The sequence below is a fragment of the Paenibacillus sp. MZ04-78.2 genome, assembly GCF_024213375.1.
Classification (GTDB): Bacteria; Bacillota; Bacilli; order Paenibacillales; family NBRC-103111; genus Paenibacillus_G.
Genome location: NZ_JANAVJ010000028.1, coordinates 1 through 57,466, shown reverse-complemented (window position 1 = coordinate 57,466; position 57,466 = coordinate 1). Strand labels below are relative to the sequence as shown.

Genomic DNA, 57,466 nt, shown 5'->3' with positions numbered 1-57,466 from the left:
TCGATTCCAAACCGTCATTACGTGGAAGCTGAATCGGCTGGCGCGAAACTTGGTCGATCAACTCAAGACGATGGAGGTGTTCAAACAGCATAATATCGGCTGTGTAAGCCTGACTGAGCAGATTGAAACGAACACAGCCCAAGGTAACTTAACAGTACAGATGCTTGGCGCTATCGCTCAACTGGAGCGGGAGCAAATTGCCCAGAATACACGTTTGGGAATGCAGAAACGTAGCCAACGTGGAGCTTGGAATAGCGGGAATAACGTCCTTGGGTACGAATGGGTAACCGGAGCCGATGTAGAACCGCACGTTAGAATTGTTCCGCATGAGGCTAGGCTTGTGCAAATGATCTTCGAACAGTATCGGAGTGGGCAAGGGTTTAAAGCCATTACGAACCAATTAAACGCGGCTGGATACACGACGAAACGAAATAAACCGTTCAGTACCACCACCGTTCGAGGTGTCCTGACCAACATCAACTACATCGGCCAGATTCAGTACACAGCCCACGAGAAGTTTACCGGAGCTTCCAGCGACCGTTCGAAGCGGGTAGTACAAGGCACACATGAGCCCATTATCAACATGGAGCTGTGGAGCGAGGTTCGAGCACTTCTGAATCAGCGCTCCCGACCGCCAACCAAGCAGATTAACCGGCATTATCCGTTAGCTGGCTTGTTGAAGTGCCCGGTATGCGGGAGTAGCATGGTTCCAGCTCATACGAAAGCTGTTCGGAAAGACGGGTGCGTTCACATGAACCACTATTACGTGTGTGGGAATTACACAAATAAAGGCCCAACAGCTTGTAAAGCGAACACAATACCCGCTTCACCTGTAGAAAACGAAACGCTGTCCCGGTTCCAGCACATGCTCACGAACAAGGGCTTGTTGAACCAGATCGTCACGCGAATTAACCGCAGGAACAAGGAAGCCGAAACGCCTTTACGGGAACAGGTCGCTCAGACCGCGATGAGTTTAAAACAACTGGAAAAACAGCAGCGGCGCTGTTACGAGCTATTTGAGGATGGGTTCATCGGGCATGTGGAACTTGTTGAGAAACTAAAATCCTTGAAACAAGCTACAGCAACGCTGAACGAGAACAAGCATCAGTTGGAATCGAAGCTCGCTGAACTCGAAAACAGCGCTGTATCACTGAAAGAAGTCCGACGCGCCATGAAATCACTCTACCAATCATTTCATGCCATCGAAGCGGGGAAACGCAACGCCTTGATCCGTGGATTTATCCAGAGCGTTCACGTTCCTCCTGACCGCGATGTAACCGAAATGCACATCCAAGGTACCGCCGCGCTCAAACATCTAATTATTTGAAGGGAGATTTTTCACTATGACAACGAATAAAACGAAAGTAGCCATCTATGCACGTGTGAATCAAGAACAGGAAGGGTTGGATAACCAGCTTCAAGCGTTGCGCGCATACTGCGAAGCCAACGAAATAGAAATCTACGCGGAGTATGTGGACGAAGGCGTAAGCGGGATTAGCATAGAAAGACGCCATTCACTTCAACGCTTGCTGGAGGACGCTGAAAAGCAGCAGTTCCATGAGGTACTGGTGTGGAGGATAGATAGGCTGTCTCGAAAAACAATCGAGCTTATCTCCCTTGTGAACGAACTTCAACAGCGACATGTCCAGGTTCGTTCCGTGACGGAAAACCTCGATTTCTCGACGCCTTCTGGAAGGTATACGCTTCAAATGTTAGCAGCCGTATACGAATATGAATACAACACTGCTTTTCGAAAATAAACAGCTTAATTTGGATTAATTCACAAGAAGGGACTTCAGACCATGACCAGTAAACCGATCAAAGTTGCCATTTATGCGCGTGTGAGCACCGAAGACCAAGCTAAACATGGTTACTCCATCAAGGCACAACGTAAAGTGTTAAGTGATTATTGTAAATTATATGGGAAAGAGATATACGATGTGTATGAAGATTCGGGTGTGAGCGGAAAAAGCACAGAAGGCAGATATGAGCTCCAACGGTTACTGAAGGATGCTGAAAACAAACGTTTTGATATGGTTCTTGTATGGAAAATCAACCGACTAGCGCGGAAAACCTATGATCTTCTTCACATCTTGAACCAATTGAAAATGTATAACGTGACCTTCCGCTCTTTCACTGAAAACTTCGAGACAGAAACATCGATGGGAAATTTCGCGTTACAAATGATGGGGGCCGTCAGCGAATTAGAGCGGAATACAATTGTAGATAACGTCAAAATGGGCATGAGACATCGCGCCGAAAAAGGAGAACACAACGGTAAGTTGCCGCTGGGGTATCGGGTTGTCCCTGACCCCGGCGACCCTTCGGGGCGATCGAAGGTCATTGTTGTAGAAGCTGAGGCGATTATTGTCCGAAAGATATTCAAGCTTTACGCTGCCGGACGCGGGTTAAAGAGCATCGCCAACGAACTAAACCACAGCGGTTATACGACCAAGACCGGGAACACCTTCTCCACGAGTGCAGTAAAGGAAATCCTGAATAACCCATTTTATAACGGTAAAATCCGCTACAACCGCTACGAGAACTGGAGTGACATGCGGAGGCGAGGAAAGAACGCCACACCGATTATCGTAGATGGAAAGCACGAAGCCATTATTCATGATGCGTTATGGGAGAAAGTCCAATTCCTCCACCAGAAGAAATCATTCACACCATCCCGTATCTTTGACGGTGAGTTCCTGCTATCCGGGTTAATACGCTGTCCGAAGTGTGGCGCGGCGATGGTCGCCAGCCGTACACAGAGCAAAACGAAGACTGGAGAAATCGTAAATCGCCTGTATTATTCGTGTGGAGCTTTCCGAAGTAAGGGAAGCAGCGTGTGCTCAGCCAATAGCATTCGGAAGCAGGAGGCCGAGGATGAAGTAATGAATCGGTTAACGCGAGTACTGTCCAAAGACCGTATTCTAAAGGCCATCGTGGACAAAATTAACCACAGACTCACGACCCGGACAGTACCGCTCCAAGCGGAGCTAGAACACATTAAAAGCCAATTAGAACAGGCTGAGTCCAGAAAGCGCCGCTACCTTGATGCATTCGAGCAAAATAAACTCGATAAGTCAACCGTCGCTGAGAGAATGCAGGAGATTCAGGCCGATTTAATCAAGTTTCGAGCGGAGAGGTCCCGACTGGAGCTTGAACTAACCGAAGGCAATACGTCTCCTATCGCTTTCGAACAGGTGCGCGAGTTGATTCATGGATTTAATCAGGTACTTACCACCGCGCCATTCGAACAGCGAAAAACGTTAATGCACCTGTTCATCAAGCGGATTACCGTAAACACCAGTAAGAAGATTGAGACGATTGAACTGAGCTTTGACGAAAACATGGATTCCTATTTTTTCCCGTCTCCGGTTGCAGCAACGGCGGATTATTCCCAGCAGAAGCGGGAGAAAATCGAAATCGTTATCTAAGTTATTGAAAAGCGATTTCTATTCAACGGATTCATTCCAACGATTTACTTACTTGTCATGGTTAGGTAACTGGGCGCTCTGTTAGTCTTTACAACCTCACTCCCCATAACGTCTCCACTGTTTGTGCGGATGAACAACCCCACATTTAGAAGCCCGTAAATGTGGGTTTTACTGTCTTCACAAGAATCTCATAAGACCTCTCACCTCGCTTGTGTTGCCTGTTGTGAACTTAAACTTTAACGTTACGATGTAAAAGTGATGCGTATATATTATTTTGTATACAGAAAATGCCGCGCTTGAACAGGCTATCATTGACTGTATGTTGGAGTTCATCCCAGAGGAGAAGCACGATATTGTTTCGAGGCGCATAGACGATATAATGCGCGATTTCTATGAGTCCATTGGGCTTGGAGACGCTTATAGACAAAGGGAAGCGAAGGAGGCAATGAATGAGTGATACAGAATGCCGCAAAGGAGAACGCTGTGGCGAACGTTCTCCTTTGGTTTGGCTTGGTGGAGGCGAGTAGGCCATCTTTTTAATAATGGGTCTTTTCATTTAAATCTATTGTTGGAGAGGTTTGCCTCAGGAAATTTATATTTTATATAATCACTTAACCAATTGTACTTTTCGCGAACTTTTGGATCTCCATTTTCTAATCCACGAGTTATAGTATCTAAAAACAATTCTATTCCATCCTCACAGAAGCTAAGATAGTCCAAAAACAATAAACCATCGTTTTCTTTTATCAAAGGTAGCTTACTGGTAACCATGGCCTCTTCATTCTCGTATAAAAGCTCTAAAAGATCACTCGACACTATCACTCGTGGATTTTTAGCTATTTTACTTTCTATGTTATACGCCTCAATCAGACCTAAACTGTACAGAAAGCCATTGTTATAGTAATGTTTCCCATACGCGACACCGCCTCTTGAAAGTATGCCTCTTGAAAAAAGAGTGAATTGATATTTAGTAATCAACCATAGAAACTCATTAAAGTTCTCTTTTTTGAATTCAGTCGCCAAAATTACAGAATCAGAAAACTGAACTACATCTAAATTAATTACTCCCCCAGCAAGTTGAATAGTTTCTTGATGGACTCGAAATAACTCCTCCATGTATTTATTGGTTCCATCAGGCGCTTCCAAGTCCTTCTTAACCATACTTGAGAAGCCAAGTAAGTCAATAAACGCAACAAAATGATTTTTAGCTACAAAACTCACTTTGTTATCAACTCCAAGCGCGTTACTAATTTTTCAAATTCTGATTTAAATTGTTCCATCCTTGCTTGACCATCCAACCAAGTACTGCCTCCCCAAGGAGATCCACTTTCCGTGATTATTATAGTGTCTTGTCTACTGAATTGAAATACAGCCTTTCCTGTTTCTTGCATAAGTGGGGCTAAACTTCCAAAATCAGAGATTTCTGTTGCAGCTATCTGAGAGCTAGTAAGACCTGATGTCAAATCAACTTCTGATGTAGAAAACCTCTTAAGCACTGGAAACAACTTTTTTTCGACACTTTGAGGAATTCTATTCATCCACATTTGAAACCCAGGTTTTGGTCTTTTATTACTGCGTTTGAACTGTTGGACAGTTGTACCAAGAAATTGGGGCTTACCTCTTTTTACAGGCAAACCTAAGGATAGAAACTGCTCGTAAATTTGCTGATGTTCTTCAAGCCAACGTTCCAATATTTTTGCAAGTGTATGAATAGCTTGTACATTAAACCGGTCAGGCGCTGTAGGGATAAAAAAAGCATCACAGGATAAAAAGCATGTACGAGTCAACGCTCCCGAGCTCGGCCCGACATCGATCAGTATGTAGTCATATTCTCCTGCCGCGCCAAACCTATTTAAAAAGTCGGCAACTGCAACGTACGTTTTCTTTTCATGGGTTTTTGTAGAGAAACGTTGAGTATGTGCTTCTGCAAGCGCATCTTCTATACTACTCAATGAAACATCGCCTTTTAATAGATGTAAGTATGGATTTATCTCATTGACAACAATATCATCTATTCTAATGGACGACATATCTCCTTCAATTCTCGGTTTTAAAACATCAAGCAAACTCGTCCCTGGAATATCCAAATCACTTCCAGTATTTAATTGCTTCTCATCTAAAGTATCGATTACTGGAGAAAGCAAAATTTCCGTAATATTACATTGTGGGTCTGCATCAACAACCAGCGTCTTTTTCTTTTTTTCTGCCAATAGATGCGCCAGATTAAAAATTGAAGTGGTTTTAGACACCCCACCTTTATGATTATAGAAAGTAACAATTTTAGTCATTACAAACGCCCCCTCTATTCAAATTATCCCACACTAATATATGGAAGTAAACAACAGGACATTACAGACCATCAGTCTCGACCAACATGGACGTTCTTCCCTGAAAGCAAACGATAATGGAAAAGCGTATTATCAATTAGAATTTTTCCGTCACTCACGACACACACCCTCGATTAAGATACAGGAACACCACTCGAATTACTCGCTCCTGAACTTTCTCTCTAACATTAAAATCTGATCTCGGACTCTTGATAACCCCAACTTTTCGCCGTCACTTATGGCACTGTTCCCCCGATTAATATAATCGCCTGATACACCTGCTCCAGCAGAGCACATGAGCTGGTGTGGCAGAGTCATGCGCCCGAATGAGGGTTTAAGGTCGGCATCGAGGTACTCTATTATATGATCCTCGGCCATGATCGCTTTACAGTTTGAAAGAACAAGGCTTCTCTGACCCGATGATTCGCCAAAAGAGCGACTTCCGGTTTCCTTACAGATAGTATCTGATCCTCAGCTCGGCTCCTTTGCCTTTAGGAGGAGCAGACAGCTCCATATCGGCGGCTTTCATGTGCTGCCGCATGACGGAGCAACACGTAGGCATCCGATGGTTCGAGGATGGGTATCCCCCTATTTTCGCATGAAGTTCCCCGGAGACGACATCGACGTACTCTTGACCACGCTCCCGCGCATCTGAAAATATAGTTTCCAGCGCTTTCCTGAACGTTTGGGCATTCGGTGTCATGGGTTCAACCTCGCTTTCTATTCGAGTATAGCACAGCCCATTTCTTGTAAATCAAGTGATGTGAGTAGCGTATTGCGTTCCTCTGTTGTGAGTGTGAGGTGACAATTCTGAACACTCCAGCAGCCCGAACGCGCCCGCCTGCGCAGCGTTCTTCCCCGGTGGAGGCAGCCCATCCCAATCCCTGCCCCTAGCGGAGACCCTCCGCCCCCAGCAAGCGATTAATTCGAAAAATTTTCGCCGTCACTTATGGTATGGTTCCCCCCGCATAATCTTAAACGCCCGGTACACCTGCTCCACCAGCACCAGCCGCATGAGCTGGTGCGGCAGCGTCATACGCCCGAACGAGAGCTTGAGGTCGGCGCGCGCAAGCACTTCGGGGGCGAGGCCAAGCGAGCCCCCGATAACAAAAGCCATGTGGCTACGCCCGTACGTGGCAAGGTCTTGCACTTGCCGCGCGAGCTCCTCGCTCGACAGCGGCTTCCCGTCGATGGCAAGCGCCACCACGTAGGCGTCGCCATGCAGCTTCGCGAGAATGCGCTCGCCCTCGCGCTGCCTCACCTGCACCTCCTCCGCGGCGCTCATGGATTCCGGCGCCTTCTCGTCCGGCACCTCGATGATCTGTACCTTGGCGTAAGCTCCCAAGCGCTTGACGTACTCGGCGATCCCCTGCACCAGATAAGTCTCCTTCAATTTACCTACTGCGATAATCTGAATGTTCATCCGCTTGTTCTTCCTCTCTCGTTTATCCTTTACCTGTTCTATTCGGGGTGCCTTGAATTTTTAATGCTACAAAAAAGGAAGACCGCACCAAGCCAGCCCTCCCACAATCACTTTATCTTGTTCACCATAACCGCCAAACTCCTACACAACCAAGAACCGCCCCGGCTCGGCACACCGTTCGCAATGCGGAGGCGGGTCCCAGCCCGTAAACTTCACTTCCTCCAAGTCCACGATGTCCGGCGCATCCTCATATTCATCCACGAACATATCAATGGCCAGCTCCAGATGATCTTTACAAACTACGTGCATAAGATAAGACCCCTTTTTCTTTTAACCCTAATAAAATCGCACACCGTTTCGCTCCGATTCGGCCCCCGCATTTATTGTTCCCCAAACGCGGCCATGACTTACAGTTTCCCCTAACAACCGCCTACCAAAGTTACATTAGCGGTCCTTTAGCTCGGCCAGCGTGACCTGAACCGTATTCTTCTTCGCTCCCCGATAATACGTGACGGCGAGCTTTTCCCCGATCTTTTTGTGCCCGTAAATGTATTTGCGCAGCGCCAGCGTACCGTCGACCGGCTTGCCGTCCAGCTCCACGATCACGTCGCTGGTTTTCAGCCCCGCATCCTTACCCGGACCGATAGCGTCGATCACCAGGACACCTTTCTTGACATCCGACGGCAGCTTCAAGCTTTCGATGCCCGCATACGACTGCAAATCCTGCGTCACCACGCCGATGTAAGGACGCTTGATTTTTTGGTCCTTGATCAGCGTCTCAATAATCGATCGCGCTTGGTTGATCGGGATTGCGAAGCCGAGGCCCTCTACGCCCATATCCGCGACCTTGAGCGTGTTGATGCCGACGACCTTACCGTCCAGATTCACGAGAGCGCCGCCGCTGTTCCCTTGATTGATGGCCGCATCCGTCTGGATGACCTCCATCTCCCAGTCGAACTCGCCTTCGCGGCCGAGCGATACGGGAATCGTCCGCTTGGGCCAGCTAATAATGCCCCGAGTCACCGTCGGCGCATACCCGAGTCCGAGCGGATTGCCTACGGCTAACGCCGTCTCTCCCGGCTTGAGCGTATCCGAATCGCCGAATTCGGCAATCTGCTTGATCCCGCTTCCGTCAATCTCCAGTACGGCCAAATCCGTAATCTGATCGCGCCCGATCAACGTCGCCTTACGGCGCTCGCCGGTGATGGTGGTGACATCCAACTGCTGGAACCCTTCCACGACGTGGTTGTTCGTCACAATACGTACCTGATCCCCCGCCCGGGCAAAAATAACGCCCGAACCGAGCCCCACCGCGCCGCCGCGTGCGTTTTCCTTCTCTCCCTCCCGACGGGAGCCGATAATGCTCACAATCGTCGGCGATACCTTCGCTGCCGCGCCGACCACCGTATCGCTCATCAGCCGCTCGGCATCGATCCCTCCGCCAGTCGCCGCTCCCGGAGCGGCCATCACCGCTGCCGCCTTCGGCAGCGAATCATGCCCTGTCTCCCGATCAAACAGCATGAACAAGGCCGCCGTTACAACGGCACCGCCTACGGCCGGAAGCAGCCACGTCGGCAGCCTGACACCGGGCCGACCGGACGGCAAGCGCCAAGTCTCCCTTCGGGGTGCCCTCGTCGAATAAAAATCGTCGTCAAACAAACTCACCGCTGCCGCCCCCTGTTCCATCCCGCTCCGCACCCCATCCGAGGCCGAAAAATCTGCTGTATCCATTGTACCGTAAAATCTGTCAATCTCAAAAACTAAAAAAGAGGAATGATTTCCCTAAAGCTAGACTAGAATAAGAACATAGCCTGCACCCGATCAAGGAAGGATGATGAAGATGCCGAACCGCCGCATATCGTCCCATTTGGATGAAATCGCTTGGATCGCGAAGCTTGCGGACCTCAAGGAAGACCATTACCGGAACTCCCTCTTACTGGGGGCCCTTCTCGAACTGCTGCTGGAAAAAGGGCTGCTCACCCCACAAGAATTAGCCGCCAAAATCCACACGCTGGAGGCGTCCGACCAGCCCATACTCCCGACCGGCAACAGCTAATCGTCCTTCAACACGTCCCACTCCGTCGCCCGGTCATGATACGTGTCCATCAGCCTGGCACGGTGATCGTCCGGCGCGAGCCGCTCCTCTACCATACTATTCACGGTCAGCCTGGCCAAATCCATCAGGTTGTGGTCCCGGCTGAGATGCGCGAGATACACCCGCTTCGTCTTCGCCGTCATCACATCGACGAGGCCGGTCCCGGCCGCTTCGTTGGACAAGTGGCCGACATCGCTCAAGATGCGCCGCTTGATGTTCCACGGATACCGGCCCATACGCAGCATCTCGATATCGTGGTTGGACTCCAGAACGAGCACGTCGCTGTCCTGAATTTTCTCCTTCACCTTGGAGCTCATGTAACCGAGATCCGTCGCGACGCTCAGCTTTTCTTCCTCGTGATAAAAGCAGTAGCCGACCGGCTCGGCCGCATCGTGCGATATGCCGTACGATTCCACCTGCAGCGAGCCGAATTCGAGCATTTCCCCCGTCTTCATCACGCAGCGGTTCTCCTCCGCAATCTCGCCGATTTGCCGGTCAAGCTCCGCCCATGTCTTTTCATTGGCATAGACGGGCAAGTCGTACTTGCGCGCAACCGCGCCCAGCCCTTTAATATGATCGGCATGCTCGTGCGTCACCAGAATCGCGTCCAGCTCGCTGGCCGACATGCCTCGTTCCTTCAACAATTGACCAATCTTTTTCGCGCTGAGTCCGGCGTCGATCAGCACTTTGCCCTCTTCGGTCGCAACGACCGTGGCATTGCCCGTCGAGCCGCTGCCCAGCACACAAAACCGTATCCCCATGTTCAAAACTCCTTAGCCGCTTACTTTTTGCTCTTCTGCGGCCCTTCCACCGCACCGTTCAAAGCATGGACGTAATACACGTCTCCGTCCGCATTCCCCAGCGACACCCGCCAGGAAGGCCACATATTCAACGTCTGCGAATTGTATACCTGCCCGTGATACCCGAGCTTTACGCTCGTAATAACCGCTCCCGACGGCAAATAGTTCTCGATCAGACTCCGCAAAGCGATGTAGGCGGTAATGACCTTCTGCTCCTTCTGCTGCCCGTCGGACTGCACTTCCACATAACCTTGCTGGTAGGAAGTGATTTGTCCGTCTTTCTCGAACAGTCTCAACTGCACGTCGAACATCGGAAGCGTGCCGTACAACTGGTGAAACACATAAGTACCGCCAAGACTCGTCATCGGATCGTACTGGTACGACTCGATCTTCGGAATCCCCGTTCTCGCCAGGAGCTCCCGGAACGAGCCCTTGCTGATCAACGGATCGAATTTGAACGGCGCCGCCAGCGGCACCGCCTTCTCCGGATTGAAGTTATCGTCGAACCGGACGACAATCTCCCGCAGCTTCGGCACATCCTTCGGAATATCCGGCGGCACCTGTATATTTTTACTCTTCGTCAGCCTTTGAATTTCCTCCGCCGCTCCGATCGCGTTCGCATCCAGATCGAGAAGGTCCGCACGGCTGGACCATAGCTGGATGCCGAGCACCACGTTCAGCAGCAGGAAGGACAATATTAATATCGTCTTGGCCCGTCCCCATTCCACGCCGGCATCCTCCTTAGTCCAAAAATTCGTATGTGCCGTCTTGCAGCTCGGTCACCCAAGCCGGAACAAACATCATCGCCTGCTCCGTCACGACCATGCGGTAAGCCGGGAAGATCGAATACACCCGCGCCTTGTTGGCGAACGCAGCAAGCTTCTGCTCCAGCGCCTCTCCGCCCGCCAATTGTACTTCGGTACGGGCAGAGCTTCGCAGATCGGGGGTAAGCAGCGAACGCTCGTAGCTGGCTACAATACCTTTTTGCAGAGATATTTTCATAAAGCCCGAATTCTCGTTCCGCGTATTGATGACCGGGTACGAATTGTAGTACTGCCGGAACACATACTGCTGATTGCCCGGCAGCAGCCGCTGCGGCACCTTCTGCACTCCGTACTTGCCGTTCCAGCCCCCATGCTGGTTGATGAACTGCACGGCCGATAACAAGCTCTCGCGCAAATCGACCTTATTGTTCTCCGCCGCGGCCACCGGATCGGTATACGTCATCCAATGCTGCTCGTTTCTCAGCTTCAACCCGCGTTTCCCGTCCGTGTAAATCTCCGAGCCGTCCCGCTCCGTCACATTGCGCGTCAGCGTCGGATCGACAAAGAATGTACGTTTCAATTGATCCGCCGTAAACTGCGTATAAGTCATCTTGAAGCTTGGGATCGTCAGCGGCTTCATCGGCAAATAATAATCCCCGGCCATCGGCTTGTAAGGGGTAAACGTTGCGTCCGTCTGTACGAACTTCTCGATGTCCTTCACCGTAAAATCGGCCTTGATCGCTTCGTACACCGTATTTGCCGTATCCGTAAACAGAATCGCACTGACCTCATTCATATCCTTGGCAAAAATCCAAATGCGCGTAATCAGGTCGTTCTCGCCCTGCAGGTCGCCCTTCAGCTGCATAACCTCCTGCAGAACGTTCATCGGCAGCCCGTCGCGGAATCGGATCTCGACCCCCTGCTGCTTATTCCGCACATCGTCCCAGTTGATGTCGAGCGAAGTGACACTCGTCTTCCGGAACCCTTCCAAAAACCGCTGCTTCAAAATTTCCATCACTTCATTGTACTTCACGGTATTCGGGTAGAGCACCGTATGCAGTTGGTTGCCCAGATGCAGCACCAGTTGATCCGGAAACAGCATTTCCTTCAAGGACGCACGGGTGCCGAGGATGTCGGTTTTCACGTATTCCTCCGGCTTGACCGGATCGTATTTCGGGTAACTGTAGGCCAGCAGGTAGCTTTGCAGCAGACTAAGCAGCACCAGCAGCGTCAGCGCGGCGGTTTTCAGTTTCTCGATCATACGGCCGCCTCCTCCTGTTGATACGGCAGCGTAAACGTTACCCGCGTCCCTTGCCCGAGCTCCGACTCCAATTGAATGGCGCCGCCGTGCGCCTTCACTATTTCCCGGGCAATCGACAAGCCGAGACCGGTCCCGCCCATGTTGCGGGAACGGGCTTTATCTACCCGGTAGAAGCGCTCGAAGATCCGGCTCAAATCTTTGCGCGGTATCCCGATGCCGTTATCCTGCACGGAAATTTCCAGCACGGAGGATTCTCTCCGGCCCGCGTGAATGCGGATATGTCCGCCCTCCGGCGTATATTTGAGCGCATTGGAGACCAGATTGTCGAGCACTTGATCGATCCGGTCGCGATCCAGCATAATTTCATCCACGTGCTTCTCGACGTCGATTTCGATGGCGATCATGCGCTGCTCCAATTGAAAAGAAAAGCGGTCCGCCACTTCATCAAGCATCTCGGTCACATCCGTCGTTACCTTGCTGATAATCGCCTGCTTCGAATCGAGCCGGGACAGCTGCAGCAGGTCCGTGACGAGCCGGATCATCCGCTCCGTTTCGTTTCTCGCCACATTGACGAACTTGCCTGCAAGCTGAGGCTCCTCCAAAGCTCCGTCCTCCAGCGCTTCGAGATAGCTCTTAATCGTTGTAAGCGGCGTCCGCAGCTCGTGCGATACGTTCGCTACGAATTCCCGGCGCGTTTGGTCGAGCTTCTCCTGGCCGGTGACATCCTGCAGTACCGCAATCGTCCCGGCAAAGCCCTTACCCTTGCTGCGAATCGTCGTATACGTCACTTTGACGAACAGCATATCTTCCTCGGCTTCATGGTACAGATGCAGCATCGTCGAATGATCCTCCGTGCCTTCCAGCACCTGCATCTTCTCCTGCAGCATCCCGAGCAGCTCGTCAAGCGGCATGCCAAGCGTCGTATCCTCGTTAACCTGCAGAATCTGCTTCGCCCGCCGGTTGATCACGATGATGCGCCCATGGTCGTCTGTGGCGATCAGCCCGTCGTTCATGTTCGACAAGATCGAAGCGAGCTTTTCCTTCTCCTCTTCGTTGAGCGATAACGCCTCGCGAAGCCGCTCCATCATGAAATTGAACGTATTGCCGAGCTGACCGATCTCGTCCTCGCCCACCACCCGGATTTTCTCCTCGTATTCGTACCGGCCTTCGGCTACGGCCGTCGCCTGTCTCGTAATGGCTTTGATCGGGTTCGTAATCGTAGACGACAAAATCACGCCGAGACCCGCCGTGAGCGCGAGCGCGATCAACGTGCCGGAGATGAAGAAGTTGTTGATCTGGGTCAGCGTTTTGTAGACATCGTCCATCGAAGCAATGATATATACCGCGCCGAGCACCTTGACGCCCGATCCGATCGGCTTGGCGATAACGATTTTGCGGATGCCGTCGAAGTCGGTGAACAGACGCTGGTTATCCTTAATCCCCTGCAGCGCCCGCGTTACTTCGGTCTGTGTGTTTTTGCTGTTCACGACCGATTGGTTCATCGGCCTTGTCGTCGTGAGCACGACACCATTCGCGTCGATGATTTGAATTTCCGCTTTGCTCGTCGCGAAGAGGCCGTTTACAAAATCGTTCAGATCAGCATACGATTTCTTGGTCGTGTCCGAGTTTTTATTTTCCTGATTTTCCGTCAGGTACGTCTCCGCATACTGTGCGAGCAGCTGCGCCTGCGAGTTTCGGTTGTCGATAAACTCGTTTTTGAGCGACGTTTCCAGCGTCTTAATAAAATAAACCCCGATAAGCTGGAGCGCGACCAAAATCAGCAGCAAATAAATAATAATCAGCTTGGCTTGAATCGATTGGAAAAAGCGGATCGTTTTCATCGGCCCGGCCTCTGCCTAGTAGCCGCCGGCGCTTGCTTTTGAATTGCGCATCATGTACCCAAGCCCTCGCCGGGTAATAATGTACTCCGGACGGCTCGGATCGTCCTCCAGCTTCTCGCGCAGTCTGCGGATCGTCACGTCGACCGTCCGCACATCGCCGAAATATTCGAAGCCCCATACCGCTTGAAGCAGATGCTCCCGCGTCATGACTTTGCCGCTGTTCTTGGCCATGTACTGCACCAGCTCGAATTCCCGGTGCGTCAGATCGAGCGGAACGTCGTCCTTATACACGACATACATGTCCGTATCGATAAACAAGCTCTGAATGCGCAGCCCCTGCCGCGCTTCCCCTTCGTTCGGCTGCGCCTGGGCTGCCGACGCCATCCCCGACTTCGTATGACGGCGCAGATGCGCTTTCACCCGGGCCAACAGCTCGCGCGTGCCGAACGGCTTCGTCACGTAATCGTCGGCTCCAAACTCCAGCCCGAGCACCTTGTCGATTTCGTTATCCTTGGCTGTCAGCATGATGATCGGCGTGTTCAGCTTCACCCGCACCTCCCGGCAGACGTCCATACCGTCCTTGATCGGCAGCATCAGGTCGAGCAGAATCAGGTCCGGCTCTTCGGAATAGGCAAGCTCCACGGCCGCTGCGCCGTCGTAGGCGCAGATGACTTCGTGGCCTTCTTTTTCCAGGTTGAATTTCAATATATCGGCAATCGGCTGTTCATCGTCGACGACGAGAATTTTGGCCATGCTTCGTTCACCGCCTGTCAGAGACTCGCGTTGCATCCGAACTTCGCTCCTTACTTCGCGCCGCCGAATGTCAACAATATCCTATCCATGGTAAGCTATCCTATTATTTTATCACATCCTGAAGCAAAAAGAGACACGGAAGCCCAGGTTTCCTGTGACTTCCATGCCCCTCTCTATCTCTCAAGCCTTCTTATTGGTTCAAATACTTAAGCGGATTTTCCGGCGTTTCGTTCTTCTGTACCTCGAAGTGCAGATGCACGCCCGTTGAATTTCCGGTGCTGCCCATATAACCGATCTTCTCGCCCTTCTCGACGATCTTACCGACGCTCGTATTGATCTGGCTCAAATGGCCGTACAGCGTTTGGTAGCCGTTCATATGGTCGATAATGATGCAGTTGCCGTACCCGCTTTTCTCGCCGGCAAATACGACTTTACCGTTATCCGACGCCATGATGTTGCGGTTGCCGGTCAAATCGACACCCTTATGGAATGCGCCCCAACGGGTGCCGAACGTGCTTGAAATCGATGCCGACACTACCGGCCAAGCGAATTTGCCTGTTCCTTCGCCTTTGATCACTTTGGTGCCTTTCTTCACGACGGCCTTAACCGGCTGTTGAACGATCTCTTCGCTTAAAACCGTCTCCGCCTCAAGCAGGCCGTTTACTTTCGTAAGCTGAAAGCTCATCTTCTTGAGACCATTCTTACCGGGACTCAATTCCTCGGACTCGCCGAGACGCATGTTGTCATCCTGCTTCACTTCAGTCTCGTAGGCGATCTCTTGATTTTCTACCACTTTTTCAACCGTCCGCACGGCAAGCGTCGGCTTCAGAACCGTCAAGTCGAGCTGCTGGCCAACCTTGATCATATCGTCGGTGATCGTAGGATTGTTCTGATAAATGACCTGCTTCGGAATACTCAGCTTCTGTGCGATACACGAGACGCAATCGCCCTTCTCCACCGTATACTTCGTCGGCTGAACATCGCCGGTCTCCAGCTTTTTGCGCAGGTCCTCCGGATTCGCCAACTGCTTCGGCTCGATCTTAACTTCCTGAAGATCGACCTTTTGCACGAAGTCCGCTTTTTGCAGCTCCGTTTGCACCGGCGTACCGGCTGCGGGCGATGCCGACAAGATGCCTACGCGCCCCGTCGTCTTTTTCGTTTGCATCGATGCGACCGCATTGTTTTTGATTTGCTCCAGCACCGTCTTCGCCGCCGCTTCGTCCTTCACGATCCCCATCGGCTTGCCATCCACCAGAAGCTGCAGGCCAACCGGGTACGAGGAGAAATAGCTGCCCAGATTTTCAAGCACGGCTTGATCCTGAATATTGTTTTCGAAAGCCCTTTCAGGGGCTAATTCGAGCTTCGGTTCCGTTACGACCATCCGAAGATCGGATTCGTTCTTGGACAACTCTTCCCGCTTCTTTTGTTTATATTCCTCGACCTTGGAAGGATCGGATACGATTCCAACCAGGTCTCCGTTCGCATATACCCGATAATAATCTTTCATGTTGGCTTCAACCAATCCATGTCCGCCAACAACAACCGCCGCCATCAAGCCCAACGTGGAGACCGATTTGATAACCATCCATTTATGTAAAATGATTCGATTTTTCATCCGTTCAAGCGCTGTCGCTCCCGGTACTTCCGACACCGCCGCTGGTTTTACACTTTCATCCAAGCTATTCGAACGATCCGCAGACCTTGGAGTGCGAAGCTTGTCCAACAGGCCTTTGAGTCGATCCGCTCCTTTGAAAAATTTCATTTTCTTCTCCTTTTAAGCCGTTTTTTGCCGCATTCGAACCTCTGCTTCCCCTGGCCTTAAGACCGACGGATGCGATGCTTTTCCTGATGACACGTTTCTTTTCTCTAAGTCTAGAGTCTCATGTTGTTTGATCATACGTTCTCAGGTTCGCTTACGATGTGCACATAAAAACACTAAAAAAAGGGACAATAACCCAGTAGGTAAAAAACTACTTTATAAATTTACCACATTAACTTTGCCTATTTCAACATTATCGTATCTTATCCCACATTTTGGCGGATAAATTGACAGGAGTGTGAAGACATTCGATGGAAAATTTTACGGCAGCTTTCCGAAGCGAACATGACCTGCAGCAAGCCGTGGATGCGCTGCGCAAGCAGGGCGTCGTCGATCTCCAGATCGAGCCGGGGGTAGAGCCGCATCAGCCGATGCCAACATCCCTTCTCGGCGGCGGGCTATCTCATTTGTCACTAGCCGAAAGTCCCGGCTGCTTGCTTCAGGTCGTTGTCGAATCATCGCGGATTCGACAAGCCGAAGATACGGTGACCCGCTACGGGGGGTTCATTGAATAGAGGCAGGTAAACTGAATGAGAAAAAAATAAACGCCCTGCACATGTCAGGGCGTTTCCTTTTGAATTAAGCCTATCAACTGCTTGTACTCGTCGGGCTTCAACGATTTTTGGAGAAGCCGCTCGATTTCCTTCAGCTCACCGGCCGTAATGCCGTCTTCCATCAGCTTGGATATCGTCTGCATGTCCTCCTGCGGCACGCGCGAGACCATCAAAGAAAAGATTTTCGCCTTGTCCGCTTCGGACAGCTGCTCCTTCTTCTTCGTCACTTCCTCGCTTGAGACCACGACCTTCCGTTCCTGCTCCGCGAGACTGTCCTGCTTGTTGCTTGCCTTCCCGGATTGGCGGCTCCAGACGGCCACCGCATCCTCCGGCACCCTGTAAGGGTCGTCGTTCGCCTTGCCGCTGCCCGGCGCCGTCGTTTTACCGTCCGTCTGCGTGCGTTCTTTCATGCCGGTTTCCGAGGAGGAAGGCGTATTGCTGGCCGGAGGCACGGACACCGCCAAGTCTTTAGGCTTTGCAGGCACGCCGCCCCCTGTGCCAAGCCCCAGCTGTGCCGTGAACCGGCTCATGAAGGCGCTCCATTCGATCTTTTGACCGGCCGGACGCGGAATATGATACTGGTCGAGCAATAAGTCCACATACGTATTGGCAGCGGCGAACGTCAGCGCCACACAGCAAAGCGAAGTAATCGCCGCACTGACCGCCAGCTTGGCGATCCCTATCAGCCATTTCATCCCGGACATCCCCCATCTTGCCTTCTGCTACTCTATTCACAGTATTGACCTTTTTTTGGGAAACCAATCGGGGGACGCCGGGGAAAAATGCAACTGCGTACATGAAAAACCCCTCGCAACCGTCATTTAAGGACGGTTCGAGGGGTTGCCTGTTTCATCTTCCGAATTAATAAATCGGCTTCACCAGATTCGTCTGCTCGCGGTTGCGGCCAACCGAGAAGATCGCGATCGGAATGCCTGTCAACTCGGATACGCGCTCGATATAACGTCTGGCGTTCTCCGGCAGATCCTCAAGCTTGCGGACACCGGACAAGTCTTCGCTCCAGCCCGGAAGCTCTTCGTACACCGGCTGGCACTCGGCCAACATTTTCAGGCTTGCCGGGTAATGGCTGATCGTCTCGCCGTGGTACGTATACGCGGTGCAGATTTTGACCGTCTCCAGACCGGCGAGCACGTCGAGCGAGTTCAAGGACAAGCCCGTGATGCCGCTCACCCGGCGGGCGTGACGGACGACGACGCTGTCGAACCAGCCGACGCGGCGCGGTCTGCCGGTGACCGTGCCGTACTCGTTGCCGCGCTCGCGAATCCAGTCGCCGGTTTCGTTCATCAGCTCGGTCGGGAACGGACCATCGCCTACGCGCGTCGTATACGATTTGGCCACGCCGATGATTTGTTGAATTTTCGAAGGACCGACGCCCGAACCGATGCAGACGCCGCCCGCCGAAGGGTTCGACGAAGTAACGAACGGATACGTGCCTTGGTCGATGTCAAGCATGACGCCCTGGGCCCCTTCGAACAGTACCTTCTTACCTGTGTCGATCAGGTCGTTCAAAATGACCGACGTATCGGTAACGTATGGACGAAGCTGCTCGGCATATCCGAGGTATTCCTGAATGATCGAGTCGGCGTCAATCCCTTTGGAGCCGTACACTTGCTCGATCAGAGTGTTCTTCTCGACGACAAGGCGACGCACTTTGCTCTCGAATTCTTCCGCATCCATCAGATCGACGATCCGGATGCCGTTGCGCGCCGCTTTGTCCATATAGCAAGGACCGATCCCTTTGCGGGTCGTGCCGATTTTGTTATCGCCCTTGCGCTCTTCTTCCAGACCGTCGAGCAGCAAATGATACGGCATGATGACATGCGCGCGGTCGCTGATGCGCAGGTTGTTCGTGGAGAAGCCGTTCTCGTGAATATAGCGGATTTCTTCAAGCAACGCGCCCGGATTAATGACCATCCCGTTGCCGATGACGCATACTTTATCTTCATAAAAAATGCCGGAAGGAATCATCGTCAGCTTATACTTTTTATCGTTAATGAGAATGGTGTGTCCGGCGTTGTTCCCGCCCTGATAGCGAGCGACAACCTCAGCGGACTCTGCCAGAAAATCGGTAATCTTTCCTTTTCCTTCGTCTCCCCATTGGGTTCCGACAACCACTACCGTTGACATCTTCACTACCCCCGTGAGGTGGGAAACCACCTAATATTAGCCTATATGGTGCAACGCACCATGACTAGTTTAGCAGTTGACCAGAGTAAAGTCAATAAAAGCGAACAATTATAATCTTATGCCCAGCATTGTTCGGAAAACATTCTCGATATCCGCGCCAACGCAAAAAAACGGCACCTGCGCGTATTCTACCGCAGGATGCCGTCCTTTATGCTATCCTAAACCAACTTCCGCAAAAAAATGTTCCTTATGCAACAATTCGCACTTGGGAAGCTGCTAACGCGCCATCGCCATTTCCTGATGCGACCGGTCGAGATTTACGAATTTGTTGTAGTTTTTGAGAAACGCCAGCTCCACCGTTCCGACCGGGCCGTTCCGCTGCTTGGCGATAATGATCTCGATGATGTTCTTCTTCTCGGATTCCTTATCATAGTAGTCGTCCCGGTACAGGAACGCCACGATATCGGCGTCCTGCTCGATCGAACCGGATTCCCGAAGGTCGGACATCATCGGCCGCTTGTCCTGCCGCTGCTCTACGCCCCGGCTGAGCTGCGACAGCGCAATGACCGGCACGTCCAACTCACGCGCGATCTGCTTCAGCGTACGCGAAATTTCCGACACTTCCTGCTGCCGGTTATCGCCCTTGCCGCGGCCGTGAATCAGCTGCAGGTAATCGATCAGAATCATGCCGAGGCCCTTCTCCTTCTTCAGCCTGCGGCACTTCGCCCGAATGTCCGCTACCGTGACGGACGGCGAATCGTCGATATAGATATTCGCCTCCGACAGCGACCCGATCGCCATCGTCAGCTTCTCCCAGTCGTCCGGCTCAAGAAAGCCCGTCCGCATCCGGCCGGCGTCCACATTCGCCTCCGCGCAGATCATCCGCTGCACGAGCTGGGCCGCGCCCATCTCGAGACTGAAGATGGCGACCGTCTCCTTTTCTCGTACCCCGACGTTCTGTGCGATGTTTAGGGCAAAGGCCGTTTTCCCTACCGAAGGACGCGCCGCTACGATAATGAGGTCCGAACGTTGAAACCCGGATGTCATCTTGTCCAGATCGGCAAACCCGGAACGGACTCCCGTCGTGCTCCCCTTTTGGTTAAAGAGGAACTCGACCTTGTCGAAAACCTCCATCAGCACGTCTTTGATGGCAATAAAGCCGGAGCCCGAACGCGCCTGCGAAATCTCCATAATCCGCTGCTCGGCATCGCTGAGCAGCACTCCCACTTCGTCCTCGCCGGAGTACCCGTTCGTGACGATCTGGGTCGCGGCGCGGATCAGGCGGCGGAGCATCGACTTCTCTTCCACGATCTGCGCGTAGTAATCGACGTTGGCTGCCGTCGGTACCGCATTGGCCAACTCCGACAAATAGCTGATGCCGCCGACTTCCTCCAGCTGCTTCTTATCCTGCAGCCGGGCCGTCAGCGTGACCAAGTCGACCGGCTCGTTCGCCTCCGCAATTTCGATCATCGCTTCGAAGATGCGCTGATGCGAGCCGCGGTAGAAGTCGTCGCTCGTGACCCGCTCCATCGCCGTGACCAGCGCGTCGCCGTCAAGCAAAATAGCGCCGAGCACCGCCTGCTCGGCTTCCAAATTTTGCGGAGGGATGCGATCCATAAACAAACTCTCGTTCATCCGTTATCCTCCCCACCGGATACTGCCTTATAACGACGTAGGAGCCGGCTGCCTTTCACCGCCCGCTCCTGCATGTGTCATTTCCCCAAAAAACCATATCATCATCGGACCAGCCGATTTATTCTTCCACCACGTGAACTTTCAGCTTACTGGTCACTTCCGGATGCAGCTTGACGACCACCTCGGTCACGCCGAGCGTGCGGATCGGCTCATCCATCACGATTTTGCGCTTATCCAGCTTGATCCCCTGCTTCTCCAGCGCTTCCGCTACCTGCTTGTTCGATACGGCGCCGAACAACCGGCCATCCGCTCCGGATTTTGCTTTCAGTTGAACCGCCAGTTCGCCGAGCTTCTTGCCGAGCTCCTGCGCGTCCGCTTTCTCCTGCGCCTTTTTACGATCCTCGGCCTTCTTCTGCTGATCCAGCGTCTTCATCGCCGAATCGCTGGCCGGCGCGGCCAACTGCTGTTTAAATAAGAAATTCGTTGCGTAGCCCTCGGAAACCTCTTTCACTTCGCCTTTCTTTCCTTGGCCCTTAACGTCCTTCAAAAAAATGACTTTCATTCGAACAGCCCCTCCTCCGCATGAATCTCGCTAAGTATTTGCTTTAACCGCTGCGTGGCTTCCGCAAGCGTGCCTTCCAATTGCGTAGCCGCATTGGTCAAATGGCCGCCGCCGCCCATCCGTTCCATCACGACCTGAACGTTCATCTCGCCAAGCGACCGCGCGCTGATGCCGATCAGGCCGTCCGGCCGTTCACTGATGACGAACGACGCCATAATTCCTGTCATAGTTAACAATGTATCAGCAACTTGGGCAATGAGCAACTGTGAATATTTACGTCCCGGCTCGTTCACCGCAAGCGCAATATGGTCGAAGATCACGACGGCGTTCTTGATCACGTCCGCCTTCTGAACGTAATGTTCCAAGTCTTCCTTGAGCAATCGCTGGATTAACGAAGAATCGGCCCCGCTCCGCCGCAGGAACGATGCGGCTTCGAACGTCCGCGCGCCCGTACGCAGGCTGAAGCTTCTCGTATCGACCATGATGCCGGACAACAACGCCGTCGCCTCCAGCACGCCCATCGTCAGCCGCTCGTGGAAATATTGCAGCAGCTCCGTTACCAGCTCGCAGGTGGACGAGGCGTACGGCTCCATATAGACGAGCGTGGCATCATGGATAAAGTCCTCGCTGCGGCGGTGATGGTCGACCACCACTTTGCGCGATGTGAGCTGCAGCAGCCGCGGCTCCGGCGTCATCGAGGCCCGGTGCGTATCGACAATGACGGCAAGCGTGCGCGAATTTGTAATCTGCATCGCCTGATCCGGCGTAATGAACCAGCGGTTCAACTGCTCGTCCTCGTATACCGTCTCCATCAGCTTCTGGATCGACGGGTTGATCCCTTCCAGCACAATATAGCCTTCCTTATTGCTGATATGCGCCATCTTGAGCACCCCGATGGCCGCGCCGATCGCATCCATGTCAGGCACCCGGTGCCCCATGATGACGACCTTATCGCAATCCTTGATCAAATCCCGCAGCGCATGGGAAATGACCCGGGCCCGCACCCGCGTCCGCTTCTCAATCGCATTCGTCCGGCCGCCGTAAAACGACAGCCGCTCCCCGACCTTCACAGCCGCCTGATCGCCGCCGCGCCCGAGCGCCATATCCAAGCTCGTCTGCGCCCAAAGGCCGAGCTCGGTGAGCGACGACGTGCCGGAGGCGATGCCGATACTGAGCGTCATCGGCAGCTTGTTCTCAATCGTGATGTCCCGCACCTCGTCGAGAATCTCAAAGCGCGACTGTTCGAGCGCCTTCAGCCCTTTTTGGTCCATCATGACAAAATAACGGTCCGACGACGTCCGGCGCAGGTACATTTGATGCTTCTGCGCCCATTCGGTGATCTCGCCCGTCACTTTCGCCATCATGATGCTGCGCGTCTGGTCGTCCAGCCCCTGCGTTGCCTCATCAAGATTGTCCATCATGACGATACCGACCGCCAGCTTCTCTTCCTCATAGCGGAGCTGCAACGATTTCAGCGCCGTGATATCCGTAAAATAAAGCAGCCGCTCATCCGGGCGGACCTGCACTTCATAAATCTGCTTGTTGATCGCCATCTCAAGCTTCAGCTCTTTGTCCTTGCGGGCTTTGAGCACGGGAAACATCTCGTTGACCGACTCTCCGATCAACGAATCTTTCCCCAGCATTTTTGCGACGAAGGGGTTATGCCATTCGATGATCTTATCCTCGTTGTACAAGAGAATCCCCAGCGGCAGCTCGTGGATGACCTCGCTCCCCGCCCGCTTGACCCGATGGGACAGCGTGCTGACGTATTCGTTCAATTCCTTACGGAACGCCTGTTCCGCCTGCAAGGTGTAGTACCCCAGAATGCCGCACAGAACTAACGCGATCACACTGATGATCCACGAGTACAAGAAAAGAATGAGGATCAGCACCGTAAGCAGCGCAAACATCCATACGATATGCATTCCGTGCCAACGCTTCAACAGGAACTTCGGCATTTCATTCGCTCCTAATCCGTAAGATAAGTCATTTGCTGGCCATGCGGTCGCGGATCGGAAAGGCTACATCGAAGACGCCCAGCAAGCTGAACATAAAGTAAGCCGGCGGTACTAGCAAAAGAAAAATGCCCATAATCGGCAGCGTTTTGTTCCATCGTTTCACATGCGCGACGAAAAATAAAAAAGCTATCGCCTGAATCGCAAATGCCGCCATCAGCAGCGGAAGCAGGTTGAGAAGCACAGTGAAGATCATCGACTTCGAATCCTTCACGAACATCTCCAGAATGAGCGCAAGCAGATACAGCCAGACGAACGATTTGGGCAGCATCCAATCTTTAACCGGTTTAAACGCCGGGATCGACTCGCCGGAGCGTACCAGCACCTTGCGCGCCAGCCAGTGCGATATGACGACGTAGAACAGCGAAAAGCCGATCATATACAGCGGCAGCATCTGTACCATCAACTGCACCAAAATGTCCATATCGATGCGCATCATGCCCTGCATCTGAACCGGCAGCGTCTGCATGCTCTCCATCATAAGCCGTTTCATGCTGCCGATCGGATTCAGGCCAAACATGGAGCAGACGACCAGCGTGAGCAGCAGCTCGCCAAGCAAGGTAAGCGTTCCTGCCGTAAGCACCGTTCGCGCCGCGGCCCGCTTTTTGTACAGGTTGCCCATCTGAATGACCGGCGGCAGGAAAAAGATCGACACCGAGACGAGCAGTGCCCCGAGCCATCCGGCCAGCAGCGAGGCGACGAAATACACGACAGCCAAACTAACGATGTAATGAACCAAAAACCGGCGGGTTCCGAGCTTCACATACATGATCAGCACCGGCACCATCAGCAGAGCGGCCGTAATCAAGTTCAGCGGCGGCAAAAAGATCGATAAAAGCAAAAAGATATACGCAATGCTCCACCCGAGCATACGCGGTTTTTGGGTTCCTTCCAAGCAATTCACCTCTTATGCAAATGATCTTCCACAGCGGATATGTCGCCATACCACTCTTCCAGTTGATGCCCTTCTTCGCGGTGCTTTTTCATTTTCTCCAATACCGCCTCGTCCAAACTGCGCGAAGAGATACCAAGGCGCCGTCCCAGAATATAGCAGCAGGCGATAAGACTGGAAAGCCCGTCAACGATTTTGGCATGGCTGCCTTCCCACATGCCCTTCAGCAGATGAGCGAGCTGATCGACCAGTTCGGTTTTGAGCCATTCGATAATTTTGGCCCGCTTCGCCAAATCGACATCACGATCCAGATTGGACATGGCCGCTTCTCCCCTTACCCAGACGCTTTCGTTAATTATAACACATTTTTACACCTTTTGTTCCGACTGCCACAGCTTGAAGCAATAATCGATAATTTCGCGGCGGCGGATAATGCCGATGAATACCTCATTGTCGTCGAGCACCGGCACGAAGTTCTGGTTGGTGGCCAGCGTAATCAGATCCTGCATTTGCTGGTTAATTCGGACCGGCTTAATCGCCATATGCTGCGGCACGTCCTTGAGGTGCACCTTATGCGCATTCTCGAAGCCGATCTCCGGCGAATGCTTCAGCTTCCAGAGCAAGTCCCCTTCCGTAATCGTTCCAACATACTTGCCATGGTCGTCCACGAGTGGAACGGCCGAATACCGGTGGTACTCCATGCGTTCCAGCGCTTGACGCATCGTATGATGAGGGGATAAATAAATGACATCGTCCTTCGGGACAAGGAAAAATGCAATATTCAACGGTTCTCCCTACTTTCCTCTTGCTAGACCTCCAACGCCCGGTGGCCCTCCCTTCCATCATATCATGATACGAGCCCGGAAGAAAAATCATGCGGGGCGCGCCGGGATAAGCAAAAACCACAAGCCTTGAGCCTGTGGTTGGAGCCGTCTACATATAGAGCTGATCGTAATCCTCCGGATGAAAACTGTATAATTGCTCTGCCGTTTTTCCCGAACCGGGACCTAATTCCGCCGGATGATCGAACTTGAACACACGCTGCAACGCCTGTTCCACGCGCTCCTCAAGCCCGCTTCGCTTGAGCAACTGCATGTACTCGAAATCCCGAACCCCCCGCTGCAGCCACTTGTAGCGAAGCGACAGCAGCGGTCGCCCTCCTTTGCCGGGATAGACGAAGTTCGTGTCCCCCGCCTTCCACAGCAAAGGCCGGTAAGACAGCTTTTCGAGCGGATTGTCCGGCCAAACCGTATAATTCCACCGCAAAAAGCCGTCCATCCGCAGCCTTTCCGACAGCCATGGGATGACCCTCGATTCGATCGCCGGCGAGCTGATAAACGTATTCGGCTTGTCCGGCACGCAGCAGACGTAATACATCATCCGTCCCTTGGCCTCCGACCGCACCTGCATCAGCTGCTCTAACTCCCCGGCCGCACAGTCCAGAATCGGAACATAATCGACGATGCCTTGGACCCCTTTGCGAATAAATTCGCTTTGATGAATCGCCGCCTTGTATTGGAAAGCAGGCGCCATCTCCCGAAGACATGCCATCCGCTTGGCGAACAAATCGAAATCCTCCGGTTCATCGGCCACGACCCGAACCCGATCCATCCATCCTTTCTCGATAAAATGCCGCTCCAGCGCCTGCACGTACGCCGCAAGATCGTTTTTATCACGGATGAACTTGTAGCTACCCGCAGCTTCGTCGAAATAACGAACGCGGATGGCATCAGGATAGTCTTGCACGATGCTTCCGAAGCCTTCCTCTTCGTGCTCCCAGACGTTAACCAGGCCGAAAATCTCCAGTTCCTCGCGAATGCCATGCTTCGCCCCAAGCTCGACATACCGGTCCAACCGGGAAAAATCATACGCGAACTCGCCGGAGCGGCGCTTCACGACGGGAACGATACTGTACTCGTTCAAATCTGACGGCTCCGCGTCGATGAACGAACGCTGGCCGCACCACGGCTCCTTGGATACGATCAAGGTCAGCGCTTTTTGCCCGAGCTGGCCTAAGCCGTACAGGTACGAATCCAGGATCGCAAAATGCTCCTCAGACCAGTAAGCCACATTGTACTTTCGGGCAATGTTGCAGTTATGCTGCCACAGGTCCAGATAAAACGAGTACTCTTGCGGGTCCGGCAGCTCATGGTCGCCGATCGTCAAGCTGAACGTCAGCTCCCGCTCCAGCGCCTCGTCCTCGAACATCGAATGCGCGTAAAACTTCACCTTTCCGCTGTACGTTCCGGCCGCGGCCGACTCCCCCGCATGTAGCTCGATCCAAAGCGGTTGAATTTTCCGCTTCTGCACGTAAGCATACCGGTCCTCCAGCAGCACATCGGACTTGAGCGTCCGATCGTCGTCTTCGATCAAGCCGATCAGCTTAACCTCTACTGACATGGCGCGTCAGTCTCTACTTCGCAGCGAACGATCTTAATCGGCCCGCTTTTGCCCAGGATCGCATCTCCGCCGACGGTCAGCAGGAACTCGTCCCGGTCCGAGCTGACCAGCGCCTGAAAGGCAGCGCTGTCGCGCTTCTGACAGCGAAGATCGAGATGAGCAGCCGCCGCATCCTTCGCCCCTTGATTCCACCAGTTTGCCGACCATATGTATTTGTAGAACATGTTTTGCAGGCCATAATGCATCAAGGTTCATCGTCCTCCGGTTCAGATTAGGCATGCAGGATTAGAAAAGCTTCTTGGGGAAGATATAGAAAAAAGACAGTCGGTAGGATACCAGCTGTCTTTTTTCTATCCATCTATTCCGTTGTATAAGGCAGCAATGCTACTTGACGCGAGCGTTTGATCGCAACGGTCAGCATACGCTGATATTTAGCGGAAGTACCTGTCACACGACGAGGAAGAATCTTGCCGCGCTCGCTGATGAACTTCTTGAGCGTCTCGATGTCTTTGTAGTCGATGTGCGTAATTTTGTTAACCGTGAAGTAGCACACTTTCCGGCGCTTGCCGCCTTTTTTGCCACGACCGCCGAACTTTCTTTCGCCGCGCTCTTCCGGGTTACGTCTCTCTCTTTGTTCCACTTGTTTTCAGTCCTTTCTACGTAGATTGTCCTTCCGCTCTATCGCTAGAACGGCAAATCATCATCGGAAATGTCGATCGGTCTGCCGTCATCCTGGAAAGGATCCTGTTGTTCGCGTCCTCCACCGTAGCTTCCGCGGTTCCCGCCGCCACTATTGCCACTGCCGCTATTGCCGCCGCCACCGCTTATGCCCATACTGCTATCGTCGCGGTTTGCGCTGTTCGCGGATTCCAAGAAACGCACATTGTCCGCAATGATCTCCGTCACATAGACGCGACGGCCTTCATTGTTGTCATAATTGCGTACTTGGATACGGCCTTCGACTGCAGCCAAACGCCCTTTGCGAAGGTAGTTTGCGCAAGTCTCCGCAAGCTGGCGCCAAGTTACGATCGGGATGAAATCCGCTTCCCGCTGCCCTTGGTTGCTTGTGAAGGGACGGTCTACCGCAAGCGTGAACTGGGTTACAGCCACACCTGCCGGCGTATAACGCAATTCGGGATCACGTGTCAGCCTTCCGATCAGAATTACACGATTCAACATCCGCATTCCCTCCCGGATCGTTGCAACGGCCGCATCGTCAGACGATGCTCGTTGTCAACAAACTCAATTACGGCACGAAGCCTTAAGCTACGTCTCTTACGATCAGGTAACGAATGATTTCGTCGGAAATCTTCATTACGCGGTCAAGCTCGCTAATGACTTCATTGGTTGCGTTGAAATGAACCAACACATAATGACCGTCACGCAGCTTGTTGATCTCATACGCAAGACGGCGCTTACCCATCAGGTCGTGCTTCGTAATTTCGCCACCGTTGTTGATGATGTTTTGGAACTTCTCCACCGTAGCCTGAACAGCTTCCTGTTCCAGGTCAGGACGGATGATGTACATCACTTCATATTTGCGCATGTTGCCACCTCCTTTTGGACTAGCGGCCCCTGAGTCGGCTTGTACCGTCAGGAGCAAGGAGCGAGAATCGATAATATCCAAACTCGCACCATAATACTATAGCAAAATCGAGCACGCAGCGCAAGCAAAATCCGTTCGTTGCGCCCTAATTTATACGGTGTTCTGGCAATTATTAGCCCGCATGCTTCCGAAGCTTTATGGAAAATCTAACATCAGATTTAAGTACAGGAGGTGGCTTGTTGTGGGGGAATGGAGTCAGTTCCGTCCGGGAGACAGAGCGCCGAACGACGGCGAATATATGGAAGTCGGCGAGAATGCCTTTCATATGGGCATCAATAATCCGAAGATCATCAATCTAAAAAAGGGAGATTCCTTCCCGGAAACAACGAACCATAACCGCAAGTGGAAAAAGCTGTTTCGAGGCTAAACCAGCTCGCTCCCTTCCAGACCATCCGGCAGGGAGCCTGCTTCCTCTGCAACTTGGACAAAGGAGGCGCTACCGATGCGCTATAAATATACGAAAATATTGACTATTGTGGGCCTTTTGCTGTGCTTTATCCATTATATCGGACACGAATACGATCCGGTGTATCTGCTCTTCTATTCGCTCAGCGTACCCGCCTGGTTTTATCCGATCTTTGCCTATACCAACATCAATCCGTGGCCGCTTTATCTGCTCACCATTCTTTCGTGGACGATTATCGGTTACGCCGTTGACCGCTTCTCCGTCTACCGACGGACGAAGGACAGGGAGTGAGTAAATTTAATAGGGTAAATCATCTGAGGTAGCTAATCGGAATTTTCCGAACGAGCTGCCTTTTTTCATGGTTAATTCAATAAACCTTTAATTTAATTACCTAAATTGACATATATTTTATTCGCTCCTGCTCCGCTGATACAATGATTTAAATAAAAGGAGTGATGGGGATTTGACCTGGCTGCTGCAGCATCGAAACGGAGAAATTTACCACGCGCAATTTCACAGACTCGCACGTGCTGATCTTCACCAAATGCAGAAATCCAAAGGATGGACGAGAGGTTTTAATTGTGGAGAATATTTAGACAGAACAGACGTACAAACATATAAACTAGTCGTATGTGGAGATACTGAAATACAAGGATGTATTGCCTTCGTAAATGATGGAGATTTTGCTTTCGTAGAACTGATCGAAAAAGCCCCTAATAATCGAAAGCCCCAAGAGCAATTTTTAAATATTACCGGCGTTATGTTTGCATTTTCCAGTAAAACAGTTATCGATCATGGCGGTCTAGGCTATCTATGCTTTGAACCAAAAACCGGTTTAGCCATACACTATGAACGTACATACAATGCAAAATTTTATAATCCTCGACTTAACCTAATGACCATTCTTGAGGTTGATGCAAAACGCCTTATTACGTTATACTATAGTCAAAAGGAGGGATAACCATGCCTAAAGTCAATCGTGCAGTCTTGGTGAATCCCAGAGGGACTCGAGTCAAAAAAGTATCTGATAATGGAATTATGGTCGTTCCATCTAGTTTGTCCAGAGAACAAATACGTTCAGAAATGAAACTCATTATTGAAAAAGACCAACGCCAGTCACATGTAAAATAACGCAAAGAGGAACCTTGCTTACTTTGTTCCTCTTTTTATTATGTGCCAGATCCTCGTTACTCGTTAGTTTTCGTTTATCAATTTTAGATCATCCATATGGTGAATGACATGAAAATTTAAAAGCTGGTACGCGTTCATACCGATCAGCTTTTCATGCAAATCATAAATGGTTACCTCCCCTCGGGTCGTATCCCCTAATTGCATGGATACCTGACTTTCAACATAAACCCGTTCGTTTTGTGTCCGGACGGCTATCGTGTAGTGAATGGTACCTTTATGAATATACGGAACCGGTGTGATCCATCGGGAGGTGGACTACCCGCCACCTACGCTTTGCTTAGAGGTGAGGGCTTCTAAGGTAATCGTACCAGCGGTACGAAATTTACTTAGCTATCGAGCCTGTTCCATGCTCTATATATGATTATGCTAACAATCGCAATCCTTCACGTTTGATATTGATCGAAGCATTCCAGTCTCGATCTGCTACAAAACCACAATCGCAGTGGAATGTACGCTCAGAAAGAGATAGAGACTCCTTCACTCGACCGCAACATGAACATGTTTTGGATGAGGGAAACCACTTATCTATTTTGATAAGCCTTTTCCCTTGCTCCTCCAACTTGTATTGGAGAAATGTCGTGAACATGCCCCATGCATTATCGGCAACGCTTTTGCCGAAATTAAGGGCTTGTGACATTCCCTTCATGTTGAGATCTTCGATAAAAACACAATCATAAAGTTTCGCTAATCTGTGTGATTCCTTATGTAGAAAGTCTTTTCTTTGATTTGCAATTCTTTCGTGTAGTTTTGCAATGTTCAATCGCTGCTTTTGCCAACGATTAGAACCTTTCTTTCTACGTGACAGAATACGCTGTTCCTTCGCTAATTTTTCCAAGGCTCGACGATAGAAATGAGGGGAATTGGCTGTCTTACCCTCTTCACTATCAACAAATAAGCCGTTCATGGAAAAATCCAAGCCAACAACAGCTTGTACTTCTTTTGGTACAGGTTGATGTTCGTATTCGGTGAGGATCGAAATATAGTATTTTCCTGTTTTTGTTCGAGAAACCGTACAAGACTTGATGATGTGATGTGACGGAATTTCTCGATGCTGCTTCATTTTTACAAGTTTCAATTTCGGTAATTTGATATAACCATCCAAGAGCATGATGTTTCCATTGACCACGTTCGTTGTATAGGACTGCTTTGCTTTACGGCTTTTGAACTTCGGAAATTCAGCACGTCTGGAAAAGAAGTTTTGGTATGCCTTTTGCAGATGGAGCTGAGCGTTTGCTAACGCAAGGCTATCTACTTCCTTTAGCCAAGGATGCTCACTCTTGTATTTTGCAGGTGTAGGTAACTTTTGTTTCTTCAACGCATCTGGATCATCCTTGAATTGCTCGTAGGTTTCCTTTCGTTCAGCCAACATTTTGTTGTACACAAAACGAACGCAACCGAAGGTTTTTGATAGCAGTTGTTCTTGTTGAGCCGTTGGGTACAAACGGAACTTATAGGCCTTGTTTGCTATGTCCAGTCACCTCACTTCATCTCTTGTGGAAACTCTTTTTTATCAGCAACAAACATTTCTTTCGCATAGTCAGATATGGTATCATCCATCACTTTTCTACAATATTTCACATCCAAAACAAGATGATAATACATAGAGAACACCGAATGATTATTGTTGTCTAATCTCATTGATATAATAGACTTTCTTTATCTAAGACTGATTATATCTCATCATAGAAAATATGGCAACAAAAAAGACTGTAGGCTTCGCCTGCCGAAATTCATCTCCCACTTTCATCAAGCTTCGCAAAATTTAGAAGTGGGAGACTTCTTTCGAGGGAAGTTAAATAAGCATCAACCAATTCAAATTCATTCTCCCCTTGCTCAATCACCATTTTAATCCGTTTGAGCATAATCCTTATCCCTCCTCTACTAAAATGCCGTTGCTGTACAACTCGGAACCATCGTTTTATGCATGAAATAATAACCTTCATAGTTATTAACGTAAATTGATATTAACTCTATTTGGTAATAACGTCAAGCGTTATGTTTATGCTAGACTTAACTATTAGGAGCGTGATGTTAAATTGATCGTGTTCAAGCTTGCAGATTTATTGGATCAACGTCAAATGACCATGTACCAACTCAGTAAGAAAACAGGGATTCGTCCCAATACACTTAGTCAATGGGTTAATAATGCCAAACTGCAAGAAGAGGATAAGCACGTTAAAGCCATCAGCGTTGAGGTACTTAATTTAATGTGCGAAGCATTAGACTGCACACCTGGTGACCTACTTGAATATACACCTGATGACGACAACGTAAAATCCCCGTAACAGTGACATAAAGTCCTGAATACGGGGATTTTTTTATGTATGATAAAGTGGCTAGAGCCTCTTGGCCGATGTGATGCTGTCCCTTCTCACTTCCCATATAACAAAAAACGACCCTGCGGTCGTCTTCATTTTTTATGTTATGGCGGAAAGAGTGGGATTCGAACCCACGCACGGCTTGCGCCGCCTAGCTGATTTCGAGTCAGCCCCCTTGGGCCTCTTGGGTACCTTTCCGCATTAAAGGGACAAGAAATATAATAGCATACACACCCGCATGTATGCAAGTGCTTTTTAATATTTACCAGCTATCAAGCTTCTCCCTCATCCGTTGCCGCGGAATCTTCAGCCGGCGCGGCTGAACGGAGCACTTTTTTCAGCTTACTCTCGAACTTGGAACGGGGAACGAGCACGCTGTGCTTGCAACCGACACACTTGATGCGAATATCCATCCCCATCCGGATGATCTCCATCTCGTTCGTACCGCAGGGATGCGGCTTCTTCATTTGCACGATGTCACCCAACTGATACTGCTTCTTTTCCATCACGATTCCGCCTTTTCCGTTCTATGATAAGTGATCATCCGTGGATAAGGAATTTGAATCCCGTTGGCCTCGAAGCCTTTTTTGATCTCCGCATTCAGCTTCCTTGCTACCCCGGACTGCTGGTTAGGCTTGCACTCCGCCGTAATCCGCAGCGTAATTTCCGTTGCTCCCATCATATGAACCCCGAGCACATCAGGCTCTTTTACCATGTCCACACTTGTATCATAAAATGTTTTGACGGTATCCTCAAGAATTTTCATCGCGAAATCGATATCCGTTTCATACGATACCGAGACATCAATGACGGCAAGCGAGTTGTTAATGGAAAAGTTTGTAACTTGCACAATCGTCCCGTTCGGAATGATGTGCATTTCCCCTGTCCAGCTCTTCAACCGGGTTACCCGCAGGCCGATTTCTTCAACCGTTCCCTTGTAATTGCCTACTTGAATAACGTCGCCTACCGCAAACTGGTCTTCAAAAATAATGAAAAATCCGATGATGACGTCCTTCACCAAGCTTTGCGCGCCGAAACCGATCGCCAATCCAACGACACCAGCGCCAGCCAAGACCGGTCCGAGATTCACTTGAAATTGACTCAAAATCATTAAGATCATAATAAAGTTAACAACATAAGTAATAATATTTCCCACAAGTTTGCCTATCGTTTTCGAACGTCTGGCATCGAACTTGATTGGCCCTGTATCCCGCGCCATCATCATATGTTGCAGCGCTTTTTCCGCAACCTTAATGATCACCCTTGCCGCGATATAAATCAGTACGATCTTAATGACGGTGAACAGCAGTCCTGTCCACAATTCGGGGTTGGAAACATAGTTGATAAACTTTTCATGAAATTGTCCCCATGTGAATAAGCCGTTTTTCTTCAGCATTTCATCCATAAAAATCTCCCGCCTTACAACTCTAAGTTAACATAATGCCCGTCCTCTTTACTATAGAGCCCGTGGATATCTACCCGTTCTTCTTTGATAATGCGCTTAACTTCCAGAAGATCAGCCTCCTGAAACTCCAGAGATAACGCGCACCCAGCCGTAATTTCTTTGGGGGTAGGACACATATCGTTTTCGATATCCGCATAATCGAGGAGCATTTCCGCCCTCAAAGCTTGCTGTGTTGAATCGAAAGCCATGAGCAGCACCCTTCCCACCCCTTTCTATTTTTTTCCGCCCCGCGTATATTTCATTCCTAGCAACCGTATACTAATAACAACCCATTTTCTGGCGTTTCCGATTATCACTTTACCCTTTTCCACAGGAGGCGTACCTATGAAACTGCCCTTTCAGAGAGATGTTCACAAACCTAAAGCCAGCGAAACCTTAAAAATTATTCACTCCGAAGCGAACAGCATTGACCTGCTTTCGGATAAGCTAAGCGCTGTTTTGCGAACGATTCCGGCCCAACAGCCCCTCGTTATCGTTTGCGTAGGCACGGACCGTTCCACAGGCGATGCGCTCGGACCTCTGGTCGGGAGTCAGCTTCAAAAGCAAGGCATTGAGGGCCTACATCTATACGGTACATTGGAGAATCCAGTTCACGCCATGAATCTGAATGAAACCCTGACGACGATTCAACAGCATTTTATGGACCCTTTTGTCATCGCGATCGATGCCTGTTTGGGTCAACTGACCAGCGTCGGCTATATCCAAGTGGGTGATGGTCCGGTCAAACCGGGTGCTGGCGTTAACAAAGAGCTGCCTCCTGTCGGCCATATGCACGTTACCGGTATTGTGAACGTAGGCGGATTTATGGAGTACTTTGTCCTGCAAAACACTCGGTTGAGCCTGGTCATGAACATGGCAGAGGTCATTGCCAAATCGTTTCAAAAAGCATTCAGCGGCAAACGCCAATGGTCTCCTACCTCTTTGGTACGGATCGACTAATCGCTTCCTTTTCTTCAGGGGACAAAGCATATTGGGACTGCCCCTGCTCGACCGGCTTCGCATACACATACGTTTCATCGCGACCGTGAATGCCCGAAAACACGACTCCTGTCTGCTGTTCGTCCAAGATCGCTATGGAAAAGCTCAAATCGCTTCCCGTTTCCGCGAAAGCATTGTACCGGTATACGCCGATTTGCGATTTCATCGTGGACATGTCCCGGCGTATTGCTTGTATTTGCTGTTCATTTCGGCTATCATTTTCCAGCAAAATGCTCCCTTTCTCCTGCAGCTCAAGCAAAATCTGTTCGATATTCAAGCTCCCGGTCCCGTTCAGCATACTTTTGTAATTTCGGCGGAGCTTATTTAATTTTACCCACAATACGATAACAAAAATTAAAAACAACAAAGAGATGGCCGCTGTAATAAACAACAGCACCTCTACAGGCATTTCCAGTACGGCATCCCCCACGCTAAAAGCCTCCTGCTCTCCTATTTAAAATGCTTGGCAATTTCACGAACCGCATAGAGCAGTTGATCTGTTTCGTGTTCCGTCGTAAAGCAGCCGACGCTAGCCCTTACGGCTCCGCGTTCCAATGTGCCGACCATCTCATGAGCAAGCGGCGTACAATGGAAGCCTGCGCGAACGGCAATATGAAACGATTGATCCAATATGAAAGCGACTTCGGATGCATCGGCGCCGGAGATGGTAAAGGCAACAATTCCTGTTTTATTTTGCCCGATTTGCGGCCCTAGAATGGTCACTCCATCAATTTCCATCAATCCGTGCATGATCCTTTGGGTGAGCTTCCATTCTTTCGCATGAATATGCTCTACGGTTTGCTTGCGTATGTACTTCACGCCTTCCACAAGTCCGGCAACCCCTACCGTATTTTGCGTTCCGGCTTCATACCGGTCCGGGCGAACATTCGGCTGCTCCGCGGCTTCGGATTGACTTCCGGTACCTCCATGCAGCAGCGGCTCTAGATCGATCTCAGGATCGATATACAGTCCCCCTGTTCCTTGCGGCCCAAGTAGACCCTTGTGTCCCGGAAAGGCAAGCATATGAATGCCCAACTTCTGCACATCGACTTCCATCGTCCCGGCCGTTTGCGCAGCATCGACCAGCAGCTTAATATGATGCTCTCTGCATAATTGTCCCAATTCCTCAATCGGCATAATACTGCCTAGCAGATTGGAGCTGTGCGTACTTACAATCAAACTTGTTTCCGGAGTAATTTCGCGACGAACATCGTCCAGGCTCAGCTTTCCTTGCTCATCGGTTTTCACATAGGTCACTTGCACATTTTTCGTTCTTTTCAAATATTCCAGCGGCCTTCTTACGGAGTTGTGCTCGACGGCCGTACAAAGAATATGATCTCCCTCTTTGACGAACCCTTTAATAGCCAGATTCAAGGCGAAGGTTGTATTATGAGCATATGCGATATCGTTAGGATTTTTGATATTGAACAGCTTGGCCAGTTGCTTCCGTCCTTCAAATAATACACGGCTCGCTTTGACAGCCAGTTCATGACTGCCTCTCCCCGGATTGGCAGCATACTGCTCCATACAATCATGCATTGCTTTCAACACTTCGGGCGGCTTCGGCCAGGAGGATGCCGCATGATCCAAGTAGATGACCGACATTTGTTCTCACCTCTACTGTCAATTCAGATCCGTTACACAAATATAGCATACCTAGTTTAACCTGTAGTTATCAGGCGTGACCCGGGTATGCTATACCATCATCGTTAGGAAGTTTTTCCTTGGAGCAGCTCCAACAGACGATCCAAATCATCTTTTGAATAATACAATAACTCGATCTTCCCTTTGTTATTGCTATGTTTGATTTTCACCGTCGTCCGGTACATTTCTCTCAAGCTTTCTTCCAATTGATTAATGTACGGGTCTTTACGCTTCGGCTTTGGCTTCATCTTTTTCGAATCCGCTTTTTCTTCCAGCTTCTTTACTTCCTCTTCAAGCTCGCGAACACTCCACTGCTCTTTTATCGCGGTATCGGCTAAAGCTTTAATGACCGTTTTATCCTTCAAGCCTACGATCGCCTTAGCGTGTCCCATCGATAATGTTCCACGTGAAACATATTCTTTAACTTCTTCCGGAAGCTGCAGCAGGCGAAGGAAGTTCGCAATGTGCGAACGGCTCTTTCCAACCTTTAGGGACAGCTCTTCCTGCGTAAGTTTGAATTGATCGATCAATGCTTGATAAGCTATCGCGATTTCCAAGGCATTCAAATCTTCGCGCTGGACGTTCTCGATTAACGCGATTTCCATAACCTGCTGATCGTTGAATTTCTTTACAACTGCAGGTATCGTCGGTTTTCCACAAACTTGAGAGGCACGAAATCTCCGCTCACCTGCAATAATTTCGTATCCTTTAAGAACACTGCGGACGATGATCGGCTGAATGACACCATGCTCTTTAATCGAATCGGCCAATTCCTGAATCGTCTCATCGTTGAAATTGCGTCTAGGCTGATATGGGTTCGGCCGAAGCTGCGCCAATGGAATTTCTACTACTTTATCGTCTTCGTTAATGCTCAGCGCAGGCAATAGTGCATCCAGTCCTTTACCTAATCCGATTTTTCTACTCAAGGTGCGATCACTTCCTTTGCCAACTCCAAGTATACCTCTGCCCCTTTTGATCTCGGATCATACGTAATGATCGGTTGACCGTGACTGGGAGCCTCGCTTAATCGGATATTCCTTGGTATGATCGTCCGATATACCTTTTGTTGGAAATACTTTTTCACTTCCTCAATCACCTGCATGCCCAGGTTCGTTCTCGCATCGAACATAGTTAACAGTACGCCTTCAATTTGCAGCGTCGTATTGAGATGCTTTTGGACCAACCGAACCGTGTTAAGTAATTGACTCAGACCTTCCAGAGCATAATATTCGCATTGAATGGGAATGATTACCGAATCGGCTGCCGTTAACGAATTGACGGTCAAGATCCCCAAGGATGGCGGACAATCGATTAGAACGTAGTCGAACATATGTTTGACCAAATGAAGCGATTTTTTTAAGCGCAGTTCCCTGGAAATGGTCGGAACAAGCTCAATTTCCGCGCCGGCTAATTGAATCGTGGCAGGTATGATTTTCAAATTTTCCAACGCCGTGTCGACCATAGCTTCTTTCGGATGAACATCGTTAATAAGAACGTCGTAAATGCAGTGAACGACATCTGCTTTATTAATGCCGAGTCCGCTTGTCGTATTTCCTTGCGGATCGATATCGACAAGAAGCACTTTCTTTCCCAAGGATGCCAATGATGCGCCTAAGTTGACGGATGTCGTTGTCTTGCCAACCCCACCCTTCTGGTTGGTTATGGCGATGATTTTAGCCAAAATCTGTTCACCTCAAATAATAAAAACTAGAGTAACTTCGATACTTCGAGGAGTCGAATAGAAGACATGCAAAATAGCGACAGTAGTGAAAAAAAAGAATCATTGGAGAGCTTCATTCCCCTCCCCAATGATCGGTCGGTAAGAAAAGCTTCGAAATAGAAGCCTTTTCGAGGAAAATACGTTTGTGCCTCAGCCAAGCTTTTCTAGTAAAAGTAAAGATAGAATGATCTATCAAACTCAACCAGAAAAGCTTAAATCGAAGTCATGTCAAAGATGCCTGTACCCGTCATAACCATACTTTGAACCCAAAAAATTCGAACAGCCAACTATCAGAAATTCATAGATGCTTTTGCGAGAATATGTATTCTGACAGCTAAACAAAAGCCTCATACGAGGCTTCAACAAATCTCTACTCTCTATTTTACCGCTTTGGAATCCGAATTACAATCTCATAGTGATCTTCGTGATCCTGCTCCGTCGTATTGATGGTGAGGCCGGATGAAGTCACCATATCCACCGATTGACGAATCGTGTTCAGGGCCAGCCGTACATCCTTGGAGAATGATACTCGCTTGGTTTTGCTCTTAATCTTCGCTGCTTCCTTCAAAAAGGCGATTCTCGCTTCGGTTTGCTTTACATTTAACTCTTTACTTACAATATCCTCCAGAACACGCAACTGCTGTTCCTCTTGATCCAAGCTCAACAATGCCCTGGCATGCCGTTCTGTAATTTTCCGTTCCATTAATGCATTTTTCACCGGCTGGCTCAGCTGAAGAAGCCGGATCTTGTTCGCAATCGTCGATTGACTTTTCCCGAGTCGCTGCGCCAGACTTTCCTGCGTCAAGCTGTGCAGATCGATCAACTGCTGGTAGGCTATCGCTTCCTCGATCGCAGTTAAGCCTTCCCGCTGCAAATTCTCGATAAGAGCAATCGATGCCGCTTGCGAATCGTTAAAATCGCGAACAATCGCCGGGATCGTTGCATTTCCCAGCTTTTTTACAGCGCGCCACCTGCGCTCTCCGGCAATTAATTCGTAACGGTTATTCCGAAGTCGCACAACAATCGGCTGAATAACACCATGTGTCTTAATCGTTTGACACAATTCATCAATCCGCTCATCGTCAAAAATCGTTCGAGGTTGGTAGGGACTTGGAACGATGTCATTGACAGGAACATTTTTCACTTCGTCAGTTGACGCTTTTTCAGCAAAACCAAACAATTTTGAGATTTGTTCCTTCATTACGATAACCACCCGATCTTTTTCACCGATAATGAATACCCACTCTATAAACAATTCTCCAAATATGCCCAAAATCCTGCAAACGTCTTTGAAGAAGTTTGTTTCAGTTCCTCATAAAAAAGGAGCCGCCTGCTCCAAAATGTTCCACGTGGAACACCGTCAAACTAGCGGCGACTTCAAAGGAGTTCCCGCTTTTCTGGGATACTTTTTGGAAGTTGAAGCTGTCTTTTCTATGTCAATAATGTGTCTGGTCGATTCTTCCAAAGGAAGCTGAAAACGATATGTATGGTTCCATTTACCTTTTAACTCTTTCAGGCTAAACGCCGCTTCCTCTAGCTCTGCTTGAACGTCCTGCCCCTTCATGGCAACAAACCTCCCACCAGGCTTCACAAAGGGAAGACAAAATTCGTTCAGAACAGCTAACCGGGCAACAGCTCTCGCGGTGGCGAGGTCGTAACGGTCCCGATGTTCCGGCATACGCGCAACATCTTCTGCACGTCCATGAATGAATTGCACGTCCGTCAACCCAAGCGTATTTCCCAGATGCGTTAAAAACTGTATCCGCTTGTTGAGCGAATCGACGATCGTGACGTGTACATGGGGATAAACAATCTTCAAAGGAATGCTCGGAAATCCGGCTCCTGATCCGATATCCGCAATGGAACGAATGTGTTCCATCGGAATAAAAAAAGAAACAGAGAGAGAATCATAAAAATGCTTCACGTACACTTGTTCTCTCTCTGTAATCCCCGTCAAATTCATTCGCTCGTTCCATTCAACGAGCTCCTGGTAATAGAGCTCGAACTGATGAAGCTGCGCTTCCGTCAGTTCGATGCCCTTCTCTTTTAGCAGTTCGGTAAATTGTTGTTGTACGGCGTCCATATTAACCTCTGGCTGCAACGACTTTATTGTAATGCTCCAAGTGAACGAGCAAAATGGAGATGTCCGCAGGCGTAACCCCGCCAATACGAGACGCTTGACCGATGGAGATCGGGCGGATTTTGGCCAGCTTTTGCTTCGCTTCGGTGGCGATTCCGTGAATTTCATCGTAAATGATATCGTCCGGAATCCGCTTTTTCTCCATCTTCCGAAGCCGTTCCACTTGCGCGAGCTGCTTCTCAATATAGCCGCTGTATTTTACTTGAATTTCCACCTGTTCCTTCATGTCCTCCGTCAGCTCGTAGGGAGGCGGAGAAATGCCATGAATGTGCTCGTAAGTCACTTCCGGCCGGCGGAGCAAAGACAACAGATCGACGGAGTTGTTCAGTTCGGCGCTGCCGAGCAAAGCAAGCATCGCTTGAACCTCCTGTGTCGGTTTTGTCTTCGTCGTTTTGAGCCGCTCGAGCTCGGCTTCGACAAGACGTACTTTCTCCTGATACCGCGCATACCGTTCTTCCGAAATTAGGCCGATATCGTAACCAAGCTGGGTCAACCGCAAATCCGCATTGTCGTGGCGGAGCAGCAAGCGATACTCGGCACGCGACGTCAGCAAGCGGTAAGGCTCGCTCGTTCCTTTCGTCACCAAATCGTCGATCATCACTCCGATGTAAGCTTCGGAACGATCCAGAACAACAGCTTCCTTTCCTTGCACTTTGCAGGCCGCATTGATTCCGGCCATAATCCCTTGTCCTGCCGCCTCTTCGTAGCCGGAGGTGCCGTTAATTTGTCCGGCGGTAAACAGCCCGTCGATCATCTTCGTTTCAAGCGACGGCTTTAGCTGCGTCGGAATCACGGCATCGTACTCGATAGCATATCCGGTGCGCATCATTTCGACCTTTTCCAGCCCCGGAATCGAGCGGAGAATTTGCAGTTGCACATCTTCGGGCATGCTCGTAGAAAGCCCTTGGACGTAGTATTCCTTCGTATTGCGGCCTTCCGGCTCCAGGAAAATTTGATGCTTCGGCTTGTCGCTGAAGCGCACGATCTTATCTTCGATGGACGGGCAATATCTCGGTCCCGTACCTTCGATCGCTCCGGAAAACATCGGAGCCCGATGCAAGTTATCGTTGATGATTTGATGCGTTTTCTCCGACGTATAGGTCAGCCAACAAGGCAGCTGATTCGGTACTTCCTCCGTCGTATCGTAGGAAAAAAATTTCGGTTTCTCGTCCCCGGGCTGAATCGACGTTTGGCTAAAATCAATCGTATCCTCATGCACCCGCGGCGGCGTCCCCGTCTTAAAGCGGACCAGTTCCAGACCGTGCTCACGCAGATTTTCCGACAGCTTGACAGCCGGCTGCTGGTTGTTCGGTCCGCTCTCATACATCAGCTCGCCCATAATAATCTTGCCGCGCAAATATGTGCCGGTCGTCAGTACGACCGTCTTCCCCATATAGACGGCGCCGCTTTTCGTAACGACACCTTTGCACACGCCATTCTCCACGATCAGCTCTTCCACCATACCTTGGCGAAGCGTCAAGCGATCCTGCTTCTCAATCGTTTCCTTCATCGCGTGCTGGTACAAAAATTTATCGGCTTGCGCCCGCAAGGCATGCACAGCCGGTCCTTTCCCCGTGTTCAGCATGCGCATTTGAATATACGTTTTGTCGATGTTGCGGCCTATTTCACCGCCAAGCGCATCGATTTCACGCACAACGTGCCCTTTCGCCGGTCCGCCGACGGAAGGGTTACACGGCATAAAAGCGATCATATCCAGATTGATCGTAAGCAGCAGCGTCTCGCAGCCCATCCGGGCCGCTGCCAAAGCCGCTTCGCTACCGGCATGACCGGCCCCGATCACGATGACATCATATTGACCTGCAGTGTAAGTCATTCTTCCAACCTCCTAACCCTTTTCGAGAAGTTATTTACCCAAACAAAATTGTGAAAAAATCTGATCTATTAACGATTCGCTTACCGAGTCCCCGATAATTTCCCCGAGATGCTCCCAAGCGTTACGAATGTCGATTTGAATCATATCGATCGGCACGAAAGCCTCTGCTGCTCCGTGTGCCTCCGTCAGAGCCGATCTGGCCTGCTTCAGCAGATGAATATGCCGGGCATTGCTCACATAAGTCAGGTCACTTGATTCTACCTGACCGCTAAAAAAAATACTAGCGATAGCTTTTTCCAAGTCTACAATGCCCTGCTGGGCAAGCAGCGACATCCGCACAACCCGATCCTCGCCAAACGCCGACTTCAAGACCTCTTCCTCGATCAATTGCGGAAGATCCTGCTTGTTGATAATCGCGATCACCTGACGGTCCTTCAACTGGTCGATCAGCACGTACTCATCCGGCTGCAGCGGCTCCGCCCCATTGCATACGAACAGGATCAGATCCGCGTCCGACAGCGCTTGGCGCGACTTTTCCACACCGATCTGCTCGACCAAATCCGACGTTTCCCGAATCCCTGCCGTATCAAGCAGCTTCAGCGGAATGCCGTTTACATGCACGTATTCCTCCACCACATCGCGGGTCGTCCCGGCAATATCGGTGACAATGGCCCGCTCCTCCTGCGCCAGCGTATTGAGCAGCGACGACTTGCCGACATTCGGCCGGCCGACGATCGCCGTAACCAGGCCTTCTCGCAAAACTTTGCCCTGCTGGGCTGTGGTCAGCATCCGTTCGATATCCGACAGCGCGGCCGCACATTTCTCTTTGATAAAAGCGTTCGTCATTTCTTCCACATCGTGCTCGGGGTAATCGATATTGACCTCGATGTGCGCCATCAGCTCGACCAGCCGGTGGCGAAGCTCCTTGATCGTTTTCGATAAGCTGCCCTCCGATTGCTTGAGCGCAATGCGAAACGCCCGGTCCGACTTGGCACGGATCAGGTCGATGACCGCCTCCGCTTGGGACAAGTCGATTCGGCCGTTTAAAAAGGCGCGCTTCGTAAACTCGCCCGGCTCGGCCAGCCGCGCTCCGTGCTCCAGCAGCAGGTCCAGCACCTTCCGCACCGAGACGAAACCCCCGTGACAGCTGATTTCGACTACGTCTTCCTTCGTAAACGACCGCGGCGCCCGCATCACCGTCACGAGCGATTCCTCCACCCGGGCCCCGGTTTCCGGATCGCGGATATAGCCGTAATTCACCGTATGCGTCGGCACATCCGCAAGCTTCGATTTCCCTGTAAAAACTTTATCGCACACAGGTACCGCTTCATCGCCGCTGACGCGAATGACCGCGATCCCTCCTTCGCCCATCGGGGTGGCAATCGCCGCAATGGTGTCTTGATTCATGATAGCACCTCAATCTGACTTTCTCTATAATTAAAGAAAAAGCAATGAAGTCATTACGGACATGACATCATTGCAATGTGGCAATCAACGTAAAACGATAACGATTCGGCGGTTCGGCTCGTCTCCACGGCTGAACGTGCGAACCTTGTCGTGCTGCTGCAGCCAGGAGTGAATCACCTTGCGCTCCGCAGGCGACATCGGCTCCAGCACCACTTCCTTGCGCGTCCGGACGACGCGTTCCGCCAGCCGGTCGGCCAGCTCCTGCAGCGTCTTGGTCCGGCGCTCGCGAAACTGCTCGGCGTCCAGAACGATGCGCACATGCCGGTCCGAAAAACGGTTGGCGACAATATTGACCAAGTACTGCAGCGCATCCAGCGTTTGGCCGCGGCGCCCGATCAACATGCCGAGCTCCGAGCCGTGCAGATGAAGCTGCGTACCTTCCTTGTCCTGTTTTTGTTCGATCCGCACGTCAAGCTTCATGCTGCGAAGAACCTCCTGCAGGAACGCGACCGCTTCCTCGATCGCATCAGGCAGCAGTTCAAGCTCCACCCGGGCGTCCTTCGCCCCGATGAGGCCGAACAAGCCCTTGGAAGGCTGCTCCAGCACGTTAATTTTCACCCGTTCCTCCGGCACGCCCAGCTGCCCGAGTCCGTTTTTGACGGCTTCGTCAATCGTTTTACCCGTAACCACGATTTTCTTCATATCATCGCACCCTTACTTTTTAGATCCGCCCTTTTTATTAGGTACACCATAAATAAAGTAAGATTGAACAACGGTGAACAGGTTGCTGTATACCCAGTAAAGCGGCAGCGCCGAAGCGAAATTCATCGCCATCACGAAAATAAGAATCGGGAAAATAAACATCAGGCTTTGCATTTGCGGGTTCATTTGCGACGACATCATTTTTTGCTGCAAGTACGTCGTTAACGCAGCCAGGAGCGGCAGGATATAATAAGGATCTTTCGTGCCGAGCTGCATCCACAGGAAGGAATGCTCGCCAATGTGATGGTTGCGCATGATCGCATTGTAAAGCGCAATCAAAATCGGCATCTGCACAAGCATCGGAAGACAACCGGCAAGCGGATTGACGCCTTCCTTCTGGAACAGCTTCATCGTCTCTTCCTGCTGCTTCTTCGGGTCGTCTTTATATTTTTCCTTCATCTTTTGCAGTTCCGGCTGCAGTTCCTGCATCTTCTTCGAACTTTTGTATTGTTTCAACGTCAACGGCAATATAATGAGCCGGATAATAATCGTTACGACAAGAATCGATAATCCGTACTGCCCGCCGAGCAGGTTGGCGAACCAGTCGAGCGTATTGGCCAGCGGCCCTACGGCATACTTGTCCCAAGTGCTATTGGCCGGATCGATGGGGGCGTTGGCGGGACTGCACCCGGCCAGCAGCAGCAATACCGATACGAGCGGTATATATTTCAGTAATCGGCGCGTCAAAAGAGTATCCTCCCAGTATCATCTTTTCCAATAATCAACTATATCATATCTTTGGACACAAAGAAACTGATCCCCGCGAAACGCCGGCCCCGAAGCCTTCGTACCATCGCGAAGCTCAGCCGGTTCCCGGACTATTTTCTTTGCGCAGCAGCAGCGATGCGCGCTTGAACACGTGCAGCACGCTCTTTTCCATCTCGTGATAGGACATTTCGGCCGCCGGCTTCCGGGCAATGAGGATCAGATCGTACCCTCCCGGAATCCGGGCGGCGTTCAATCGCACGATCTCCTTAAGAAGACGCCGGATCCGGTTGCGCACAACGGCGTTGCCGAGCTTTTTGCTGACCGAAACTCCAAGCCGAAACGAAGCTTGCTGCGGCTGCGCTTTATAATACAGAACGAACTGGTGATTCGCAGCGGATTTGCCGTGACGATATACCTTATCGAAATATTCTCTTTTAGTCAGACGGTTTTTCTTTTCCACGCGGCATCGCTCCATTTGGTCAATCCTTGAGTAGCCTGGGCTTCCCTATCGTTCGCGAATTCGTCCCGATTTAAACGAATGCAACAAAAAAGACCACCTGACAGTGGTCTCTTGTCTTATGCGCTCAGTACTTTTCTTCCTTTTTGACGGCGAGCAGCCAAAACTTTGCGGCCGTTCTTCGTGCTCATTCTTTTACGGAAGCCGTGAACTTTTTTGCGCTTTCTAACGTTCGGTTGGAAAGTCGGTCTCATCTATCGTGCACCTCCTCAAAGGGATTGTTCCCAATCCCCAAAAATACCTTTTAACATTAAACCACTTTATGTGTCAAAAGTCAACTTCCAGCATGTAAAAAAGTTATGCACAGGCTGCGGCCAAATTCGACCATTTCTCCCCTGTGAATAAAAAATTCGGGTTTTCCACTGCTCTTGGCGAATTGTAAACAGATTATAAACAATATCTAGTGCTGTTGATAACTTATATACACAAGGTCTTGGGTATGTGGATAATCCCAAACATTCCATTGCTAACGCGGGTCTTTTTTGATATCATAAATATGTTTTCCTTTGTGGATACGGATTTATTTCAATAATGTTATCAACAGCCTGTGGATATCTCTGTGAACAATTTTCAGTGCCTCTGTATAATGACAATTTCGTAAACCTGCACGTTGTGGATAGTTTCGACAGCATCTGATTTTTTTCAACAGGGTCGCGGCTTATGCCATACCGGTTATTTTTTTGAAGGAGTGAATAGATTGTGGAAAGCCATCCCAACGACCAGTGGCAGCAAGTTCTTTCCATATTGCAAAAAAGGGTGAGCAAGCCAAGCTACGAGACGTGGCTGACTTCCACAAGAGCCGTGGCATTCAACGATTCCACGGTCGTCATCTGTACCCCCAATAATTTTTCCCGGGAATGGCTTGAAAACCGGTACACCAAACATATAAAGGAAGCCGTATTCGATTACTGCGGCAAGCAGGTCGAATTAAAGTTCATCATCGAGTCCGAAGACGAAGCCGATTCGTTCAGCCGCTCTTCCTCCCCGTCAACCATTCCCGCAAGCGTGCCGCAAACCGCCGTTTCCGAGGAAACGTTCAGCCGCATGCTTAATCCCAAGTATTTGTTCGATTCGTTCGTCATCGGATCGGGCAATCGCTTCGCTCACGCCGCATCACTTGCGGTCGCCGAAGCGCCGGCCAAAGCATACAACCCGCTGTTTTTGTACGGCGGCGTAGGATTGGGCAAAACGCACTTGATGCACGCGATCGGCCATTACGTGCTTGAGCATAATCCAAGCGCCAAGGTCGTCTACATCTCGTCCGAAAAATTTACGAACGAGTTCATCAATGCGATCCGGGATAACCGGGGGGAAAGCTTCCGCAACAAGTATCGCAATATCGACGTGCTTCTTATAGATGATATTCAATTTATTGCGGGAAAAGAATCGACGCAGGAAGAATTTTTCCATACGTTTAACGCGCTGCACGAAGAGCGGAAGCAGATCATCATCTCCAGCGATCGGCCGCCGAAGGAAATTCCGACGCTCGAAGAACGGCTGCGCTCCCGGTTCGAATGGGGGCTCATCACGGACATTCAGCCTCCGGATCTGGAGACGCGGATTGCCATTCTGCGCAAAAAAGCGAGAGCCGAGAACCTGGATATTCCCAACGAAGCGATGGTCTACATAGCGAGCCAGATCGATTCGAACATTCGGGAGCTGGAAGGCGCCTTGATTCGGGTGGTCGCTTATTCGTCTCTTATTAACGAAGACATTACGTCGCATTTGGCGGCCGAGGCGCTCAAGGACATTATCCCGAGCAGCCGTCCGCGGGTGATCACGATTCACGACATCCAGCAGAAGGTCGGCGAATTTTACGGCTTGAAGATGGAGGATTTCAAAGCGAGGAAACGAACCAAGACCGTGGCTTTCCCGCGGCAAATCGCCATGTATCTGGCCCGCGAGATGACTGACTTTTCGCTGCCGAAAATCGGCGAGGCGTTCGGCGGCCGCGATCATACGACCGTCATTCATGCGCATGAAAAAATATCCGAAGCGCTCAAGGCCGACCAGGAATTATATAAAATCATCCAGAACATTACCGAAAAAGTGAAAAACGTGACGATGTAATCATTAACGTCTATTTACAGCCCTCAATCCACAACTGAATAAAGGGGAGCCTATGCACACACTTATTCACATGTGGATAGGCTCTCTTTTTGCCTTATTCACGCATTTATCCACATATCCCGAGGCCCTACTACTATTACTATAAAAAAACATGTAATATAGAGGTATATGCGCAACTCTCCATTTTAGAACCTGTAGGAGTGAAATTATGAAGTTAACCGTACTGAAAGAATTTTTGAACGAATCGATTCAGCACGTTTCCAAAGCCATTTCCAGCAAAGCGACGATTCCCATTTTAAGCGGAATTAAAATAGACGCCGATTCCACTGGCATCACGCTAACGGCGAGCGATACCGATATTTCGATTCAGAGCTTCATTCCGATCGAAAAAAATGAGCTGCAAGTTATCGACCTGAAGCAATCCGGCAGCGTCGTGCTCCCTTCCAAGTTTTTCGTGGAAATTATTCGCAAGCTTCCGGCGCAGCAGGTCGAGATTGAGGTCAAAGACCATTTCCAAACGACGATCCGATCCGGTTCTTCAGAAATTCAACTGGTTGGACTTGATCCGGAGGAATATCCGATCATGCCGGGCATTGAAGAGAACAAACGAATTCAAATCCCGAGCGATCTGCTTAAAACGATGATCAAGCAAACGTCATTTTCGGTGTCCACGAACGAAGCGACGCCGATTTTGACCGGAATTCTGTGGACCATTTCCAACGGGAAGCTGAAATTTACAGCCTGTGACCGGCACCGTCTGGCTTCCAGAGAAACGACGATCGATACGAACGTCGATTTATCCCTTAATAATGTTTCCATATCAGGGAAAACCTTGAATGAGTTGTCCAAAATTCTTCCCGATCAAAACACGCTGATCGACGTCGTATTCGCTGAAAATCAGGTGCTGTTCAAAATGAGCTCCATTCTTTTCTATACCCGTATCCTGGACGGAACGTATCCGGATACGTCGAAGCTCATTCCTCAGGTGTATCAGACCGAGCTGGTTGTCAACACGGACAATCTGGCAGACGCGATCGACCGCGCCTACTTGCTTTCGCGGGAAGAAAAAACGAATATCGTGAAGCTCGTGATGCGCGAGGATCAAACGATTGAAATTTCCTCCAGCTCGTCTGAGCTGGGGAAAGTAACCGAGGAACTGACGACGGTGAGCATGAAAGGGAAGCTGCTGCGCATTTCGTTCAACTCCAAATTTATGCTCGATGCGCTTAAAGTGATGGACAGCGAACACATTCATATCGGATTTACTGGTGCGATGCAGCCGATCATCATTCGTCCCGACGAAAATTCGAGCCTGCTGCAGCTTATTTTGCCGTACCGGACTATGGGCTAAAGGAGTGCTTTTTCAAGATGAAAACCATCGGCATTCGCACCGAATATATTACCCTTGGGCAATTTTTGAAGCTCGCCGACTGTATTTCCACCGGCGGGCAAGCCAAGAGCTTCCTGCAGGAGGCTACCGTCATCATCAACGGCGAGCCGGATAACCGCCGCGGCCGCAAGCTGGTGGCCGGCGACATCGTCAACGTCGTGGGCTGCGGCGAATTCCAAGTCGTACAGGAATAAAGCCCGGCATATGCTTTCGAAGATGGCTTTGCGCAGCAAAGCCCAGTGTATGCTTTCGAAGTTGGCTTTGCTGCGCAAAGCCCAAGTATATGCTTTCGAAGAAGGCTTTGCTGCGCAAAGCCCTTAGGAGGAACTCTATTGCAGTTAAAACGGCTTTCATTGCAGCATTACCGTAACTACGACCGGATGGAATTCCAAACCGACAACATGGTCAACATCATTGTCGGACCGAACGCACAAGGCAAAACGAACCTGCTCGAATCGATCTTCGTGCTGGCGTTGACCAAATCCCACCGGACGCATCAGGACAAAGAGCTGATCCGGTGGAACGCTTCCTCCACGCTGCTGCACGCCGAAGTCGAAAAGCGCTACGGTACGGTGCAGCTCGATTTATCCATATCGCAGCAAGGCAAAAAGGCCAAGGTGAACGGGCTGGAGCAAAAAAAGCTCAGCAATTTCATCGGGGCCTTAAACGTCGTTATGTTCGCGCCAGAAGATTTAGAGATCGTCAAGGGCTCTCCCGGCATCCGCAGGCGCTTTCTCGATATGGAGATCGGGCAGGTTTACCCGTCCTATTTGTACGACCTGTCGCAGTACAACAAAATATTGCAGCAGCGCAACAATTACTTGAAGCAGCTGTTTTCCTCGCCGGGCAAAGCTTCCATGCTGGACGTATGGAATGAGCAATTAATGCAGTTCGGTGTTAAAATTATGAAAAAACGTCAAAGCTTTATAAAGAAGCTGCAAGCATGGGCAGAAAAGATCCATGCCGGGATCACCAACGGCTCCGAGCAGCTCCGCATCGAGTACGACAGCGCCTTGTCCCACGCGCTGGAACAAGAAGACGCTGTTTTATTTGACCATTTTATGATAAAGTTATCACAGGTGAAGGATCAGGAGCTTCGCCGGGGCGTGTCGTTGGTCGGGCCGCACCGCGACGATCTGCGATTTTATATCAACGACAAGGAAGTGCAGACGTTCGGCTCCCAAGGGCAGCAGCGGACGACGGCTTTGTCGCTCAAGCTGGCCGAGATCGAGCTGATCCGCGAGGAGGTCGGCGAATATCCCCTGCTCTTGCTCGACGACGTGCTCTCCGAGCTTGACCGCTACCGCCAAACCCAGCTTATCGAGACGTTTCAACGCAAGGTCCAAACCTTTATAACAACCACTGGCATTGAAAGCATAGATTTGTCAAAACTGGAAAATGCTTCCGTTATTCACGTTCGAGATGGAAGCTTGACATAGATAGTTTTGCCGATAAGGAGTGGACCAGCGTGTTTATCCATTTGGGCGGAGAAAAAATTATTCGCGCCGCAGAGCTTGTCGCCATTTTTGACCTTTCCATTGAGAAATCATCGAAAATATCGAAACAATTCATAACGTATGCCAATAAAGACAAGAAGGCGGAAGTCATCGGCGAGGAGGAAAGCAAGTCGCTCGTGGTGACCCAGACGAAAGTATACTATTCCCCGATTTCGTCCATGACCTTGAAGAAACGGGCTCATCATCTGTTAACGAACTAGATTTTTTGAAATGCTTCGTAAAGAAGCTTTTCTTAATTACGGAAAAGTGGGTGTCTGCATGTCTGTGAATCCAGGTACAACTTATGATGAAAGTCAGATCCAGGTGCTTGAAGGTCTGGAGGCCGTTCGTAAGCGTCCGGGGATGTATATCGGCTCGACGAGCAGCCGCGGCCTTCATCATCTGGTATGGGAAGTCGTCGACAATAGTATAGACGAAGCTTTGGCAGGATACTGCACCAGAATCCATGTCATTGTTCACCAGGATAACAGCATTACCGTTATCGACAATGGACGCGGTATTCCGGTCGGCGAGAATCAGAAGCTGAAGAAATCGACGGTTGAGGTCGTCCTCACCGTGCTCCATGCCGGCGGCAAATTCGGCGGCGAAGGCTATAAAGTGTCCGGCGGTTTGCACGGGGTAGGCGTATCCGTTGTGAACGCCCTTTCCAAGAAGCTGATCGTAGAGGTCAAGCGCGAAGGCAAGGTGCACCAGCAGGAATACCGTTGCGGTGTTCCGCAGCAAGAATTGCAAGTGATCGGCGAGTCCGACGAAACGGGGACGAAAGTAACGTTCTGGCCCGATGAGCAGATCTTCACGGAAACGACGGAGTATTCTTACGAGATGCTCCAAGCGCGGATTCGGGAGCTGGCGTTCTTAAATAAAGGTATCGAAATTACACTGACCGACGAACGTACGGACGTATCCCAATCGTTTTTCTACGAAGGCGGGATCGTTTCATTCGTCGAGTTTTTGAATCAGAACCGGGAAGCATTGCATCAAGCGATCTATGTCGAAGGGCAAAGAGACAACATCCAGGTTGAAATTGCCCTGCAATACAACGACAGCTATACGGAGAACATTTATTCGTTCGCTAACAACATCAATACGCACGAAGGCGGTACGCACGAGTCCGGCTTCAAAAGCGCATTGACGCGCATCTTGAACGATTTTGCGCGAAAATTCAATGCGATTAAAGACAGCGACGCCAATTTGACCGGTGACGACGTGCGTGAGGGCATCACCGCGATTATTTCCGTCAAAATTCCGGAACCGCAGTTCGAAGGACAGACGAAGACGAAGCTCGGTAACAGTGAGGTTCGCGGGATTGTCGAGTCGCTGTTTGCCGAGAAGCTGCAGGAATTTATGGACGAAAACCCGGCGGTTGCGCGTAAAATTATCGAAAAAGGCGTCCAGGCGCAAAGAGCACGGGAAGCCGCGCGGAAGGCCCGCGAGTTGACGCGCCGCAAGAGCGCGCTCGAAGTCAGCTCCCTGCCGGGTAAGCTGGCCGACTGTTCCTCCAAGGACGCTTCGATCAGCGAAGTATATATCGTCGAAGGGGACTCTGCCGGCGGCTCCGCGAAGCAAGGACGCGACCGGCATTTCCAAGCCATTTTGCCGCTGCGCGGTAAAATTCTTAACGTGGAAAAGGCACGCATGGACAAAATTTTATCCGACAACGAAATCCGGGCGATCATTACGGCGCTTGGTACGGGAATCGGGGAAGATTTCGATATTACCAAAGCACGTTACCATAAAATCATTATCATGACGGACGCCGACGTTGATGGCGCCCATATCCGGACGCTGCTCCTGACGTTCTTCTACCGTTACATGCGCAAGCTGATCGAAGCCGGCTATGTCTATATCGCCCAGCCGCCGCTTTACAAGCTCGAACGGAACAAAACGGTGCTCTACGCGTACAACGACAAGCAGCGGGAAGCGATCTTGGCCGAATTCGGCGATGGTGTCAAAGTGAATACGCAGCGTTATAAAGGTTTGGGCGAGATGAATCCGGGACAGCTGTGGGAGACGACTATGGATCCGGAAACCCGTACGATGCTTCAGGTCAGCATTCAAGACGCGATCGAAGCCGATACGATGTTCGATACGCTGATGGGCAGCAATGTCGAGCCGCGGCGTGACTTTATCCAGCTACATGCCAAATTCGTCCAAAATTTAGATATTTAAGGTCCGACTATGCGACATTTGAAAAAATACGGCTTGCTGTGGTTGCTCTCGGCTGTCGCTCTGCTGCTGCTCGTTCCGGGCATGTTTCATGCGCGCGGAGCGGACGTGTGGTATACGGATCGGGTAGCGGTCATCGTCTATCACCATATCGACGATCACACGCAGGGCGACATTACGATAACGACGGCGCGCTTTCGCGGCCAATTGACCGATCTGCTGCAGCGGGGATACCAGTTCATATCGCTGCAGCAGTTTCGCGATTTTATGGCTGGCAGGCAAGTACCGCCCAATGCCGTCCTGGTCACTTTTGACGACGGACACCGAAGCTTTTACACGAATGCTTATCCGATTTTGAAAGAACTGAATATTCCCGCCGTGAACTTTGTCATCACGAAAGATCTTGAGCATCCCGAACAGGGCCTGATTCCTTCGCTTTCCAGGGATCAGATCCGTTTTATGACCCGGGAAATAAAAGACATTGACGCCCAGTGCCACTCGGATAGCCTGCACAACCTAGCGCCTGACGGCGGACCGCTGCTGACGACCCGGCTTCCTAAGGACGGCGGTACTGAAGATCTGCCGCAGTTCGAACAGCGAATTACGGATGATACGAAAGCATGCGTCAACAAGCTGAAGGAGCTTTATGATCGTCCGGTGGATGCCTATGCGTATCCATTTGGCTACTATGACGAGCAATCGATCGCTTGGCTTCGCAAAGCAGGCATTCGATACGGTTTTACAGTAGCAAGCGGCTTGACCGGCCGGGATGCGGACCCGATGCAAATTCCGCGCATTAACGCAGGCAGTCCATTTGTTAAAGTGAACTCATTAAATAATTTAATTATTAAATCGATTTCCCATAAGTCTTCATAGAAAAGGCTTAGACCTTTTATAGCAGCAGTTCTTGAGAGCAGATAGCATGTAGGAGGGGTACACATGTCGGAAGAATCTCGTTCGCAGATTAGAGAAATCGATATCGGCTCGGAAATGCGCACCTCCTTTATGGATTACGCAATGAGCATCATTGTCAGCCGCGCTCTGCCGGATGTACGGGACGGGCTTAAGCCGGTGCATCGACGTATTTTGTACGCGATGTCGGAGCTGGGTATGGCGCCGGACAAGCCGTATAAAAAATCCGCACGGATCGTCGGCGAAGTCATCGGTAAATACCATCCGCACGGCGACTCGGCTGTTTATGAAACCATGGTTCGGATGGCGCAGGATTTCTCCTTGCGCTACATGCTCGTCGACGGCCACGGAAATTTCGGCTCCATTGACGGGGACATGGCCGCGGCCATGCGGTACACTGAAGCACGCTTGTCCAAGATTGCGATGGAGCTGCTTCGCGACATCAACAAAGAAACGATCGACTTTGTGCCTAACTATGACGGCGAGGAACAAGAACCGGCCGTATTGCCGGCGCGTTTTCCGAACCTGCTGGTGAACGGTTCGTCCGGGATTGCGGTTGGTATGGCAACCAATATTCCGCCGCACAATATGATTGAGGTCATTAACGGTGTCCAGCAGTTGATTGAAAATCCCGATGTGCCGCCGCTTGATTTGATGCAATCGATCAAAGGCCCCGATTTCCCGACCGGCGGCTATATTATGGGCCGCGAAGGAATCAAGCAAGCGTATGCGACCGGACGCGGTTCCGTGACCATGCGCTCGAAAGCGACAATCGAAGAAAACGGCAATAAAGCGCGGATCATCGTCCACGAGCTGCCGTATCAAGTGAATAAAGCCCGATTAATAGAAAAAATCGCCGAGCTGGTCCGCGATAAAAAGATCGATGGCATTACCGATTTGCGCGACGAATCCGACCGCAACGGGATGCGTATTGTCATCGAACTGCGCCGCGACGTGAATCCGAATGTCGTGCTGAACAACTTGTACAAGCAGACGGCGATGCAGTCGAACTTCGGCATCATCATGCTTGCACTTGTCAACGGCGAGCCGAAAGTGCTCAACCTGCGCGATATGCTGTTCTATTACTTGGAGCACCAGAAAGTAGTCATTCGCCGCAGAACCGAATACGAACTTCGCAAAGCGGAGGCGCGCGCACACATTCTGGAAGGACTTCGTATTGCGCTTGATCATTTGGACGAAGTCATCACGCTCATTCGCAGCTCCCGTACGGCGGAACAAGCCCGCGACGGCTTGATGGAGCGCTTCGGGCTCAGCTTTGATCAAGCACAGGCCATTTTGGACATGCGTTTGCAGCGTCTGACCGGGTTGGAGCGCGAGAAGATCGAAGAGGAATACGCCGAGCTGCAGAAAAAAATCGCGGAGTTAAAGGCGATTCTGGCTGACGAAAAGCTCGTTCTGAATATCATCAGCGAAGAGCTGAACGAAATCAAAGAGAAGTTCGGCGACGACCGCCGTTCTGAAATTACGATCGGCGGAGACAGCATCGAGGATGAGGATTTGATTCCTCAAACCGAAGTTGTCATTACCATTTCGCATACCGGTTATATTAAGCGATTGCCGGTATCGACATACCGCAGCCAGCGCCGCGGAGGCAAAGGCGTGATCGGAATGGATACGAAAGACAAAGATTTTGTAGAACATCTGTTCGTAACAAACTCGCACCATTATTTGATGTTCTTTACGGACAAAGGGAAGGTTTATCGTCTTAAGGCGTATGAAATCCCGGATCTAAGCCGTACCGCACGGGGAACGCCGATCATTAACCTGATTCAGATCGAACAAGGCGAGAAGATTAATGCGGTTATCCCGGTCGAAAGCTTCGATTCCGACAAATATTTGTTCTTCGCAACGAAGAATGGTTTGGTGAAGAAGACGACGCTTGACGATTATTCCAATATCCGCAAAGGCGGACTTATCGCTGTATCCTTGCGTGAGGATGACGATTTGATCGGCGTCAGGCTGACGGACGGTAACCAATCGATCATTATGGGAACGAAGCAGGGCATGTCCATTCATTTCCCTGAGAAGGAAGTCAGGGCCATGGGCCGTGCCGCTACCGGTGTCAAAGGAATTCAGCTCGACGAGGGCGACGCGGTTATTGATATGGATGTCGTGCATGAGGATAACAGCGTGCTGATCGTAACCTCCAAAGGGTTCGGCAAGCGTACGCCGGTTTCCGAGTATCGTCTCCAATCCCGCGGCGGCAAAGGCATCAAGACGCTGAATGTGACGCCGAAGAACGGTCCTGTTGTCGGTCTGAAGATTGTCCGGGAAGACGAAGACCTCATGATCATTACCGGTTTGGGCACGATTATCAGGACAAGCATGTCCGGCATTTCGCTCATGGGCCGTAACACGCAAGGGGTCAAGCTCATTAACATTCGGGAAGAGGATGAGGTATCCACCTTGGCTCGTGTGGATAAGAGCGAGGAGCAACCGGAGCTTGAAGAGGGCGCGGAATCTTCAGAGGACCAAGAAACGCAAGAGTAACAAGACCTTTAAGTATTTTAAAAACCAAGATGAGAAGAATGGGGCTTACATCCCCATTCTTTTTCGTTTATAATAACAACATAATTGGGTCTAAAGTATTATTTTTGAGAATCTTTGATCTGCGGAAGCTGACAAGAGGTAAGGTGAGGGAATCCCATGGTAACCGTTCCTGTTTCCCAATTAAAACCCGGCGAAAAAATTATTGAGAATGTTATTACGAAATTTAACAATGTTTTGTTTATGAAAGGAACCATCGTATCGGAGCGCGATCTGGATATTTTGCGAGCATTCCTCATTCCATCCGTCCAGATCGAAGTCAAAAACGGGGAAGCGGATTCTGCCTTGCAGGAAGCGACGTCTGAAGAGCAAGCCGACAATGTTCTGCCTTTTCATGAGCACTATCATAAGATGCTGCATTTGCTTCGTCGCGTGTTCAATACCGTCGCATCGGGAGGGTATAGTCCTCCGATTCTGGAAATTCGCACGACACTTGAAGCGCTTATTAAAAATATCGATCATTATAACGTGTTGACGTTCAATCCGCGTCACTTTCAACTGAGAGATTTTATTTACCACAACAGCATTATGGTCAGCCTGACTTCCTACCTTTTGGCCAAATGGCATGGGTTATCTTCCAAGGAGTTAATGCAGGTTGCGCTTGCCGGATTGCTGCATGATATCGGCAATGCCAAAGTCGATCCCGCCATTTTGCATAAGCCTGCCAGGCTTACCGCCGAGGAAGCCGAAGGTATGAAGCGGCATACCATTATCGGCTATAATATCTTAAGGCCTGTTCCGGCGATCAACGAAGGGGTCAAGCTGTGCGCCCTCCAGCACCACGAACGGGAGGACGGTTCCGGCTATCCGCTTGGCATTCAAGGCGATAAAATTCATCTGTATTCCAAAATCGTAGCTGTTCCCGACATGTTCCACGCCATGACGACCGACCGTTTTCACAAAAAGGCCGTCTCGCCATACCTTGTTTTGGAACAACTTCAAAAAGAGTCGTTCGGCAAAATGCAGCCTGCCATCATTCAGACGTTTATAAGCAAAGTAACCGCATTCCACAACGGTATGCTTGTCCGGCTGAGCGATAGCCGGGTTGGCGAAATCGTATTCTCCGACCATGCGCACCCGACGAGACCATGGGTTAATGTGAACGGCAAAATCATAAATCTAACGGTAGAACGACATTTGCATATTCAAGAGGTTATTCAGAAATAAAATTTTTCGGATCAAGGCTTGACTTTCGATTCGATTATATGTTACATTAGTCTTCGCCCCTCAAAGGGCGAGACTTTTTTTCTCTCTCGCATCATCTTAGTAGAAACTTGGTAGAAAAAAAGTACTTGCAATCTAGTAGGCAAATGTGGTATATTGATTAAGTCGCCGCTAAACAAGGCGACAAGGAAATTGCCCTTTGAAAACTGAACATTGAGTGAGTGTCATAAAGAGAATGAAAATTCTCGTCAGTAGTAAATTTTGAG

The 57,466-nt window shown here is 50.4% G+C and carries 62 protein-coding genes, 1 tRNA gene and 1 pseudogene (1 of these 64 cut by a window edge); 20 read left to right on the top strand and 44 right to left on the bottom strand.

Annotation, left to right across the window (positions count from 1 at the left end; genetic code table 11):
• The 3 genes in view from NLX71_RS18255 to NLX71_RS18245 are tightly spaced (at most 42 nt apart) and all read left to right on the top strand, a layout consistent with a single transcriptional unit that may run on beyond the window.
• On the top strand, window positions 1-1,327 hold the 3' portion of the coding sequence (locus tag NLX71_RS18255) for a recombinase family protein (RefSeq protein ID WP_254365228.1). Its footprint begins 251 nt before the window's first position; the window shows 1,327 of its 1,578 coding nt (coding positions 252-1,578); its start codon lies beyond the left edge, outside the window; the stop codon is at window positions 1,325-1,327.
• 16 nt (window positions 1,328-1,343) lie between these two features.
• Window positions 1,344-1,760: a recombinase family protein gene (locus NLX71_RS18250; protein WP_254365227.1), complete on the top strand. Its 417-nt coding sequence runs from the start codon at window positions 1,344-1,346 to the stop codon at window positions 1,758-1,760.
• A gap of 42 nt (window positions 1,761-1,802) precedes the next feature.
• Entirely contained in the window at window positions 1,803-3,431 is a 1,629-nt protein-coding gene (locus NLX71_RS18245) for a recombinase family protein (RefSeq protein ID WP_254365226.1), read from the top strand.
• 552 nt (window positions 3,432-3,983) lie between these two features.
• Here NLX71_RS18245 and NLX71_RS18240 read toward each other — a convergent pair.
• The 6 genes from NLX71_RS18240 to NLX71_RS18215 form a co-directional block, all read right to left on the bottom strand.
• Complete coding sequence (locus NLX71_RS18240) at window positions 3,984-4,652, bottom strand: hypothetical protein (protein WP_254365225.1); 669 nt, start codon at window positions 4,650-4,652, stop codon at window positions 3,984-3,986.
• On the bottom strand, window positions 4,649-5,719 hold the full coding sequence (locus NLX71_RS18235) for a ParA family protein (RefSeq protein ID WP_254365224.1): 1,071 nt from the start codon (window positions 5,717-5,719) through the stop codon (window positions 4,649-4,651). Before NLX71_RS18235 ends, NLX71_RS18240 begins: the two co-directional genes overlap by 4 nt.
• A 490-nt stretch (window positions 5,720-6,209) precedes the next feature.
• The gene (locus tag NLX71_RS18230) at window positions 6,210-6,461 is read right to left on the bottom strand and encodes a hypothetical protein (RefSeq protein ID WP_254365223.1); all 252 of its coding nucleotides are present in this window, start codon (window positions 6,459-6,461) and stop codon (window positions 6,210-6,212) included.
• A gap of 240 nt (window positions 6,462-6,701) precedes the next feature.
• Complete coding sequence (gene rlmH, locus NLX71_RS18225; protein ID WP_254365222.1) at window positions 6,702-7,181, bottom strand: 23S rRNA (pseudouridine(1915)-N(3))-methyltransferase RlmH; 480 nt, start codon at window positions 7,179-7,181, stop codon at window positions 6,702-6,704.
• 141 nt (window positions 7,182-7,322) lie between these two features.
• Entirely contained in the window at window positions 7,323-7,490 is a 168-nt protein-coding gene (locus NLX71_RS18220; protein WP_254365221.1) for a CxxH/CxxC protein, read from the bottom strand.
• 135 nt (window positions 7,491-7,625) lie between these two features.
• Complete coding sequence (locus NLX71_RS18215) at window positions 7,626-8,846, bottom strand: S1C family serine protease (protein ID WP_254365220.1); 1,221 nt, start codon at window positions 8,844-8,846, stop codon at window positions 7,626-7,628.
• Between the two features lie 175 nt (window positions 8,847-9,021).
• Between NLX71_RS18215 and NLX71_RS18210 the strand changes: the two genes are divergently transcribed.
• Window positions 9,022-9,237 (top strand): hypothetical protein, encoded by a 216-nt coding sequence (locus tag NLX71_RS18210; RefSeq protein ID WP_254365219.1) that lies wholly within the window; start codon window positions 9,022-9,024, stop codon window positions 9,235-9,237.
• On the opposite strand, the gene NLX71_RS18205 is transcribed toward NLX71_RS18210, so the two are convergent.
• The 6 genes from NLX71_RS18205 to NLX71_RS18180 form a co-directional block, all read right to left on the bottom strand.
• A complete protein-coding gene (locus tag NLX71_RS18205; RefSeq protein WP_254365218.1) occupies window positions 9,234-10,037 on the bottom strand; it encodes an MBL fold metallo-hydrolase in 804 nt (267 codons plus the stop codon). The genes NLX71_RS18210 and NLX71_RS18205 overlap by 4 nt on opposite strands.
• A gap of 20 nt (window positions 10,038-10,057) precedes the next feature.
• Window positions 10,058-10,804 carry a two-component system regulatory protein YycI gene (gene yycI, locus NLX71_RS18200; protein WP_254365217.1) on the bottom strand — a complete coding sequence of 249 codons (747 nt, stop codon included), beginning with the start codon at window positions 10,802-10,804 and terminating at the stop codon, window positions 10,058-10,060.
• Between the two features lie 13 nt (window positions 10,805-10,817).
• Window positions 10,818-12,101: a YycH family regulatory protein gene (locus NLX71_RS18195; protein WP_254365216.1), complete on the bottom strand. Its 1,284-nt coding sequence runs from the start codon at window positions 12,099-12,101 to the stop codon at window positions 10,818-10,820.
• Window positions 12,098-13,942, bottom strand: coding sequence for a cell wall metabolism sensor histidine kinase WalK (gene walK / locus NLX71_RS18190; protein ID WP_254365215.1), 1,845 nt, complete (start codon window positions 13,940-13,942; stop codon window positions 12,098-12,100). The genes NLX71_RS18195 and walK overlap by 4 nt, the downstream gene beginning before the upstream one ends.
• A 15-nt stretch (window positions 13,943-13,957) precedes the next feature.
• Window positions 13,958-14,695, bottom strand: coding sequence for a response regulator YycF (gene yycF / locus NLX71_RS18185; RefSeq protein ID WP_254365238.1), 738 nt, complete (start codon window positions 14,693-14,695; stop codon window positions 13,958-13,960).
• Between the two features lie 190 nt (window positions 14,696-14,885).
• The gene (locus NLX71_RS18180; RefSeq protein WP_254365214.1) at window positions 14,886-16,457 is read right to left on the bottom strand and encodes a M23 family metallopeptidase; all 1,572 of its coding nucleotides are present in this window, start codon (window positions 16,455-16,457) and stop codon (window positions 14,886-14,888) included.
• Between the two features lie 308 nt (window positions 16,458-16,765).
• Here NLX71_RS18180 and NLX71_RS18175 point away from each other — a divergent pair, with 308 nt between their 5' ends.
• Complete coding sequence (locus tag NLX71_RS18175) at window positions 16,766-17,029, top strand: hypothetical protein (protein WP_254365213.1); 264 nt, start codon at window positions 16,766-16,768, stop codon at window positions 17,027-17,029.
• 44 nt (window positions 17,030-17,073) lie between these two features.
• Here the strand turns inward: NLX71_RS18175 and NLX71_RS18170 are convergent, their stop codons facing one another.
• The 13 genes from NLX71_RS18170 to rpsF all read right to left on the bottom strand — a co-directional run bounded on the left by NLX71_RS18170 (window position 17,074) and on the right by rpsF (window position 28,263).
• The gene (locus tag NLX71_RS18170) at window positions 17,074-17,763 is read right to left on the bottom strand and encodes a hypothetical protein (protein WP_254365212.1); all 690 of its coding nucleotides are present in this window, start codon (window positions 17,761-17,763) and stop codon (window positions 17,074-17,076) included.
• Between the two features lie 166 nt (window positions 17,764-17,929).
• Window positions 17,930-19,213 (bottom strand): adenylosuccinate synthase, encoded by a 1,284-nt coding sequence (locus NLX71_RS18165; RefSeq protein WP_254365211.1) that lies wholly within the window; start codon window positions 19,211-19,213, stop codon window positions 17,930-17,932.
• A 276-nt stretch (window positions 19,214-19,489) separates the two neighbouring features.
• Window positions 19,490-20,848, bottom strand: a complete 1,359-nt coding sequence (gene dnaB, locus NLX71_RS18160; RefSeq protein ID WP_254365210.1) for a replicative DNA helicase — start codon at window positions 20,846-20,848, stop codon at window positions 19,490-19,492.
• A 118-nt stretch (window positions 20,849-20,966) separates the two neighbouring features.
• Window positions 20,967-21,410 (bottom strand): 50S ribosomal protein L9, encoded by a 444-nt coding sequence (gene rplI, locus NLX71_RS18155; RefSeq protein ID WP_254365209.1) that lies wholly within the window; start codon window positions 21,408-21,410, stop codon window positions 20,967-20,969.
• Window positions 21,407-23,368, bottom strand: coding sequence for a DHH family phosphoesterase (locus NLX71_RS18150; RefSeq protein WP_254365208.1), 1,962 nt, complete (start codon window positions 23,366-23,368; stop codon window positions 21,407-21,409). Before NLX71_RS18150 ends, rplI begins: the two co-directional genes overlap by 4 nt.
• Before the next feature lie 28 nt (window positions 23,369-23,396).
• Entirely contained in the window at window positions 23,397-24,320 is a 924-nt protein-coding gene (locus NLX71_RS18145; RefSeq protein WP_254365207.1) for a DUF2232 domain-containing protein, read from the bottom strand.
• A 5-nt stretch (window positions 24,321-24,325) separates the two neighbouring features.
• Entirely contained in the window at window positions 24,326-24,637 is a 312-nt protein-coding gene (locus NLX71_RS18140; RefSeq protein ID WP_254365206.1) for a MazG-like family protein, read from the bottom strand.
• Between the two features lie 48 nt (window positions 24,638-24,685).
• Window positions 24,686-25,102, bottom strand: coding sequence for a CBS domain-containing protein (locus tag NLX71_RS18135; protein ID WP_254365205.1), 417 nt, complete (start codon window positions 25,100-25,102; stop codon window positions 24,686-24,688).
• 148 nt (window positions 25,103-25,250) lie between these two features.
• Window positions 25,251-26,717, bottom strand: coding sequence for a DUF4091 domain-containing protein (locus NLX71_RS18130; protein WP_254365204.1), 1,467 nt, complete (start codon window positions 26,715-26,717; stop codon window positions 25,251-25,253).
• Complete coding sequence (locus NLX71_RS18125) at window positions 26,708-26,965, bottom strand: hypothetical protein (protein WP_254365203.1); 258 nt, start codon at window positions 26,963-26,965, stop codon at window positions 26,708-26,710. The genes NLX71_RS18130 and NLX71_RS18125 overlap by 10 nt, the downstream gene beginning before the upstream one ends.
• 110 nt (window positions 26,966-27,075) lie before the next feature.
• Window positions 27,076-27,357, bottom strand: a complete 282-nt coding sequence (rpsR, locus tag NLX71_RS18120) for a 30S ribosomal protein S18 (RefSeq protein ID WP_036691817.1) — start codon at window positions 27,355-27,357, stop codon at window positions 27,076-27,078.
• A gap of 44 nt (window positions 27,358-27,401) precedes the next feature.
• Window positions 27,402-27,896, bottom strand: a complete 495-nt coding sequence (ssb, locus tag NLX71_RS18115; protein WP_254365202.1) for a single-stranded DNA-binding protein — start codon at window positions 27,894-27,896, stop codon at window positions 27,402-27,404.
• An 82-nt stretch (window positions 27,897-27,978) separates the two neighbouring features.
• Window positions 27,979-28,263, bottom strand: coding sequence for a 30S ribosomal protein S6 (rpsF, locus tag NLX71_RS18110; protein WP_036691811.1), 285 nt, complete (start codon window positions 28,261-28,263; stop codon window positions 27,979-27,981).
• A 241-nt stretch (window positions 28,264-28,504) separates the two neighbouring features.
• Between rpsF and NLX71_RS18105 the strand changes: the two genes are divergently transcribed.
• The 4 genes from NLX71_RS18105 (at window position 28,505) to NLX71_RS18090 (ending at window position 29,860) form a co-directional block, all read left to right on the top strand.
• A complete protein-coding gene (locus NLX71_RS18105) occupies window positions 28,505-28,690 on the top strand; it encodes a YjzC family protein (protein WP_254365201.1) in 186 nt (61 codons plus the stop codon).
• 75 nt (window positions 28,691-28,765) lie between these two features.
• The gene (locus NLX71_RS18100; RefSeq protein WP_254365200.1) at window positions 28,766-29,020 is read left to right on the top strand and encodes a hypothetical protein; all 255 of its coding nucleotides are present in this window, start codon (window positions 28,766-28,768) and stop codon (window positions 29,018-29,020) included.
• Window positions 29,021-29,192: 172 nt separating this feature from the next.
• Window positions 29,193-29,690: a hypothetical protein gene (locus NLX71_RS18095; RefSeq protein ID WP_254365199.1), complete on the top strand. Its 498-nt coding sequence runs from the start codon at window positions 29,193-29,195 to the stop codon at window positions 29,688-29,690.
• Window positions 29,691-29,692: 2 nt separating this feature from the next.
• Window positions 29,693-29,860 (top strand): hypothetical protein, encoded by a 168-nt coding sequence (locus NLX71_RS18090; protein WP_254365198.1) that lies wholly within the window; start codon window positions 29,693-29,695, stop codon window positions 29,858-29,860.
• Between the two features lie 421 nt (window positions 29,861-30,281).
• On the opposite strand, the gene NLX71_RS18085 is transcribed toward NLX71_RS18090, so the two are convergent.
• The 3 genes and pseudogenes from NLX71_RS18085 to NLX71_RS26655 form a co-directional block, all read right to left on the bottom strand.
• Complete coding sequence (locus NLX71_RS18085; protein ID WP_375377939.1) at window positions 30,282-31,388, bottom strand: RNA-guided endonuclease TnpB family protein; 1,107 nt, start codon at window positions 31,386-31,388, stop codon at window positions 30,282-30,284.
• A 47-nt stretch (window positions 31,389-31,435) separates the two neighbouring features.
• A pseudogene (locus NLX71_RS18080) lies at window positions 31,436-31,558 on the bottom strand (IS200/IS605 family transposase); the annotation flags it as partial.
• 92 nt (window positions 31,559-31,650) lie between these two features.
• The gene (locus NLX71_RS26655) at window positions 31,651-31,782 is read right to left on the bottom strand and encodes a hypothetical protein (protein WP_302058311.1); all 132 of its coding nucleotides are present in this window, start codon (window positions 31,780-31,782) and stop codon (window positions 31,651-31,653) included.
• A gap of 180 nt (window positions 31,783-31,962) precedes the next feature.
• Here NLX71_RS26655 and NLX71_RS18075 point away from each other — a divergent pair, with 180 nt between their 5' ends.
• Window positions 31,963-32,205: a helix-turn-helix domain-containing protein gene (locus NLX71_RS18075; RefSeq protein ID WP_254365236.1), complete on the top strand. Its 243-nt coding sequence runs from the start codon at window positions 31,963-31,965 to the stop codon at window positions 32,203-32,205.
• Window positions 32,206-32,345: 140 nt separating this feature from the next.
• On the opposite strand, the gene NLX71_RS18070 is transcribed toward NLX71_RS18075, so the two are convergent.
• From NLX71_RS18070 to NLX71_RS18055, 4 genes are all read right to left on the bottom strand, one after another.
• Window positions 32,346-32,436, bottom strand: a tRNA-Ser gene (locus NLX71_RS18070).
• 74 nt (window positions 32,437-32,510) lie between these two features.
• Complete coding sequence (locus NLX71_RS18065; protein WP_254365197.1) at window positions 32,511-32,744, bottom strand: DUF951 domain-containing protein; 234 nt, start codon at window positions 32,742-32,744, stop codon at window positions 32,511-32,513.
• Complete coding sequence (locus NLX71_RS18060) at window positions 32,744-33,643, bottom strand: mechanosensitive ion channel family protein (protein WP_254365196.1); 900 nt, start codon at window positions 33,641-33,643, stop codon at window positions 32,744-32,746. Before NLX71_RS18060 ends, NLX71_RS18065 begins: the two co-directional genes overlap by 1 nt.
• Window positions 33,644-33,657: 14 nt before the next feature.
• Entirely contained in the window at window positions 33,658-33,900 is a 243-nt protein-coding gene (locus NLX71_RS18055) for a putative Se/S carrier protein (protein ID WP_254365195.1), read from the bottom strand.
• A 127-nt stretch (window positions 33,901-34,027) separates the two neighbouring features.
• On the opposite strand from NLX71_RS18055, the gene yyaC reads away from it, so the two are divergent.
• Complete coding sequence (gene yyaC / locus NLX71_RS18050) at window positions 34,028-34,642, top strand: spore protease YyaC (protein WP_254365194.1); 615 nt, start codon at window positions 34,028-34,030, stop codon at window positions 34,640-34,642.
• Here the strand turns inward: yyaC and NLX71_RS18045 are convergent.
• From NLX71_RS18045 to rpmH, 12 genes are all read right to left on the bottom strand, one after another.
• Window positions 34,617-35,111, bottom strand: a complete 495-nt coding sequence (locus NLX71_RS18045) for a DUF4446 family protein (protein ID WP_254365193.1) — start codon at window positions 35,109-35,111, stop codon at window positions 34,617-34,619. The two genes, yyaC and NLX71_RS18045, sit on opposite strands and share 26 nt — an antisense overlap.
• Before the next feature lie 20 nt (window positions 35,112-35,131).
• Complete coding sequence (locus tag NLX71_RS18040; protein ID WP_254365192.1) at window positions 35,132-36,286, bottom strand: aminotransferase class V-fold PLP-dependent enzyme; 1,155 nt, start codon at window positions 36,284-36,286, stop codon at window positions 35,132-35,134.
• A gap of 104 nt (window positions 36,287-36,390) precedes the next feature.
• Window positions 36,391-37,251, bottom strand: a complete 861-nt coding sequence (locus NLX71_RS18035; protein ID WP_254365191.1) for a ParB/RepB/Spo0J family partition protein — start codon at window positions 37,249-37,251, stop codon at window positions 36,391-36,393.
• A complete protein-coding gene (locus tag NLX71_RS18030) occupies window positions 37,248-38,006 on the bottom strand; it encodes a ParA family protein (RefSeq protein WP_254365190.1) in 759 nt (252 codons plus the stop codon). The genes NLX71_RS18035 and NLX71_RS18030 overlap by 4 nt, the downstream gene beginning before the upstream one ends.
• Before the next feature lie 421 nt (window positions 38,007-38,427).
• Entirely contained in the window at window positions 38,428-39,246 is an 819-nt protein-coding gene (gene noc, locus NLX71_RS18025; protein WP_254365189.1) for a nucleoid occlusion protein, read from the bottom strand.
• 159 nt (window positions 39,247-39,405) lie between these two features.
• Window positions 39,406-40,128 (bottom strand): 16S rRNA (guanine(527)-N(7))-methyltransferase RsmG, encoded by a 723-nt coding sequence (gene rsmG, locus NLX71_RS18020; RefSeq protein WP_254365188.1) that lies wholly within the window; start codon window positions 40,126-40,128, stop codon window positions 39,406-39,408.
• A gap of 1 nt (window position 40,129) precedes the next feature.
• A complete protein-coding gene (mnmG, locus tag NLX71_RS18015) occupies window positions 40,130-42,019 on the bottom strand; it encodes a tRNA uridine-5-carboxymethylaminomethyl(34) synthesis enzyme MnmG (protein WP_254365187.1) in 1,890 nt (629 codons plus the stop codon).
• 30 nt (window positions 42,020-42,049) lie between these two features.
• Entirely contained in the window at window positions 42,050-43,426 is a 1,377-nt protein-coding gene (gene mnmE / locus NLX71_RS18010) for a tRNA uridine-5-carboxymethylaminomethyl(34) synthesis GTPase MnmE (protein ID WP_254365186.1), read from the bottom strand.
• 84 nt (window positions 43,427-43,510) lie between these two features.
• Window positions 43,511-44,128, bottom strand: a complete 618-nt coding sequence (gene jag / locus NLX71_RS18005) for an RNA-binding cell elongation regulator Jag/EloR (protein WP_254365185.1) — start codon at window positions 44,126-44,128, stop codon at window positions 43,511-43,513.
• A gap of 12 nt (window positions 44,129-44,140) precedes the next feature.
• Window positions 44,141-44,875: a membrane protein insertase YidC gene (yidC, locus tag NLX71_RS18000; RefSeq protein WP_254365184.1), complete on the bottom strand. Its 735-nt coding sequence runs from the start codon at window positions 44,873-44,875 to the stop codon at window positions 44,141-44,143.
• Between the two features lie 115 nt (window positions 44,876-44,990).
• Window positions 44,991-45,356, bottom strand: coding sequence for a ribonuclease P protein component (gene rnpA, locus NLX71_RS17995; protein WP_254365183.1), 366 nt, complete (start codon window positions 45,354-45,356; stop codon window positions 44,991-44,993).
• Between the two features lie 116 nt (window positions 45,357-45,472).
• Window positions 45,473-45,607 carry a 50S ribosomal protein L34 gene (rpmH, locus tag NLX71_RS17990; RefSeq protein WP_254365182.1) on the bottom strand — a complete coding sequence of 45 codons (135 nt, stop codon included), beginning with the start codon at window positions 45,605-45,607 and terminating at the stop codon, window positions 45,473-45,475.
• A 505-nt stretch (window positions 45,608-46,112) separates the two neighbouring features.
• On the opposite strand from rpmH, the gene dnaA reads away from it, so the two are divergent.
• The 9 genes from dnaA to NLX71_RS17945 all read left to right on the top strand — a co-directional run bounded on the left by dnaA (window position 46,113) and on the right by NLX71_RS17945 (window position 57,203).
• Complete coding sequence (gene dnaA / locus NLX71_RS17985; protein WP_254365181.1) at window positions 46,113-47,483, top strand: chromosomal replication initiator protein DnaA; 1,371 nt, start codon at window positions 46,113-46,115, stop codon at window positions 47,481-47,483.
• Window positions 47,484-47,691: 208 nt separating this feature from the next.
• On the top strand, window positions 47,692-48,834 hold the full coding sequence (dnaN, locus tag NLX71_RS17980) for a DNA polymerase III subunit beta (protein WP_254365180.1): 1,143 nt from the start codon (window positions 47,692-47,694) through the stop codon (window positions 48,832-48,834).
• Between the two features lie 17 nt (window positions 48,835-48,851).
• The gene (gene yaaA, locus NLX71_RS17975; RefSeq protein ID WP_254365179.1) at window positions 48,852-49,067 is read left to right on the top strand and encodes a S4 domain-containing protein YaaA; all 216 of its coding nucleotides are present in this window, start codon (window positions 48,852-48,854) and stop codon (window positions 49,065-49,067) included.
• A 138-nt stretch (window positions 49,068-49,205) separates the two neighbouring features.
• Window positions 49,206-50,312 (top strand): DNA replication/repair protein RecF, encoded by a 1,107-nt coding sequence (gene recF, locus NLX71_RS17970; protein ID WP_254365178.1) that lies wholly within the window; start codon window positions 49,206-49,208, stop codon window positions 50,310-50,312.
• A gap of 29 nt (window positions 50,313-50,341) precedes the next feature.
• Complete coding sequence (gene remB / locus NLX71_RS17965) at window positions 50,342-50,590, top strand: extracellular matrix regulator RemB (protein ID WP_254365177.1); 249 nt, start codon at window positions 50,342-50,344, stop codon at window positions 50,588-50,590.
• 58 nt (window positions 50,591-50,648) lie between these two features.
• On the top strand, window positions 50,649-52,559 hold the full coding sequence (gene gyrB / locus NLX71_RS17960) for a DNA topoisomerase (ATP-hydrolyzing) subunit B (RefSeq protein WP_254365176.1): 1,911 nt from the start codon (window positions 50,649-50,651) through the stop codon (window positions 52,557-52,559).
• A gap of 9 nt (window positions 52,560-52,568) precedes the next feature.
• Window positions 52,569-53,432, top strand: coding sequence for a polysaccharide deacetylase family protein (locus tag NLX71_RS17955; protein ID WP_254365175.1), 864 nt, complete (start codon window positions 52,569-52,571; stop codon window positions 53,430-53,432).
• 63 nt (window positions 53,433-53,495) lie between these two features.
• On the top strand, window positions 53,496-55,979 hold the full coding sequence (gene gyrA, locus NLX71_RS17950; protein ID WP_254365174.1) for a DNA gyrase subunit A: 2,484 nt from the start codon (window positions 53,496-53,498) through the stop codon (window positions 55,977-55,979).
• 156 nt (window positions 55,980-56,135) lie between these two features.
• Window positions 56,136-57,203 carry an HD-GYP domain-containing protein gene (locus NLX71_RS17945; protein WP_254365173.1) on the top strand — a complete coding sequence of 356 codons (1,068 nt, stop codon included), beginning with the start codon at window positions 56,136-56,138 and terminating at the stop codon, window positions 57,201-57,203.
• Window positions 57,204-57,466: the final 263 nt, after the last annotated feature.

Coding starts and splice junctions, on each gene's coding strand:
- mnmE (WP_254365186.1), bottom strand. CDS start 43,426: ATGAATCAAGACACCATTGCGGCGATTGCCACCCCGATGGGCGAAGGA.
- NLX71_RS18195 (WP_254365216.1), bottom strand. CDS start 12,101: ATGATCGAGAAACTGAAAACCGCCGCGCTGACGCTGCTGGTGCTGCTT.
- NLX71_RS17945 (WP_254365173.1), top strand. CDS start 56,136: ATGGTAACCGTTCCTGTTTCCCAATTAAAACCCGGCGAAAAAATTATT.
- NLX71_RS18150 (WP_254365208.1), bottom strand. CDS start 23,368: ATGCCGAAGTTCCTGTTGAAGCGTTGGCACGGAATGCATATCGTATGG.
- yycF (WP_254365238.1), bottom strand. CDS start 14,695: ATGGCCAAAATTCTCGTCGTCGACGATGAACAGCCGATTGCCGATATA.
- NLX71_RS18165 (WP_254365211.1), bottom strand. CDS start 19,213: ATGTCAACGGTAGTGGTTGTCGGAACCCAATGGGGAGACGAAGGAAAA.
- NLX71_RS18100 (WP_254365200.1), top strand. CDS start 28,766: ATGCGCTATAAATATACGAAAATATTGACTATTGTGGGCCTTTTGCTG.
- NLX71_RS18175 (WP_254365213.1), top strand. CDS start 16,766: ATGGAAAATTTTACGGCAGCTTTCCGAAGCGAACATGACCTGCAGCAA.
- NLX71_RS18060 (WP_254365196.1), bottom strand. CDS start 33,643: ATGGATGAAATGCTGAAGAAAAACGGCTTATTCACATGGGGACAATTT.
- NLX71_RS18090 (WP_254365198.1), top strand. CDS start 29,693: ATGCCTAAAGTCAATCGTGCAGTCTTGGTGAATCCCAGAGGGACTCGA.
- jag (WP_254365185.1), bottom strand. CDS start 44,128: ATGAAGAAAATCGTGGTTACGGGTAAAACGATTGACGAAGCCGTCAAA.
- NLX71_RS18210 (WP_254365219.1), top strand. CDS start 9,022: ATGCCGAACCGCCGCATATCGTCCCATTTGGATGAAATCGCTTGGATC.
- NLX71_RS18065 (WP_254365197.1), bottom strand. CDS start 32,744: ATGGAAAAGAAGCAGTATCAGTTGGGTGACATCGTGCAAATGAAGAAG.
- yaaA (WP_254365179.1), top strand. CDS start 48,852: ATGAAAACCATCGGCATTCGCACCGAATATATTACCCTTGGGCAATTT.
- rplI (WP_254365209.1), bottom strand. CDS start 21,410: ATGAAAGTCATTTTTTTGAAGGACGTTAAGGGCCAAGGAAAGAAAGGC.
- NLX71_RS18220 (WP_254365221.1), bottom strand. CDS start 7,490: ATGCACGTAGTTTGTAAAGATCATCTGGAGCTGGCCATTGATATGTTC.
- NLX71_RS18180 (WP_254365214.1), bottom strand. CDS start 16,457: ATGAAATTTTTCAAAGGAGCGGATCGACTCAAAGGCCTGTTGGACAAG.
- ssb (WP_254365202.1), bottom strand. CDS start 27,896: ATGTTGAATCGTGTAATTCTGATCGGAAGGCTGACACGTGATCCCGAA.
- rsmG (WP_254365188.1), bottom strand. CDS start 40,128: ATGGACGCCGTACAACAACAATTTACCGAACTGCTAAAAGAGAAGGGC.
- NLX71_RS18235 (WP_254365224.1), bottom strand. CDS start 5,719: ATGACTAAAATTGTTACTTTCTATAATCATAAAGGTGGGGTGTCTAAA.
- gyrA (WP_254365174.1), top strand. CDS start 53,496: ATGTCGGAAGAATCTCGTTCGCAGATTAGAGAAATCGATATCGGCTCG.
- NLX71_RS18170 (WP_254365212.1), bottom strand. CDS start 17,763: ATGAAATGGCTGATAGGGATCGCCAAGCTGGCGGTCAGTGCGGCGATT.
- rpsF (WP_036691811.1), bottom strand. CDS start 28,263: ATGCGCAAATATGAAGTGATGTACATCATCCGTCCTGACCTGGAACAG.
- yyaC (WP_254365194.1), top strand. CDS start 34,028: ATGAAACTGCCCTTTCAGAGAGATGTTCACAAACCTAAAGCCAGCGAA.
- NLX71_RS18250 (WP_254365227.1), top strand. CDS start 1,344: ATGACAACGAATAAAACGAAAGTAGCCATCTATGCACGTGTGAATCAA.
- walK (WP_254365215.1), bottom strand. CDS start 13,942: ATGAAAACGATCCGCTTTTTCCAATCGATTCAAGCCAAGCTGATTATT.
- NLX71_RS26655 (WP_302058311.1), bottom strand. CDS start 31,782: ATGCTCAAACGGATTAAAATGGTGATTGAGCAAGGGGAGAATGAATTT.
- gyrB (WP_254365176.1), top strand. CDS start 50,649: ATGTCTGTGAATCCAGGTACAACTTATGATGAAAGTCAGATCCAGGTG.
- NLX71_RS18230 (WP_254365223.1), bottom strand. CDS start 6,461: ATGACACCGAATGCCCAAACGTTCAGGAAAGCGCTGGAAACTATATTT.
- NLX71_RS18130 (WP_254365204.1), bottom strand. CDS start 26,717: ATGTCAGTAGAGGTTAAGCTGATCGGCTTGATCGAAGACGACGATCGG.
- NLX71_RS18205 (WP_254365218.1), bottom strand. CDS start 10,037: ATGGGGATACGGTTTTGTGTGCTGGGCAGCGGCTCGACGGGCAATGCC.
- dnaN (WP_254365180.1), top strand. CDS start 47,692: ATGAAGTTAACCGTACTGAAAGAATTTTTGAACGAATCGATTCAGCAC.
- NLX71_RS18245 (WP_254365226.1), top strand. CDS start 1,803: ATGACCAGTAAACCGATCAAAGTTGCCATTTATGCGCGTGTGAGCACC.
- dnaB (WP_254365210.1), bottom strand. CDS start 20,848: ATGAACGAGAGTTTGTTTATGGATCGCATCCCTCCGCAAAATTTGGAA.
- NLX71_RS18040 (WP_254365192.1), bottom strand. CDS start 36,286: ATGTCGGTCATCTACTTGGATCATGCGGCATCCTCCTGGCCGAAGCCG.
- mnmG (WP_254365187.1), bottom strand. CDS start 42,019: ATGACTTACACTGCAGGTCAATATGATGTCATCGTGATCGGGGCCGGT.
- rpmH (WP_254365182.1), bottom strand. CDS start 45,607: ATGAGACCGACTTTCCAACCGAACGTTAGAAAGCGCAAAAAAGTTCAC.
- rlmH (WP_254365222.1), bottom strand. CDS start 7,181: ATGAACATTCAGATTATCGCAGTAGGTAAATTGAAGGAGACTTATCTG.
- noc (WP_254365189.1), bottom strand. CDS start 39,246: ATGAAGGAACAAATCTCAAAATTGTTTGGTTTTGCTGAAAAAGCGTCA.
- NLX71_RS18140 (WP_254365206.1), bottom strand. CDS start 24,637: ATGTCCAATCTGGATCGTGATGTCGATTTGGCGAAGCGGGCCAAAATT.
- NLX71_RS17955 (WP_254365175.1), top strand. CDS start 52,569: ATGCGACATTTGAAAAAATACGGCTTGCTGTGGTTGCTCTCGGCTGTC.